The sequence below is a fragment of the Streptomyces sp. NBC_01381 genome, assembly GCF_026340305.1.
Classification (GTDB): domain Bacteria; phylum Actinomycetota; class Actinomycetes; order Streptomycetales; family Streptomycetaceae; genus Streptomyces.
Genome location: NZ_JAPEPI010000002.1, coordinates 677,590 through 735,260, shown reverse-complemented (window position 1 = coordinate 735,260; position 57,671 = coordinate 677,590). Strand labels below are relative to the sequence as shown.

Here is a 57,671-nt window from a genome sequence, read left to right as displayed (position 1 = left end):
GCGGCGCTGACGAACAAGCATTTCCCGCCCAGCCGCCCGGTTGCCCCGCGCAGCCCGCACGATTGACCCGCGTACCTATGGGTCGTCGTTACACAGCCGCCGAATTGCTGCAATAGCGGACATTTAACCTCGCAGGAGTCCCTCACGCACCGTAGGAGCCCGAAGTGAGCACCCCCACCGAAGAAGCCGCCGTCGAAGCCCCCGCCAAGCGCCGCCCCACCGCCCGCATCGTCGCCGCCGCCGCGCTGACCGGCGCGCTCGGCGTCGGCCTGATCGCCTGCGGGCAGGGATCCGGCTCCCCCGCGCCCGACGTGAAGGTGAACAACGCGGCGTCCGCTCCCGCCGCGCGGCCCCAGGCGCCGCTGGAGAAGTCGCGGCCCACGGGGCTGCGGATACCGGCCGCCGGCGTCGACGCGACGTCGATGCTCGACCTGGGTGTGGGTGCGGACGGGGCGCTCGGCGTGCCGCCCGTCGACAAGGCGGACGAGCCCGGCTGGTGGACCGGTGGCGTCACCCCCGGCGAGAAGGGGGTGGCCGTCCTTGTCGCGCACTACGACACGGCACGGGGCCCCGCGCTGATGAAGGATGTGGCGAAGGTCAGAATGGGGGACGAGATCGAGGTGCCGCGGGCCGACGGCAGCACCGCGACATTCAAGGTGCGGGAGATCCAGCAGGTGGACAAAGAGAACTTCCCCACCCATAAGGTGTACGGGGCGACCGACCGGCCCGAGCTGCGCCTGCTGACCTGCGGCGGACCGATCAAGAATGGTCACCGCACCGACAACATCATCCTCTACGCCGATCTCGCGCCGTAGCCCATCACGCAGCCAGGAGTGCATGGAACCCTCTCCCCCGCGAGCGGCGGAGATTTCTGACTCACGCTACTCTGCCGCTCGACGAGCGGCAGAGACTGACGCGATCAGCATCAGCCGGGACGGAACCTGCCCGGTGCCCTGAAAGACAAGGTGACGCACGATGCCCGACTTGGCTCTCGCCAGGCACACGCCGACTGTAGTTCCTTGTGACGCTCCGCGTCCGGGTTTTGGATGAACCGGAGCCGCCTCGCGCTCGTCGCCGCCCTCAGCCTGTCCGCAGTTCTGCTGGCCGGCGGCTGCGGCGACCCCGGCGACCTGCGCGGCGCGGGCCCGACGCCCACCGCCGACGGCCCCATCCATCTGTGGCCGAAGCTGCCGCCCCCGTCGGCGCCCGCCGAGGACTACGGCGTCATAGAGAGCCTGCCGGTCAAGGGCGTCGACGTACCGGGCGGAGATCTGCACAAGGTCGACCCGGTCACCGTCGCCCGGATCGACTTCGACAAGAACCCGGGTCTGTACAGCCGCTCCGACGGCACCTACAAGGAGACCCTCGCCAAGCTCCGGACCTGCGGCCACGGCACCGGCGACTGCCCCGTGCTCAAGGCGTACTACCGCGATCTCACCGGCGACGGGAAGGACGACCTGATCGTCGGCATCCGGCTGGTCGAGGGGCACGACGAGAATCTGAACATCCGTGCCTACGCCATGGAGAAGCGGCAGTTGACCCAGATCATGGAGACGGGCGACGCGGTGCTCGGCGTCGAGCTGGCCGGCCATGACGTGATCGTCCGCGCCGTCTCCAGCCAGCCGGGGTACGAGTACCGCACCGTCTGGTCCTGGGACTCCCACCAGAAGACGATGCTGCCGACGAGCGACGAGATCGTACGGTCCACGGACGCCCCGTCGCCGAAGCCCTCCAAGAAGCCGACACAGAAGCCGACGGAGAGTCCGACGGGGAGTCCGACCGAGAAGCCCGCCCCCACGCCCTCCCCGAGCGACTCCGCATGAGCCACGCGCAGCCGCGCGGGCCGCGGCTCCCCGCCTGGACGGCGACCCTCACCTGGAAGGCCGCACTCTTCATCGCGGTCATGTGCTGCGCGCTCGCCGCGCTGCTCGGCGCGCTGGTCCATGTCTCGGTGACCAACCAGACCGTGGGCCAGGCCCGCGAGCGCGCCCTCGACCGCCTCGAGGACGTCACCGAGGCGTACGAAGCCGGCGACCGGCTCGGGCCAGGGGCGGGCGTCGACCCGCCCGGTCTTCCCGCGCGGCTGCGGGAGCTCGCGGTCGGCGGCGAGCGGGCGACGATGGTCGGCCCGCACGGCGGCTCCCGGCCGACGATGTGGGCCGCGGGGCCCGCCGACGGCGGCCGTGCCATCGCCGTGGAGGTCGACTACGCCCAGGGCGCCCGCACCATCGACGGGCTCGACCGGGCGATCCTCGGCTCGTCGGTGCTCGCCATCGGGGCGACGCTCCTGGTCGGCGCGTTCGCCGTGACGCGGGTGACGCGGCGTCTGCACCAGACGGCGACGGTGGCGCGCCGGATCAGCGCGGGCGACCTGGACGCCCGGGTGGACGATGCTCGGACGCAGGAGCCGCAGCGGCACCAGGACGAGGTGGCGGCGGTCGCCGGCGCCCTCGACACGATGGCGGCGTCGCTGCAGGGCAAGCTGCAGAGCGAGCAGCGGTTCACCGCGGACGTCGCGCACGAGCTGCGCACCCCGCTGACCGGTCTGCACGCGGCGGCCGAGCTGCTGCCGCCGGGCCGGCCCACCGAGCTGGTGCGCGACCGGGTGGCCGCCCTGCGCACCCTCACCGAGGACCTCCTGGAGATCTCCCGGCTCGACGCGAAGAGCGAGCGGGTCGAGCTGGACGACCACCATCTCGCCCCACTGGCCGAGCGTGCCGTGCGGGGTTCGGGACTCGGCGCCGAGCTCGTCGTCGTACGCGATGTCTGTGTGCTGACCGACCGTCGGCGTCTGGAGCGGGTGCTCGGGAATCTGCTGGCCAACGCCGGCAAGTACGGGCGGCAGCCGGTCGTCGTGACCGTCGACGGGCCGGTCCTCTCGGTGCGCGATCACGGCGACGGTTACCCCGACTACCTGGTGGAACACGGGCCGCAGCGGTTCCGCACGGAGGGGACGAGCAAGGGTCACGGGCTCGGTCTGACGATCGCTCTGGGGCAGGCGGCGGTCCTCGGCGCGAGCCTCACCTTCGCCAACGCGGTGGACGGCGGCGCGGTGGCGACGCTGACGCTGCCGTACGAGGAGTCCGACGCGACCGGCGCCAAAGGTGCCGACGGGACGGCCTGACGGGCGGTTTGACGCCGCGTGGCCTTTTGCGCGCATACCGTGCCGCTTTTAGTGTGAATTGCGGCCTATGGCTATGGGTCGCCTTGGCCCTGTCCCATCGCTAGAGGAGGCCCCATGTCCCTTCGGCCCACCGCGACCCTCACCCGGATCGGCATAGCCGCCGCCAGCGGCGCACTCGCCGCGCTCACCGTCACCGGCCCCGCCATCGCGGCCGACGGCGCGAACAACGATCACCCGCGCCTCTACAAGGGTCGCGTCACGGCCAAGTCGGGGCTGCTGCTCCGCACCGCCCCCACCCGCGGCAGCCGGGTCATCCGCAGCGAGCCGTACGGCGCGATCGTGCACATCTTCTGCAAGACGACCGGCGACAAGGTGCACCACAACAACCGCTGGTATCTGCTCACCGACGGCACCTGGGCCTGGGGCTCCGCGCACTACATCAAGGACATCGGGCCATCCCCGCGCTGGTGCTGACGTATCGCAAGCGCACGGTGACATAAGCGGACATGGGGGCCTATCGCTTGCTACGTTCCGGGCATGACCGGAACAACAGTGGGCTCGGCACCACCTTCCGTACCCGCTGTTCGCGTCCCCCGTCGCCGTGGCACCGAACTCGCCCTGATCGTCGTGGCCGTGCTGCTTTCGGTCTACGGCTACTGCGACGTCGGGCTCGCCAAGAACGGCACCGTCCCGCCCGGCGCCGCCGGTTACGGCGCCGGGCTCGGGGTACTCGCGCTCCTCGCCCATCTCGCGGTCCGCTTCCGCGCGCCGTACGCCGATCCGCTGCTCCTGCCGATCGCCGTGCTGCTCAACGGCCTTGGTCTGGTGCTCATCTACCGGCTCGACCTGGAGACACCGGGCGACGAGGCGGCGACCGCCCAACTCGTCTGGTCCACGGTCGGCGTGGCGCTCTTCATCGGCGTCGTCGTCTTCCTGCGCGACCACCGTGTGCTCCAGCGGTACGCGTACATCTCCGTCGTCGCCGCGCTGATCCTGATGATCGTGCCGATCTTCTTCCCGGCCGTGAACGGCGCCCGGATCTGGATCAGGATCGGCGGATTCTCCATCCAGCCCGGCGAGTTCGCGAAGATCCTGCTCGCGATCTTCTTCGCCAGCTATCTGGCCGCCAACCGCAACGCCCTCGCCTACACCGGCCGCACCGTCTGGAAGCTGAAGCGGCTCCAGCTGCCGACCGGCCGGGTGCTCGGGCCGATCGTCGCGATCTGGCTGCTCAGCGTCGGCGTCTTGGTCCTCGAACGGGACCTCGGCACCTCGCTGCTCTTCTTCGGACTCTTCGTGATCCTGCTGTACGTGGCCACCGGGCGCACCGGCTGGATCGCGGTCGGCCTGCTGCTCGCGGGGTTCGGCGCGTTCGCGGTCGGCTCGCTCGAACCCCATGTGCACAGCCGGGTCGAGGACTGGCTGCACCCCTTCGCCTCCATCGACGCGGGCGAGGGGCCCAACCAACTCGCCCAGTCCCTCTTCGCGTTCGCGGCCGGCGGGATGCTCGGCACCGGGCTCGGGGACGGGCACTCCATCCTCATCGGCTTCGCCGCGAAGTCCGACTTCATCCTGGCGACGGCCGGTGAGGAGCTGGGTCTCGTGGGGCTCACCGCGATCTTCCTGCTCTACGCCCTTCTGGTGGAGCGCGGCTTCCGGGCCGGCCTTGCCCTGCGGGACGCCTTCGGGCGGCTGCTCGCGGTGGGGCTCGCCTCGATCGTCGCGCTCCAGGTGTTCGTGATCGCGGGCGGCGTGACCGGCCTGATCCCGCTGACCGGCATGGCGATGCCCTTCCTCGCGCAGGGCGGCTCGTCGGTCGTCACCAACTGGATCATCGTGGCGCTGCTCATCCGGGTCAGCGACTCGGCCCGCAGCCAGCCCCTCCCCCAGGAGCCGTCGTGACCCGGTACATCCGCCATGCCGCGGCGTTCTGCGCGCTGCTCCTGATCGCCCTGCTCGTGAACGCGACCCGGGTCCAGATCGTGCAGTCCGACTCCCTGGACGAGAACCCCGCCAACCGCCGCCAGGCCATCACCCGGTTCGGCCAGCCGCGCGGCGACATCATGGTCGACGGCCGCGCGGTCACCGGCTCCCAGGACACCGGTGAGCAGCTGCGCTATGAACGGACGTACAAGAACGGCCCGTTGTACGCGCCGGTGACCGGATTCGCCTCGCAGGTCTACGGCACGACCCTCCTGGAGAACGCCGAGGACGACATCCTCTCCGGCACCGACCCGATGCTCGCCCCGCTGCCCTTCTGGAACGACATCAGCCGCGACCAGAACCCCGGCGGCAAGGTGCAGACGACGATCAAGGCGGCCGCGCAGCAGGCCGCGTACGCCGGTCTCGGCGGGAAGAAGGGCGCGGTCGCCGCCATCGAGCCGTCCACCGGGAAGATCCTCGCCCTGGTGAGCACGCCCTCGTACGATCCCGAGCGGCTCTCCGGGACCAGCTCGTCGGTGGCGAGATCCTGGGCGGCGCTGAACAACAGCTCCGACAAACCGATGCTGAACCGCGCGATCCGCCAGACGTACCCGCCCGGTTCGACGTTCAAGGTGGTGACGGCCGCGGCGGCCCTGGACTCGGGCACGGTCACGGACCTCGACGCCGCCACCAAGTCCCCCAGCCCCTACACGCTGCCCGGCACCACCACCGAGCTGACGAACGAGGTCGAGGGCTGTAAGAACGCGACCCTCCGGTACGCCTTCGCATGGTCCTGCAACACGTTCTTCGCCAAGCTCGGCGCGGACACGGGCCTGGCCGACATGGCGGGCACGGCGCGGAACTTCGGCTTCAACGACACCGGCCTGAAGATCCCCTCCTCCGTCGCGGCCAGCAACTTCGACACGTCCATGGACAAGGCGCAGCTCGCGCTCTCCTCCATCGGCCAGTACGACACGCGGGCCACGCCGCTGCAGATGGCGATGGTCTCTGCGGCCGTGGCCAACGGCGGCTCGGTCGAGGCCCCTTACCTGGTGGACCGGACGACCACCGACGACGGCGACGTGGTCGGCACCCACGGCACCGAGACCCTCCAGCGGGCGATGAACCCCGCCACGGCGATGCAGCTGCGGGAGCTGATGACCGACGTCGTCGAGGAGGGCACCGGCACGAACGCGGCGATCCCCGACGTGACGGTCGGCGGCAAGACGGGCACGGCCCAGCACGGCATCGACAACTCCGGGACGCCGTACGCCTGGTTCATCTCCTGGGCGCAGAAGTCCGGCGACGCACAGCCGTCGGTGGCGGTGGCGGTGGTGGTGGAGGACGCGGCGGCGGACCGCGGGGACATCAGCGGGGGCGGCAGCGCGGCGCCGATCGCGAAGGCGGTGATGGAGGCGGTGCTCGGGGGCTAGCCCGCCTCACCGGACACGATCGCGTCCGCCACCTCCGCCACCCGCTCGCCCTCCTCGGCGGCGAACCGCTCCGCGTCCAGCTTCTCCGCGATCTCCTCGTCCTGCGCCATCAGCTGGTCGAGGTTGGCGTTGCCCATCTCGAAGACGCCCATGTCGACGTACGCCTCCTGCAGCCGCTTGCCCCACAGGCCGATGTCCTTGACGCACGGCACGATGCGGCTGAAGAGCAACTGCCGGAAGAGGGCGAGGAATTCGGAGTTCTCGCTGCACTCCTCGGCCTCCGCCTTGGGGATGCCGAAGTTCTCCAGGACCTCGACTCCGCGCAGCCGGTCCCGCATCAAGTAGCAGCCCTCGATGACGAAGTCCTCGCGCTCGCGGCGTTCGGCGTCGGTGAGCTGCTTGTAGTAGTCGCGCAGGGCCATCCGCCCGAAGGCGACGTGCCGGGCCTCGTCCTGCATCACGTACGCCAGGATCTGTTTCGGCAGGGGCTTGTCCGTGGTGTCGCGGATCATGCCGAACGCGGCGAGCGCGAGGCCCTCGATGAGGACCTGCATGCCCAGGTAGGGCATGTCCCAGCGGGAGTCGCGCAGGGTGTCGCCGAGCAGCGACTGCAGATTGTCGTTGATGGGATACAGCATCCCGATCTTCTCGTGCAGGAAGCGGCTGTAGATCTCCGCGTGCCGCGCCTCGTCCATGGTCTGGGTCGCGGAGTAGAACTTCGCGTCCAGGTCGGGGACGGACTCCACGATGCGGGCCGCGCACACCATCGCGCCCTGCTCGCCGTGCAGGAACTGGCTGAACTGCCAGGAGGCGTAGTGCTTGCGCAGCTCGCCCCGGTCGCGCTCGGTCATCTTGTCCCAGTGGCGGGTGCCGTACAGCGACGTCGACTCGTCGGGGGTGCCGAGCGGGTCGAGCGGGTCGACCTCCAGGTCCCAGGCGATGCGCTTGGCGCCGTCCCACTGCTTGTCCTTGCCCTTCTGGTAGAGGGCGAGGAGGCGCTCGCGGCCCTCGTCGTACTCCCAGCTGAAGCGGGCCGCGCCGTTCGCCGGTATCTGCCAGACGGTGTCGTCCGGGGCATGCGTGTACAGCTCGTACGTGGACACTGACGGCTCCTAGGGATGGCCTTGGAAAACCTCGTGGCGCCTTGCACTCGTCCCCGCTTTGCAGGCTCACACGGCCGCTGACGCCGGGTCAACAAGTCGTGCGCAAGGGATTGACGGCCTTGCTGACAGGCAGTCTCATAAGACGTGACCGCCGGTAACTGTGACGCGAGACGACGACGAGACAGGGACACAGGCATGACGACCACGACGGAGGACGCGGCACTCGAAGGACTGCGGGACGCGCTCGGCCTTCTCAAGGACCGCGAACAGGTGGCCGAGCGACTGCTCGACTCGTCCGCCAAGCACTCCTTCGACCCCGACAAGGAGCTCGACTGGGCGGCGCCCTTCGAGGAGGGCAAGTGGTTCTGGCCGCCGGAGCTGCTGTCCTTGTACGACACCCCGATATGGCGGCGGATGAGCGAGGAGCAGCGCTTCGCGCTCTCCCAGCACGAGGCGGCCGCCCTTGCCTCCCTGGGCATCTGGTTCGAACTGATCCTGATGCAGCTCCTCGTACGCCACATCTACGACAAGCCGGCGACGAGCGCGCACGTGCGTTACGCCCTCACGGAGATCGAGGACGAGTGCCGGCACTCGAAGATGTTCGCGCGCCTGATCACCCGCGGGGACACCCCGTACTACCCGGTCAGCACGGTCCACCGGAACCTCGGCCGCCTCTTCAAAACGATCTCCACGACGCCCGGATCCTTCACGGCGACGCTGCTCGGCGAGGAGATCCTCGACTGGATGCAGCGGCTCACGTTCCCCGACGAGCGCGTCCAGACCCTGGTCCGGGGCGTCACCCGGATCCACGTCGTGGAGGAGGCACGCCATGTGCGGTACGCCCGTGAGGAGCTGCGCCGCCAGATGGTGACCGCCCCGCGCTGGTCCCAGGAGTTCACCCGCCTGACGTCGGGCGAGTTCGCGCGGATCTTCTCCATCGCCTTCATCAACCCCGAGGTGTACACGAACGTCGGCCTGGACAAGCGCGAGGCCATGGCCCAGGTGAAGGCGAGCGGCCACCGCCGCGAGGTGATGCAGACGGGGGCGAAACGCCTCACGGACTTCCTGGACGACATCGGGGTGCTGCGGGGCGCGGGGCGCCGGCTGTGGAAGAGCTCGGGGCTGCTTGCCTGAGTCGGCGGGCTCTGCGCGGGAAACGCCTCACGGCCACGCGGCGGAGCCGCACATCGATACAGCCTGGACGACATCGGGGTGCTGCGGGGCGCGGGGCGCCGGCTGTGGAAGAGCTCGGGGCTGCTTGCCTGAGGCTGTTTCGGGGCGCTTGTTCGAAAGGGCGGATACGCTGCGGGGCATGACCTCGCCTGCTCCCACCCGCGCGTACCGGCGCCTCAGCGTCGAGGAGCGGCGGCGGCAACTGCTCGAAGCCGCCCTGTCCCTCTTCGCGGTGCGCGCGCCGGACGAGGTCTCCCTCGACGACGTGGCGGAGGCGGCCGGGGTGTCCCGGCCGCTGGTCTACCGCTACTTCCCGGGCGGCAAGCAGCAGCTGTACGAGGCGGCACTCCGCTCGGCGGCCGACGAGCTGGAGCAGTGCTTCGCCGAGCCGCCGGACGGCCCCCTCACCCGGCGCCTGGGCAACGCGCTCGACCGCTATCTCGCCTTCGTCGACCAGCACGACGCGGGGTTCAGCGCGCTGCTCCAGGGCGGCAGCGTCGTGGAGACCTCGCGTACGACGGCCATCGTGGACGGGGTGCGCAGGGCGGCCGCCGAGCACATACTCGCCCACCTGGAGGTCACGGGGGCCTCGGGCCCGCGCCTGCGGATGACCGTCCGGATGTGGATCACCTCCGTCGAAGCAGCCTCACTCATCTGGCTCGACGAGGAGAAGCAGCCGCCGCTGGACGAACTGCGGGACTGGCTCGTCGAACAATTCATGGCGGTGCTCGTGGCCGCGGCGGGCCGTGACCCGCAGACCGCGGAGGCGGTACGGGCCGCGCTGGCCCTGGAGACGGCGGAGGGCCCCGCCGGTTCGCTCGCGCGCCGGGTCCTGCCCGTGGTGAGCGACGCGGCGCACCTGCTGTGACACTTGCCGGGTGAAGAGCGAAGACACCACCTTCGTCGGTGGCCCCCTGGACGGCCGCGTCCTGCCCATCCTGCTCGGCCCCACCGGCCACCCGCCCAAGGTGTACCGCGTCCCGGTCCCAGATGAGGCGGGCGGCGAGCCGACGGTGCTCGTGTACCGCCGCGTGGCCAAGGCCGCGGGGAAGCGGCTCGGACTCCACCCGGGCTGGATGTACGAGTACGACCCGGAGGGCGACAAGCCCGGGTCAGGCCTGAAGTGGCCTTGGTCAAAGCCGGAGCGCAAGCCGGAGGAGTAGCCGAGGCATCGTTGATGTGGGGGCAAGAGCGCCGCGCCGCGACTCCCTGGACGAGTGACCCAATTCCACCAACCCGCCCACGGCCCGGAGGCGCCCCCCGCCGGGCCGGTCGATGCTCACGGTGCGGGGCGGAATGGCCGCCGCCGCGCCGGAGGTGATGGCATGTCAGGCAGGCTGCTGCGGTGGGTCGGTACGGGTGCTGCGGTCGGGGCCTTGCTGGCTGCGACACCCTCGGTGCAGGCCGCCCCGGGACCGGACGACACGGACCAGCGCCCCGTCTCCGAGCTCCTGACGGACCTTCAGGAGCTGTACCAGAAGGCGGAAGAGTCCACGGAGACATACAACGCGACCGAGGAGAAACTGAAGAAGCAGCGAGCCGAGGTCACCCGCCTCAACCGCGGCCTGACCAAGGCGCGGACTTCGGTGCGCGACAGCAGGGGCGACGCGGGACGTTTCGCCCGGCAGCAGTACCAGGACACAGGCACCACGGAGTTCTCCCCCTACGTACGCCTCCTCCTGGCCCGCAATCCGCAACAGGCGCTTGACCAGGGCCATGTGATCGGCCGGGTCGCGGCGGAACGGGCGGCGGCGGTGAAGCGGCTCGTCGGGGGCGAGAAGAAGGCGGCGGATCTGGCAGCAACGGCGAAGCGGGCCTACGAGACCCAAGTCGCCCTGGCCGCCCGCCAGAAGAAGGAACGGGACACCGTCCAGGACCAATTCAAAGAGGTCGAGAAACTGCTGGCCTCGCTCACTCCGGAGCAGCTGGCGGAGCTGGCGAAGGCGGAGGAGTCGGGAACGGCAGAGGCCCAGCGCAAATTCATGGCGTCCGGAGCCTTGAGCGGTCCTGCGTCGGCGACGGCGCCATCCCGACGCGGGAACTCGGCCCTCGACTACGCGGTCCGCCAGATCGGCAAACCGTACAAGTGGGGTGCGGAGGGCCCCAAGTCGTACGACTGCTCGGGACTGACATCAGAGGCGTGGGCGGCAGCAGGCAAGGAGATCCCACGCACCTCGCAGGAGCAGTGGGCGGAACTCCCCCACATCCCTCTCCGCAAGCTCCGCCCCGGCGACTTGATCGTCTACTTCCCCAAGGCGACGCACATCGCCTTGTACCTGGGCGACGGCATGATCATCCAGGCCCCCCGCCCGGGTTCAAAGGTCAAGGTCTCCCCCATCGCATCGAACCCCATCCTGGGCGCGATCCGCCCGGACCCGAACTCGAAGGCCATGCGGGACTACACCCCGCCGAAGCTGCCGCGCGGGGCGAGGGAGGGGAGCGATGCGGGGGTGGCTACTGGTCGGCCTTGATGACAGCGGGGGCGGGGGCTTTGCTGACCCGGCGATTCATTGGCGCCGGGGCCGCCCGGTTGTCCCGAGGTTGGCGGTTCCGGGCCGGGAGTCAAGGGCGCTCCTTCGTCGCGTCGGCTGCGCCGATTCCGCTTCGCTCCACCCTTGACACCCACCCCTCCACCGCGAGAAGCGAGATGACCGGGCGGCCCAGGAAGCGGGGCTCTCGGGGACTGCCGGTCGGGTCATCGGGCTTGTCTGCCGGGTGCGGACTGGTTCGTATCAGTGCAGCCGGGTGGGAGGGGTGCGCGGCCGGTCCGGGGATGGGTCCCGGTCTCGTCAAGCGTCTACCGACCGGATCTTCCGGGGTGACCGTCACGCTTCACCGATGCTGGGTGGGGGGTGGGGGACCTACTTTGGAAAAGTAGTGATCTGGCACAAGGGGGGCGCGCGCGTTAGGCAAACGCAACTTTCCCAAAGTAGGTCCCCCACTCCCCTGGCCGGGGCTGCCGGGGCCGGGTCCGGTCGGTAGACGCTTGACGAAACCCGCCACCCATCCCCGAACCGACCGCGCACCCCTCCACCCCTTCAACGGGCTGCGCTGCTACGAACCAGTCCGCACCCGGCAGACAAGCCGGATGGCCCGCCGGGTGGTCCCCGTGAGCCCCGCTTCGTGGCCGCCCGGTCATCTCGCTTCTCGCGGTGGAGGGTTGGGTGTCAAGGGTGGAGCGCAGCGGAATCGGCGCAGCCGACGCGACGAAGGAGCGCCCTTTACACCCGGCCCGGAACCGCCAACCTCAGGACAACCGGGCGGCCCCGGCGCCAATCAACCACCGGCCCACCAAAGCCCCCGCCAGGGGCTACTCACCAGCCAACGAGGCCAGGTACGCCCCCGTCTTCTCCGGCTCATAGAAGAAGTTCTCGAAGTCCGCCGGGTCGTTGAAGCCGTTCGCGAAACGATCCGCCGCCGGCTGCAACTGCCCCGCCGCACCGATCAGGTTCAGAACGTGCTCCGGCGGCGGCGCCAACATCGCGTTCGTCCACTTGGTGACATGCTGCGCCGTCTCCCAGTAGCGGTCGAACGTGGCCTGCATCCACGCCTCGTCGAACTCCTTCTCCCCGTTCTCGATGATCGAGGCAAGGTACGAAGCGGCGCACTTGGACGCCGAGTTGGAGCCCTGCCCCGTGATCGGGTCGTTGGCCACGACCACGTCGGCGACACCGAGGACCAGACCGCCACCCGGCAGCCGCCCGATCGGCTTGCGCACGGTCGGGGCGTACCGCCCGCTCAACGTGCCGCCCGCATCCGTCAGTTCGACCTTCGTCGCCCGCGCGTACTCCCACGGCGTGAACTTCTCAAGGAGCTCCAGCGTCAGCGCCAGGTGCTCGGAGGGGTCCTTCACACCCTGGAAGACGTCCAGGGGGCCGCCCGGAATACCCTCCCAGAAGAGGATGTCCGCACGGCCGGACGTCGTCAGCGTCGGCATGACGAAGAGCTCGCCGACCCCCGGCACCAGGTTGCACCGCACCGCGTCGAACTCGGGGTGCTCGGGGCGCGGTCCCATCCCGTGCACGTACGCGACAGCAAGGGCCCGCTGCGGGGTGTCGTACGGAGAGCGTGAGGCGTCGCGCTCGAACATCGAGACCAGTTCGCCCTTGCCCGCCGAGACGAGGACCAGGTCGTACGTACGCGAGAAGTAGTCGAGGTCCGAGACCGCCGCGCCGTGGATCACCAGCTGGCCGCCCCGCTGCGCGAACGTCTCCATCCAGCCCGCCATCTTCACGCGCTGGTCGACGGACTGGGCGTACCCGTCCAGCTTGCCGACCCAGTCGATGACGCGGGAGGAGTCGGGACCGGCGACCGAGACGCCGAGGCCCTCGATCTTCGGGGCCTGGGACTCCCAGAAGTTCGCCTGTACGTCGCGCTCGTGCTGCAGCGCGGTGTGGAACATGCACTGCGTGGACATGACCCGGCCGGACCGGACCTCGTCCGCCGTGCGGTTGGACATCAGGGTGACCTCGTACCCCTGCGACTGGAGTCCGAGGGCGATCTGGAGCCCGGCCTGACCGGCTCCGACGACGAGTATCTTCCGCATACGGCTGCGTCTCCTACGTACTGACTAAAAACAGGAAAAGAAGAGTTGAGGGGGGTTATTCGGGGCTTGCCTCAAGGGCGTGGCCCACCAGCGCGAGCAGTGACTCGATCACCGATATCCGCTGCCTCGCGTCCATGATCAGCACCGGTATCTGCGGCGAGATCGTCAGCGCCTCACGGACGTCCGCGGGCTCGAACTCCTCGGTGCCGTCGAAGTGGTTGACGGCCACTATGTACGGGAGCCCGCAGCTCTCGAAGTAGTCGAGCGCCGGGAAGCAGTCGGGCAGGCGGCGGGTGTCCGCGAGGACCACCGCGCCGATCGCGCCGCGCACCAGGTCGTCCCACATGAACCAGAAGCGCTGCTGCCCCGGTGTACCGAAGAGGTAGAGCACCAGGTCGTCGTCGAGCGTGATCCGGCCGAAGTCCATCGCGACCGTGGTCGTGGTCTTGTCCGGGGTCGACGTCAGATCGTCGGTGTCCTCGCTCGCCTGCGTCATCAGCGCCTCCGTCTGGAGGGGCGTGATCTCGGAGACCGCGGTGACCAGGGTCGTCTTGCCGACGCCGAAGCCTCCCGCCACCACGATCTTCGTCGCGATCGGGGCACGGGTGCGGTCCGTCTGCCAGGCCTGCAGGTTTTCGTCCGGGTCGGGGCCCGGGTGACGGAGGTCAGAGACGGCGGAGGCCACTGAGCACCCTTTCGAGCAGTGCGCGGTCCGGCTGTCCCGGGCCGTGGCCCGTTCCGTACACGCGGATCTTTCCCTGGTCTGCGAGGTCGCTGAGCAGTACGCGGACCACGCCGAGCGGCATCTTGAGGAGCGCGGCGATCTCCGCGACCGTACGCATCCGGCGGCAGATCTCGACGATGGCCCGCAGTTCCGGCATGACGCGGGCGGTGGCGTTGCCCTGCGGCAGTTCGCGACGCTCCTCAGGAGCTTCGAGCGCGGCCACGAACGTCTCGACGAGCAGGACGTGGCCGAAGCGGGTGCGGCCGCCGGTGAGCGAGTACGGGCGTACTCGGGAGGGTTTGCGTGCGCCGCCCCGTTGGGGCAGCTTGCCGGGCTTACTGCTCATCGGACGCTCTCCATCGACTGGCGCAGCTCACTGCGGAGTTCGGGGGTGAGGACATGCCCGGCACGGCCGACGAAGAGCGCCATGTGGTACGCGACGACGCTCATGTCGCAGTCCGGGGTCGCGTGCACGCCGAGCAGCGAGCCGTCGCTGATCGACATGACGAAGAGGCTGCCCTCTTCCATCGCGACGACGGTCTGTTTGACCGTTCCGGCGTCCATCAGCTTGGCGGCGCCGATGCAGAGCGAGCCGAGACCGGAGACGATGGTGGCGAGGTCGGCGCTCGACCCTTTGGGACCTGAACTGTTGTCCACCGCCTCCGCGTTGTTGCGCGCGGGGTCGGAGGAGAGGAGGAGCAGCCCGTCGGAGGAGACCACCGCGACCGACAGCAGCCCTTGCACCTCCTCGACGAGATTCGTCAGCAGCCAGTGCAGGTTGCGGGCTTCGCTGCTCAGGCCGAACCCGGTGGCGGTACCGCCGGCGGGCGAACTGGGCGAGCGCATGGGCGCAGTCAACTACTTGCCTCCTCGACTGAATCCCCCTTGTTTTCGGTCTCTTCGTTACGTTCGCTCAGCTCGGCCTCTACGTCGCGACGGCCACTGATGGCTCCCTGGTGGAAGCCCCCGAGACGCTTGCGCAGCGCTTCGGCGTCGACGGAGCCACTGCGCGCCTTGGGCACGGTGGACTCGGGCGCGGTGATCTTGGGCGTGCGCTTGGGCAGCCCCTTGTCGGTAACCCGCTCCCACTTGGGTCCGGCGGGGGCTTCCGGGGCGGGCGCGGCCTCCTGCTCGGCTTCAGCTTCGGGCTCCTCAGGCGCCTCCGGAGGGACAAGCTCCAGAGTCGTCTCAGCCGAAACCGCGGGTTCAGCCTCGGCCTCCTGTACAGCCACCTCCGCAGCCGCGATCAGCGGATCAGCCGCAGAGGAAGACCGCCCCGGCAGCACATTGGAGTTGGCCTCGGCCTCCGAGCCAGGGAGGTGCACAACAGGCGCCGCCCCGGCAACGGGAACCCCCGCCGGCGGCGCCGCGACAGCCGGCGCCGCGGCAAGAATCGACTTGGGCAGCACGACAACAGCGGCGACACCACCCTGCTTCTGCTCGCGCAAGCGAACCCGCGCCCCGTGCCGCGCGGCGAGCCGCGCCACGACATACAGACCGAGCCCGAGCCCGTCCCCGCTCTCCTGGTCGTACGCGTCGTCGGGACGGAACTCCGCGAGACGGGAGTTGAGCTCCGTCATCCGGTCGGGGGTGACCCCTATGCCCTCGTCCTGCACGGAGAGCATGACCTCGCCGCTCTCCAGGAGCCACCCGGAGACCTCGACGGAGGCGTCCGGCGGCGAGAACGACGTCGCGTTCTCAAGGAGCTCGGCGACCAGGTGACTGATGTCGTCCGCGGCGAAGCCCGCGACATGCGCGTGCGGCGGCAGCGTGGCGATGCGCACGCGTTCGTACCGCTCGATCTCGGAGACGGCGGCGCGTACGACGTCGACGAGCGGCACCGGACCGGGGTGCTGGTGGCCGTGCTCGGCACCGGCGAGGACCAGGAGGTTCTCGCTGTGGCGGCGCATGACCGTGGCGAAGTGGTCGAGCTTGAAGAGCGTGGCGAGGCGGTCGGGGTCCTGCTCGCGGTCTTCCAGGTTCTCGATGACGGCGAGCTGGCGCTCGACCAGGCCGAGCGTGCGCAGCGCGAGGTTCACGAACGTGCCGTGGATGGACTGCCGCACCCGCTCCAAGTGGGCGGCGGCCTCGGCCAGTTCGGCACGGAGCGTCGCGCGCTCGTCGGCCATGGACGTGCGCTGCCCGATGAGGTGCTTGCGGTCCGCTTCGAGGGTGGTCAGCCGCTCGGTGAGGGCCGCCGCGTGGCCGTGCAGCGCGTTGACGGACCGTACGACCTGGGCGAACTCGTCGTCGCGGCCGGTGAAGCGGATGGGTTCCTGCGGCGCGGGCTCGGTGGCGAGGCGGGCGGAGCCCAGGCGCAGGACGGCGAGCGGGCGGGTGAGCGTGCGGGCCATCGCCATGGTGACGCCGACCGCGACGAGCAGCGTGACGCCGATGAGCGCGACGCGGATCTCCAGGGCCGTGACGTCGTCGTCGCGCAGCTGGGCGAGGTCCTTGGTGCGCTTGACGGTGAGCGAGGACTCGGCGCCGCGCATCATCTCGATGCGGGCGGAGAGCGCGGCGTCGATCTTCTTGCTGTCGTAGCGGAGCTCGGCGGTGGAGAGCGTGGGCTGGTCGGTGAGCCGGGAGAGGTACTTCTCGGCGGTGGTGACCTCGGTGCCCGTGACCGTCGAGTCGTACGTCGCGCGGGCGCGTTCCGTGGCCGTGTCCCGGAAGTCCGCGACGGCGGCCTGCTCGCGGACGTCGGCGCGCTGGGCGGCGGCGCTCAGGGCGTTGCGGGTCTTGGCGCCGGCGGAGGACTCGTCGACGACCTTGGTGGGCAGGCCGGTGACCGGGTCGACGGTGGTGCTCGTCTCCGTGGTGCGGGGCACGGCGAGGGCGGCGAGGAGCAGGCCGCGGGTGGCGGCGGCCTGTTCGACGGCGTGGTCGAGGTCGGCGAGCGCATAGCCGCCGGAGCCCGCGCGGGGCGGTGTCTGCTCGGCGAGTTCGCGGGTCAGGGCGTGCAGTTCGGTGATGACGTCCGAGTACGCCGTGTGCGCTTCGAGAGCACTGCTCTTGCCGGTGAGCGCCGCTCTGCGTACGGCGGCGATGTCGGCGAGGTCGCGGCGCAGACCGGCCGGGGCGTCCGCCGAGCGCAACTCGTCGATCTGGCGGTCGACGCGGGCGCTGCGGCTCTCGGAGAGCCCCTTGCCCCCCTTCGGGCGGCCCGCGGCGATGTACGAGGTGACCTCGTCGCGCTCGTCGGCGAGGGAGTGGCTCAGCGAGACGGCCTGCTGAGTGCGCTCCGCGAGGGTCACCAGCTCCTGGGCGTCGCTCAGTTGCCCGGAAGCGGCCACGACGGCGGGCGCTCCGGCCCCGGCGATCGCGGCGGCCACGACGGCGACGGCGACGATGAGCCGGTTGCGTACGCGGGCGGTGGGCTTGGAGTTGACGGGTTTCGCGGGCTGCGCGGCGCTCCCGTCGGCGCTCTTCGCACCGTCAGGAACCGTCGCACCGGGGGTCTGCTCGCTCGCCGCGGGCTCTCCCGCCGTGGGCTCGGGCGAGCGCTCGCGCGCCTGCTCCGTAGGGGTGGTCGCGCCCGGCGTGGCCCCGTCAGAGGCCATCTGCTTGCCTTTGCGCCGAGGCCGCATCTTCTGCACCGGTGCTCGCATTCTTGTTTTTCGTCTGCCCATGGGCCCGGATGACGATCCGTCAATGAACGCGCCCCCGGTACGGCTCCTGACCCTTTCAGTGCCGATGAGTGGCGGACGCGCATCGCCTGCCTGGCCACCCGAAGGAGTGAACATCGGCGGGGAGTTGGCGAGCAAGTCCCGAGTTGAAGCAAATGCCCCGGCCACGGTGTGCCGGTTGGACGTCGCCCGCAGGCTTTGGCAGGATGCGCGGCCACACGCCGCCGGAAGCGATCATTCCGACTGAAATCCGGCGCCTGACCTGCTGGTCCGGGCCAATCCACGGCCAATTGCGACCCCTTGGTGACCTTGTGAAGGCCTCGTGCAGACTGGCTGAATGCGCATCGAACTCGCCACCGAGCCCGGCGACCCCACCCGCCCCAATGAGGACTATGCCGCGGTCATGCTTCCCGCATCGGGACAGGGCGGTTCACTCGTCCTCCTGGACGGGGTGACTCCGCCCACCGGAGACGACGGCTGTCTGCATTCCGTCCCCTGGTTCACGGCGCGACTCGGCGGCGCACTGGGAGAACTGTCCGTTTCACGGCGGGATATGACGCTCGTTGAGATCCTCGCGGCGGCAATCAAGCGCACCGCAGACACACACAACCAAACCTGTGACCTTTCTCACCCGCGCACGCCTCAGGCCACGGTGGTTCTGGTGCGTTGGGACGACGAGCGGGTCGAGCATCTGGTCCTCTCGGACTCCGCACTCCTGGTGGCGGCCCCCGGCGGCCGGGTCACGGCGGTCCTCGACGAGCGCCTGTCCCAGCTCCCGCCGGCGATCCGTGAACTGCGCGACACGGTCCGCGCCCTGCCGCGCGGCTCGGCGGAACGGGAGGCCGCGGGCCGCGAGTACGGCGCCGCGGTCGAGGCCCTGCGCAACGCGGAGGGCGGCTTCTTCACGGCAGCGGCCGACCCGTCGGCGGCGGCACGCGCGATCACCGGCTCCTCACCCCGGACAGCGGTGACGGCGGTGGCGGCCCTGACGGACGGCGTCGGCCGCTGGGTCGAGACGTTCCGGGAGGGCAGCTGGCAGGACTGCTTCGACCTCCTGCGCAAGGAGGGCCCGCAACACCTGGTGGACCGGGTGCGCGACCTGGAGCACGCGGACCCGGAGGGGACGGCGTTCCCGAGGGGCAAGCGGCATGACGATGCGGCGGCGGTGTACGCGGAGCTCTGAGAGAGGCGCGCGGGGTGCCTCGCCAGGCGTGCGGGGGTGCCCCGTCAGGCGCGCGGGGATGCCCCGTCAGGCGCGCGGGGGCGCCCCGTCAGGGGCGCGGGGAACTGCGCGACAAGCCACGACGCACCCGCAGGAGAAGTCGCACCCCACAGAGCCCAAAGCTCCCCCGCAGAATCCCGCTACCCCTCAGCGGAAGAATTCAACTGATGCAGCAGCCGAGCCAGCTCGGCAACCTCCGCCCGGTCCCAACCGGCAAGCTGCCGCACATACCGCTCCCGCCGCCCCGCACGCACCGTACGGAACCGGGCGCCGCCCTCCTCGGTGAGGTGGACCAGCCACGCCCGGCCGTCCGCGGGGTCCGGCTCCCGGGCCACCAGACCCAGTTCCTCAAGGGCCCGCAGCTGACGGCTCATCGTCGCCTTGCCCACGCCGATGTAAGCGGCGAGATCCGTGGCGCGCTGCGGACCGGAGTCGTCGAGGCAGACCAGAAGGCCGTACGCGGCAGGCTCCAGGTCCGGATGGACCTGGCGGGCCATCTCGCCGGACGAGGCGCGGGCCCGGCGCAGCAGGAGGGTCAACTCCCGCTCCAGGGAGAGGAACTCGCGGTCGACACCGCTCTCGTGCAATTCAGCACTCATGGCCCGCTTCTTTCCGGAAAGTGAAGGTTTCCGCCCCGCACGGCGGACGCCACGGCGGGACCGGCGAGCGCGCCCGCCCATTGCCGCAGCTCGGCCAGTATTTCGTACGGCCGCGCCGCGCCGTGCCGCGGACACCGCCGCAGGAGTAGACCAACGGCAGCGTCCGAGCCCTCTTCCCAGCTGCGGGTCTACGTGCGTAGCGTCATTGCTGACATGTTCACACCATGACATGTCGACAGGTCCCCCCACGAGCTCCATCGAGCTCAATCGAGGCCTTCGGAGGCACGCACATGCCCGTGCACAGACCCGGAACGCCCCGCCGCTCACGCTGGTCAGCGGCCGGAATCCTGCTATCGGTCCTCTCCGCCCTCTCCCTCCTCATCACCCTGCCCGGCGCCGCACAGGCCGCCGGCGGCGATGACGTACCGGCCCGCGGCTCCGCCCGCATGGGCCAGGGCGTCATCGAGCACGACGGGCAGGGGAGCCTGCCGCCCAGTGGCGACGCCGTCCAGACCGAGGGCGTCGACGTCAGCAGCCACCAGGGCAACGTCGCCTGGTCGACCCTCTGGAACAGCGGCGTGAAGTGGGCCTACGTCAAGGCCACGGAAGGCACGTACTACAAGAACCCCTACTTCGCCCAGCAGTACAACGGTTCGTACAACGTGGGCATGGTCCGGGGCGCCTACCACTTCGCGACGCCCGACACCTCCAGCGGCGCCGCCCAGGCCAACTACTTCGTGGACAACGGCGGCGGCTGGTCGCGCGACGGCAAGACGCTGCCGGGCGCGCTGGACATCGAGTGGAATCCGTACGGGGCGGCCTGCTTCGGCAAGTCGCAGTCCGCGATGGTCACCTGGATCCGGGACTTCCTGAACCAGTACAAGGCGCGCACCGGGCGGCACGCCGTCATCTACACGGCCACCAGCTGGTGGAAGCAGTGCACGGGCAACTACGGCGGCTTCGCCGTCAACAACCCGCTGTGGATCGCCCGTTACGCCAGCGCTCCGGGTGAACTCCCGGCCGGCTGGGGCTTCTACACGATGTGGCAGTACACCTCGTCGGGCCCGACGGTCGGGGACCACAACAAGTTCAACGGCGCCCTCGACAGGGTGGTGGCGCTCGCCAACGGCTGAGCCGGGTACGCATGAGCGGGCCCGGGACCCCTCGCGGGGCCCCGGGCCTTTCCTCATCCGGCCTCCTCCGTCACGCGGCGGCCGGAACCCTCACCTCGGCCTCCGTCAGGGCCAGTTCGAGCACCTGGCGGACATCCGTCACCGGGTGGACGTCCAGCTTGTCCAGGATCTCCGCCGGGACGTCGTCCAGGTCCGCCTCGTTCCGCTTCGGGATGATCACCGTGGTGATCCCGGCGCGGTGCGCGGCAAGCAGCTTCTGCTTGACGCCACCGATCGGAAGCACCCTGCCGGTCAGCGAGACCTCACCGGTCATGGCCACGTCCGTACGGACCAGGCGCCCGCTGAGCAGCGAGGCGAGGGCGGTCGTCAGCGTGACGCCCGCGCTCGGCCCGTCCTTGGGCACCGCGCCCGCCGGGAAGTGGACGTGCACGCCCCGCTCCTTCAAGTCGCCGACGGGCAGCTCCAGTTCGGCGCCGTGCGAGCGCAGGAAGGAGAGCGCGATCTGTGCCGACTCCTTCATCACGTCGCCGAGCTGACCGGTGAGCGTGAGCCCGGACGCCCCGGTCTCCGGGTCGGCGAGCGACGCCTCCACGAAGAGCACGTCACCGCCCGCTCCGGTGACCGCGAGCCCGGTCGCGACACCCGGCACGGCCGTGCGCCGCTCGGCCGGGTCCTGCGCGGACTCGGGCACGTGGTGCGGCCGCCCGATCAGGGACCGCAGGTCCTCGTCCGTGACGGTGAACGGCAGCTCCCTGTCGCCCAGTTCGTGCTGAGCGGCGACCTTACGGAGCAGCCGCGCGACGGACCGCTCCAGATTGCGTACGCCCGCTTCGCGCGTGTACTCACCGGCGAGCCTGCGCAACGCGCTCTCGTCCAGGACCACCTCGTCCTTGTCCAGGCCCGCCCGCTCCAACTGGCGCGGGAGCAGGTGGTCGCGGGCGATGACGACCTTCTCGTCCTCGGTGTAACCGTCGAGCCTGACCAGCTCCATACGGTCGAGCAGGGCCTCCGGGATGGCTTCCAGGACGTTGGCGGTGGCGAGGAAGACGACGTCGCTCAGGTCCAGTTCCACCTCCAGGTAGTGGTCCCGGAAGGTGTGGTTCTGCGCCGGGTCGAGGACTTCGAGGAGGGCGGCGGCCGGGTCGCCCCGGAAGTCGGAGCCCACCTTGTCGATCTCATCCAGGAGCACGACCGGGTTCATGGACCCGGCTTCCTTGATGGCCCGCACGATCCGTCCGGGCAGCGCCCCCACGTACGTACGACGATGTCCGCGGATCTCGGCCTCATCGCGTACGCCGCCGAGCGCGACCCGCACGAACTTGCGGCCCATGGCGTGCGCGACGGACTCGCCGAGCGAGGTCTTGCCGACGCCGGGCGGGCCGACGAGGGCGAGCACGGCGCCGCCGCGACGGCCGCCGACGACTCCGAGGCCGCGGTCGGCGCGTCGCTTGCGCACCGCCAGGTACTCGGTGATCCGCTCCTTCACGTCCTGCAGGCCCGCGTGCTCGGAGTCGAGGACGTTCTGGGCGCCCTTGATGTCGTACTCGTCCTCGGTCCGCTCGTTCCACGGCAGTTCGAGGACCGTGTCGAGCCAGGTCCTGATCCAGGAGCCCTCGGGCGACTGGTCGCTGGACCGCTCCAGCTTGTCGACTTCCTTGAGGGCGGCCTCGCGGACGTTCTCGGGGAGGTCGGCGGCCTCGACACGGGTGCGGTAGTCGTCGGACTCCTCGCCCTCCTGCTCGCCGTTGAGCTCGCGCAGCTCCTTGCGCACGGCGTCGAGCTGGCGGCGGAGCAGGAACTCGCGCTGCTGCTTGTCGACGCCTTCCTGTACGTCCTTGGCGATGGACTCGGCGACGTCCTGCTCGGCGAGGTGCTCGCGCAGCTGCTCGGTGGCGAGCTTCAGACGGGCCGTCGGGTCGTCGGTCTCCAGGAGCTGGACCTTCTGCTCGGTGGAGAGGAAGGGCGAGTATCCGGAGTTGTCGGCGAGCGCGGAGACGTCCTCGATCTGCTGGACGCGGTCCACGACCTGCCAGGCGCCGCGCTTCTTCAGCCAGCTGGTGGCGAGCGCCTTGTACTCCTTGACCAGCTCGGCGACGGCACCCGGCAGCGGCTCGGGCACGGTCTCGTCGACCTTGAGCCCCTCCACCCAGAGCGCCGCACCCGGCCCGGTCGTCCCGGCGCCGATCCGCACCCGGCCACGGCCGCGGATGAGCGCGCCGGGGTCGCCGTCGGAGAGCCGCCCGACCTGCTCGACCGTGCCGAGGACACCGGTCGCCGCGTACGTCCCGTCGATCCGCGGAACAAGAAGGACCTGCGGCTTGCTTCCACTGCCACTGGAGCGGGCCGCCGCCTGGGCGGCCTCCACCGCGGCTCGTACATCGGTGTCGGACAGGTCGAACGGAACCACCATGCCGGGCAGGACAACCTCGTCGTCGAGCGGCAGCACGGGCAGAGTGAGCGGTGTGGACGTCGAAGCCATGATCTCCCCTTCGGCATTCAAGTTGAGCTTTACCGACTCAATGCTCGTGAGTCCTTGATTGTTCCCCGGGGTCTGTTCGCTGTCAGCGATCGCTGGGACGGTAGGTACTTCGACTGTCAGACCGTCAGTTCGATCCTCTCGGAAGGGACCCACGTGGAGACACCGGAGAACGTCACGGGCGAGCACGAGACCGACATCGACAGCGATATCGACAGCAACAGCGACTTTGTGGGCCTGCTGACGGAGCACGCCCTGGGACACCTCTTTTCGGCGGCGCTGCGCACGGCGGCGAGCTGCCGGATAGCCGACCACCTGGCGTCCGCGCCACGCACCCCGCAGGACCTGGCACTCCTGACCGACACCGACGCGGGGCACTTACGCCGTGTCCTGCGCTTCCTCGCCACCCGCGGCATCTTCCGCGAGGACGAAGCGGGCGCGTTCCATCTGACGCCGGTCGCGAACGCGCTGCGCACGGACATCCCGTACTCCCAGCACGCGCTGGTGCTGATGCTGACCGACGAGACGTTCCAGCGGACGTCGGCGGGCCTGGAGGAGACGGTGCGCAAGGCGGGCCCGTCGTACGAGCGGATCTTCGGGAAGCCGTTCTTCGCGCACCTGGCGACCGATCCCGGCCTGCGGCAACTGTTCGACGACGGCATGAGCGCGCTCTCGGCGCCGGTCGACGAGGTGGTCGCCGCGACGTACCCGTTCCCGGAGCGGGGCACCGTGGTGGACGTGGGCGGCGGGCGCGGCGGTCTCCTGCGGAGCATCCTGCGCCGGCACCCCGCGCTGACGGGGGTCCTCCTCGACCAGGCGCCGGCCGTGAGCCGTCACGTCCTGGGCGACGACGACGAGCTGAAGGGCCGCTACAGGGCGGAGAGCGGCGACTTCTTCGCCGGAGTCCCGGAGGGCGGCGACATCTACGTACTCAAACACGTCCTGCACGACTGGCCGGACGACGCCTGCCTGCGCATCCTGCGCAACTGCCGCGCCGCGATGGCACCGGGCGCACGCGTCCTGATCGTCGACTCGGTACTGCCCGCGGGGAACGATCCGCACCTCGGCAAGGTGCTCGACGTGGCGATGGCGGCGATCGTGGACGGCCAGGAGCGGACGGAGGAGGAGTTCACGCGGCTCCTGAGCGAGGCGGGACTCAAGGTGACGCGAATCCTTCCCACCAGGGCGTTCCCCTCAGTGGTGGAGGCGGTGGCCGCTTAGCGGGGATGCGGAGGGCGCGGGGCATATCTGCGGGTACGTCGCGGTCGCTCGCGCAGTTCCCCGCGCCCCTATCGGGGCACCGCGGGGCTGATACAGCCCCGTAAGGGGCGCGGGGCTGTATTGATATGCGGCTCCGCCGCGTGGGCGCGACCAGCCACGACGCACCCGCAGACGCGTACCGCAACACGCTTCGGCAGGGATCCTCATCAAGCCGGGCGGCGGCGCCACCGCCGCACCAGCGGCCACGTCGCGACGCCGATCGACAGCGCGAGCAGGTGGCCCCAGTTCGTCATCGGGTCCGCGAACGCGATCAGGTCCTCGACCAGCATCCCGCCGAAGGCGACAAGCACCAGCCACCGCAGCCACGGCCGGAAGAGCCCGGCCAGTGCCCCGATGCTCGCCGCGACGCCGAAGCTGATGCCGTAGTCGAGGCGGTGCAGGGAGCTCTCCGGCAGATGCCCCGCGAGGACCGAGAAGCCGACCGGGACCTCGGTCGCCAGGGTGGCGACGACATGCCCGAGCAGGAAGACCCCCGCGGTGCGCAACGCGCCGATGCGGCGCTCCAGGCCCGTCAGGACGAGCAGGAATCCGATCGCGTACGGCGATGCGATGCCGCCCGCGATCCACAGCGCGCTCGCGAGGAGGACCAGCAGCGGCTGCTGCATGAGATGTGCGACGTCCGTGCTGGACCCCTGCTGCAGGGCCGAGACGAAGGCGGGGTCCGCGTACCGGGTGAGCAGCGAGGTGCCGGCGAGCACGACGGCGTACCCGAAGGTGAAGGGCGTTCCGGTGGGGGTCGGGAGCAGTCGCCAGGGGCGCAGCCTGCGCCACGCGGACGCCGGCTCGGCAGGGACCTCCGGCGCCGGACTGCCTGGAGCGGCCCGCGTCACGGGTCCCCTCTGTCCCGGGATGCCATCCAGCGCGGGGCGGACCGTCTCCTCGGGTGCCGCGGGGACAGCCATCGAACTCCGGTTCACTGTGCGGCGCTCCTTCCGTCACGCCCACCCAATGCTGATCTTTCGGGCGCTGTCTATGACCGGCGCCACGTGAGACGCGAATCACATCGCGAGGAACAACCTCACAGGGCCGAAACACGTCCGCCCCCATCCACCCCCGACGCCCGACCGCTCCCCCATACGCTGGCCGCCATGCACCACCACACCATCGCCCCCGTCGTCATCGACCGGCGTGAGGGCCCGTACGGCGAAGTCGTGCTGCGGCGCCACGGTGAACTGCTGCAGATCATCGCCAACGGGTGCTTCCTCATGGACACTTCGGACGGCCGCTCGGAGCGGCTCCTCATCGACGCCGCCCTCGATGCCCTCGACGACCGCCCCGAACCGAGCGTCCTCATCGGCGGGCTCGGCGTCGGCTTCTCGCTCGCCCACGCGGCCGCCGACCGGCGCTGGAGCCATATCGCCGTCGTGGAGCGCGAGCAGGCCATCATCGACTGGCACCGCGAGGGGCCACTGTCCGCCTTCTCCGGCGCCGCGCTCGCCGATCCGCGCACCAGGATCCTGCACACGGACCTCGTCGCGTACGTCTCCAACTCCCCGGACGGCGCGGACACATACGACGCGCTCTGCCTGGACATCGACAACGGCCCCGACTGGACGGTGACGGAGGACAACAACTCCCTCTACTCGCCCGCCGGCCTGGCGGCCTGTCAGGCCCGTCTCAAGCCCGGCGGAGTGCTCGCCGTGTGGTCCGCCAAGCCCTCGTCCGCTTTCGACTTCGCTCTACGGAATGCCGGGTTCCAGTCGGTACGGACGGAAGAGATCCCCGTTGCCCGAGGCGTACCCGACGTGGTTCATCTCGGCGTCAGGGCTGCGTAGCCGAGGTGCCTTCGCGACCCGTACCCTGCTGACCGAACACAAGCGATCAGTGTCAGGGGCGGGCGATGGAGCAGACACACACCTCCCACAACGGTGCGACGGCGGCAATGCCAGGCGCCCAGCGCCGGGTTCTGGTGGTCGAGGACGACCCGACGATCGTCGACGCCATCGCCGCCCGGCTACGTGCCGAGGGTTTCGTTGTGCAAACGGCGGGAGACGGTCCCGCGGCGGTGGACACCGCACAGGCCTGGCAGCCCGATCTCCTTATCCTGGACATCATGCTGCCGGGCTTCGACGGGCTTGAAGTGTGCCGTCGGGTGCAGGCCCAGCGGCCGGTCCCGGTGCTCATGCTGACGGCGCGCGACGACGAGACGGACATGCTGGTCGGGCTCGGCGTCGGCGCCGACGACTACATGACCAAGCCGTTCTCGATGCGGGAGCTCGCGGCCCGGGTGCACGTCCTGCTGCGCAGGGTCGAGCGGGCCGCGCTCGCCGCGACCACGCCGCGCAGCGGCATCCTGCGGCTCGGCGAGCTGGAGATCGACCATGCCCAGCGGCGTGTCAGAGTCCGCTCCGAGGACGTACACCTGACGCCGACGGAGTTCGACCTCCTTGTCTGCCTGGCCAACACCCCCCGCGCGGTCCTCTCCCGCGAGCAGCTGCTCGCCGAGGTGTGGGACTGGGCGGACGCGTCGGGCACCCGGACCGTCGACAGCCACATCAAGGCGCTGCGCCGGAAGATCGGCGCCGAGCGGATCCGCACGGTGCACGGCGTCGGGTACGCCCTGGAGACCCCGACCCCGTGAGGCCGGGCAGCTGATGACCAGGCCTTTCGGAGGGCTGCGGCCCTTCTCCATCAAGACCAAGCTCGGCACCCTGGTGGTGGTGTCGGTCTTCATCACCACCGGCCTGCTGATGGTGGCGATGGAGACGGAGACCGAGCTGCGCTTCATCACCGTCTTCTCGGTGATCGCCACGCTGCTCATCACGCAGTTCGTGGCCCACAGCCTCACCGCGCCGCTGGACGAGATGAACGCGGTGGCACGCGCCGTCTCGCACGGCGACTACACACGACGCGCACGCGGCGCCGACCGGCGCGACGAGCTGGGCGACGTGGCCACCACGATCAACCGCATGGCGGACGACCTGGAGGCCCAGGACCAGCAGCGCAAGGAGCTGGTCGCCAATGTCTCGCACGAGCTGCGCACGCCCATCGCGGCCCTGCGCGCCGTCCTGGAGAACGTCGTCGACGGGGTCTCCGCCGCCGACCCGGAGACCATGCGTACGGCGCTGAAGCAGACGGAGCGGCTCGGACGCCTCGTCGAGACGCTGCTCGACCTGTCACGCCTGGACAACGGCGTCGTCCCGCTGAAGGCCCGCCGCTTCGAGGTGTGGCCCTATCTGTCGGGCGTCCTGAAGGAGGCCAACATGGTGGCCTCCGCCCGCGCGGGCATCGCCTCGGGATCCGGCAGCCACACGCGTACGGACGTCCATCTGCACCTGGACGTGACACCGCCCGAGCTGACCGCGCACGCGGACGCCGAGCGCCTTCACCAGGTCGTGGCCAACCTCATCGACAACGCGGTCAAGCACAGCCCGCCGCACGGCCGCGTCACCGTGCGTGCCCGGCGCGGCCCCTACCCGGAGTCCCTGGACCTGGAGGTCCTCGACGAGGGGCCCGGCATCCCGGAGTCGGAGTGGCACCGGGTCTTCGAGCGCTTCAACCGGGGCAGCCACGCGGGCGCCCCCGCCCAGGGCGCCGGCAACGACGGCGGCACCGGCCTCGGCCTCGCCATCGCGCGCTGGGCGGTCGATCTGCACGGCGGGCACATCGGTGTGGCCGAATCCCCTCGGGGCTGCCGCATCCAGGTCACCCTTCCGGGCCTGCCCGAAGTGTGAAGTTGACGTAGGGTTCGAAGCGGAAGCGATTCGCGGGCGCATCTGAAGCGCGCCCGGGTGAAGCCGCCGCGCAGGGGAAGCCCCGCGCGGCCATCTGGCGTTGCGGAACCAGGCTTGTTTCCCGCCATTTACACCACCGAAACCCTCGATCCAGTGTGACTTACGCGACGGATGACGGGCCCGGTCTGCACCTGGCGGCCTTGGAGGCGTAGCCTTTATTTCCGCTGTCCATCACCTTGTGAAGCGGAAGAGGGCGGTTACCGCCGTGTCGCCACAGTCCCCCAGTAACTCGAGCATCTCGACCGACCAAGACGGGCAGGGCAAGGACCCTGCCGTCGCCTTCGGTCCCAATGAGTGGCTCGTCGACGAGATCTATCAGCAGTACCTCCAGGACCCGAATTCGGTTGACCGAGCCTGGTGGGACTTCTTCGCCGACTACAAGCCGGGAGTAGCGGCGGCCGCCGCCGCCACCCCGGTGAAGCCGGCGGGTGACGCGGCCGCGGGGGCCGCGTCCACCACCACTCCCGCCGCTCCGGCGGCCCCGGCACCCGTGGCTCCGGCCGCGCCCGCAGCGCCCGCGGCCCCGGCCGCGAAGCCCGCAGCCGCCGCGCCGGCAGCCGGGGGCGGCACCGCACAGGCCGCCCCCGCCGCAAAGCCCGCAGTCGCGAAGCCCGCAGCCGCCAAGGCCGCGCCCGCGACCGAGGCCCCGGCCGGTCCGGAGTACGTGACGCTGCGCGGCCCCTCGGCCGCCGTCGCGAAGAACATGAACGCCTCGATCGAGGTTCCGACGGCCACGTCGGTCCGCGCGGTCCCGGTGAAGCTGCTCTTCGACAACCGCATCGTCATCAACAACCACCTCAAGCGCGCCCGCGGCGGGAAGATCTCCTTCACGCACCTCATCGGGTACGCGATGGTGCAGGCCATCAAGGCCATGCCGTCGATGAACTACTCCTTCGTGGAGAAGGACGGCAAGCCGACCCTGGTCAAGCCGGAGCACATCAACTTCGGCCTCGCCATCGACCTGGTGAAGCCCAACGGCGACCGCCAGCTCGTGGTCGCGGGCATCAAGAAGGCCGAGACCCTGAACTTCTTCGAGTTCTGGCAGGCCTACGAGGACATCGTCCGCCGTGCTCGCGACGGCAAGCTCGGCATGGACGACTTCACCGGTGTCACGGTCTCCCTGACCAACCCCGGCGGCCTCGGCACCGTCCACTCGGTCCCGCGTCTGATGCCCGGCCAGTCGGTCATCATGGGCGTCGGCTCCATGGACTACCCGGCCGAATTCCAGGGCACCTCCCAGGACACCCTGAACAAGCTCGGCATCTCGAAGGTCATGACGCTCACGTCGACCTACGACCACCGGGTCATCCAGGGCGCCGCGTCCGGCGAGTTCCTGCGGATCGTCGCGAACCTGCTGCTCGGCGAGGGCGAGTTCTACGACGAGATCTTCAAGGCGCTGCGCATCCCCTACGAGCCGGTCCGCTGGCTCAAGGACATCGACGCCTCGCACGACGACGACGTCACGAAGGCCGCCCGCGTCTTCGAGCTGATCCACTCCTACCGCGTCCGCGGCCACGTCATGGCCGACACGGACCCGCTGGAGTACAAGCAGCGCAAGCACCCCGACCTGGACATCACCGAGCACGGCCTCACCCTGTGGGACCTGGAGCGTGAGTTCGCGGTCGGCGGCTTCGCCGGCAAGTCCATGATGAAGCTGCGCGACGTCCTCGGCGTGCTGCGCGACTCGTACTGCCGCACCACCGGCATCGAGTTCATGCACATCCAGGACCCGAAGCAGCGCAAGTGGCTGCAGGACCGCATCGAGCGCACGCACGCCACGAAGCCCGAGCGCGAGGAGCAGCTGCGCATCCTGCGCCGGCTGAACGCCGCCGAGGCCTTCGAGACGTTCCTGCAGACGAAGTACGTCGGCCAGAAGCGCTTCTCCCTGGAGGGCGGCGAGTCCGTCATCCCGCTGCTCGACGCCGTCATCGACAGCGCCGCCGAGTCGCGCCTGGACGAGGTCGTCATCGGCATGGCCCACCGCGGCCGCCTGAACGTCCTGGCGAACATCGTGGGCAAGTCGTACGCCCAGATCTTCCGCGAGTTCGAGGGCAACATGGACCCCAAGTCCATGCACGGCTCCGGCGACGTGAAGTACCACCTGGGCGCCGAGGGCACCTTCACCGGCCTGGACGGCGAGCAGATCAAGGTCTCGCTCGCGGCCAACCCCTCCCACCTGGAGACGGTCGACCCGATCATCGAGGGCATCACCCGCGCCAAGCAGGACGTCATCAACAAGGGCGGCACGGACTTCACGGTCCTGCCGGTCGCCCTGCACGGTGACGCGGCCTTCGCGGGCCAGGGTGTGGTCGCCGAGACGCTCAACATGTCGCAGCTGCGCGGCTACCGCACGGGCGGCACGGTCCACATCGTCATCAACAACCAGGTCGGCTTCACCGCCGCCCCGGAGTCGTCGCGTTCTTCCATGTACGCCACGGACGTGGCCCGCATGATCGAGGCGCCGATCTTCCACGTGAACGGCGACGACCCCGAGGCCGTCGTCCGCGTTGCCCGTCTGGCCTTCGAGTTCCGCCAGGCGTTCAACAAGGACGTCGTCATCGACCTCATCTGCTACCGCCGCCGCGGTCACAACGAGTCGGACAACCCGGCGTTCACGCAGCCGCTGATGTACGACCTGATCGACAAGAAGCGCTCGGTGCGCAAGCTCTACACCGAGTCCCTCATCGGTCGCGGCGACATCACCCTGGAAGAGGCCGAGCAGGCGCTGCAGGACTTCCAGGGCCAGCTGGAGAAGGTCTTCACGGAGGTCCGTGAGGCCATCTCGCAGCCGGCGCAGGCCGAAGTGCCCGCCGCGCAGCCCGAGTTCCCGGTCAACGTCGACACCGCGATCTCCCAGGAGGTCGTCAAGCGGATCGCCGAGTCGCAGGTCAACATCCCCGACCGGGTCACGGTCCACCCGCGTCTGCTGCCGCAGCTGCAGCGCCGCATGTCGATGGTCGAAGAGGGCACGATCGACTGGGGCATGGGCGAGACCCTCGCCATCGGCTCGCTGCTCCTCGAGGGCACCCCGGTCCGCCTGTCGGGCCAGGACTCGCGCCGAGGCACGTTCGGTCAGCGCCACGCGGTGCTCATCGACCGCGAGACGGGCGAGGACTTCACGCCGCTCCTGTACCTCTCGGACGACCAGGCGCGCTACAACGTCTACGACTCGCTGCTCTCCGAGTACGCGGTGATGGGCTTCGAGTACGGCTACTCGCTGGCCCGCCCCGAGTCCCTCGTCATGTGGGAAGCGCAGTTCGGCGACTTCGTCAACGGCGCGCAGACGGTGGTGGACGAGTACATCTCGGCCGCCGAGCAGAAGTGGAACCAGCACTCCGGCGTCACGCTGCTGCTTCCGCACGGCTATGAGGGCCAGGGCCCGGACCACTCGTCCGCCCGCATCGAGCGCTTCCTCCAGCTGTGCGCGCAGAACAACATGACGGTCGCGATGCCGACCCTCCCGTCGAACTACTTCCACCTCCTGCGGTGGCAGGTGCACAACCCGCACCACAAGCCGCTGGTGGTCTTCACCCCGAAGTCGATGCTGCGCCTCAAGGCGGCGGCCTCGAAGACGGAGGAGTTCACGACGGGCGGCTTCCGCCCGGTCATCGGCGACGCGTCGGTCGACCCGGCGGCGGTCCGCAAGGTCGTCTTCTGCGCGGGCAAGCTGTACTACGACCTCGAGTCGGAGCGCCAGAAGCGCGGCGTCACGGACACGGCCATCATCCGCATCGAGCGTCTGTACCCGCTGCCGGGTGCCGAGCTCCAGGCGGAGATCGCCAAGTACCCGAACGCCGAGAAGTACCTGTGGGCGCAGGAGGAGCCGGCGAACCAGGGCGCATGGCCCTTCATCGCCCTCAACCTCATCGACCACCTGGACCTGGCGGTCGGCGCGGACATCCCGCACGGCGAGCGCCTGCGCCGCATCTCGCGGCCGCACGGCTCGTCTCCGGCGGTCGGTTCGAAGAAGCGGCACGAGCAGGAGCAGGAGCAGCTTGTGAGCGAGGTCTTCGAGGCGTAAGCCAAACGGATCTCAAAGGGCCCGGCATCCCCCAGGGGTGCCGGGCCCTCCGTCGTCTCCGACTAGCCCAAGTACGCCTCGAAGTCCCAGTACGGGCGGTTGCGTTGGCGGGCCGAGAGGGTGTGCGGGTGCTGGGCGCCGAGCGTGCGGGTCAGTGCGAGGAGGCCGTCCTCCTCCAGTTTCTCAGCCTCCTCACGCTCCCGCAGCGCGCGCAGGTCGGCGGCGAGCGCCACCTGGCAGGACAGGGTCAGCGGGTGCTCGTCGCCGAGCGTGTGGCGGGCCCGCCGCAGGGTTTCCCGGCTCAGCTCGGAGGCTTCCACGATGCGTCCGTTGAAGTTGCGCGCACCGGTGGCGTTGAGCGCGCAGCCGAGCACCCAGGGGTGGTCGGCGCCGAGCGTGGCCGTCAGGCCGCCGAGCGCGGACTCGAACATCGAGAGGGCCTCGGCGCGTTCACCGGCCGCCTGCATGATCATTCCGGTGTTGGCGACCATGCCGGTGGCGACGGGGTGCGCGGGTCCGAGCAGGGCGCGGTAGCCGGCCTCCGCCTCGGCGATCAGGTCCCTGGCCTGGCTCAGATCCCCGTGCTCGCGCAGGTAGTTGCCGTAGTCCGTGATGAACGACAGCGTGCGGTAGTGGCCGCGGCCGTGCACCTGCACCAGCTGGTCGAGGAGGCCGGCCATCGTGGCCCCGACGTCCTGCTGGAAGCCGCCCTCGCGGCGTCGGCAGAGCGCCAGTTGGGCGTGCGCGGTCAGGGTCTGCGGGTGCTGCGGCCCGAGCACCTGCACGTGGAGGCGCAGCACGGACTCCTGGCGGGCGACCGCGTCGCGGTAGCGGCCGAGCAGCCGCAGGTCGTGGGCGCAGGCGTTGCCGGAGTTGAGGGTGTTGACGTGCCGGGCGCGCAGGACGCTCTCGCGCCGGGCGAGGGTCTCGACGTCTAGTTCGTACGCCTCCTGATAGCGGCCGAGGAGCCGCAGGCCGACGCCGAGGTTGTGCCGGGCGTTGAGGGAGACCAGCTCGTCCGGGCCGAGGAGCCGCCCGGCCTCCTCAAGGACCTTTGCCTGAAGCCCGATGGACTCCTCGTACTGCCCGAGGTGGCGCAGGCTGGCGGCCATGGCGCTGTTGGTGAGCAGTTCGCCAAGATCATTGCGCGGGGTCGCGCCGCGCAACCGTTCCAGCTGGCCCTTGTCGAGCTCGTACGCCTCACGGAAGCGGCCGCTGGCCCGCAGGATGTTGCCCTCCTGCGTGGTCAGGTCCAGCATCGGCTGGGCCAGCGGGTCCATGAACCCGGACCACCGGTGGCGGATCTGTTCGGCCAGTTCAAGACCGGCCTTGAACTCGCCGCTGCGCAGGCAGTAGCGCAGACAGTTCAGTACGGCGACCTGAACCCTTTCGCTGGTGCTTTCGAGGGTGCCCGAGGGTTCCAGGTGCGGCAGCAGCTCCGCGTACCGGGGCCATTGCCTGCTGTCCATGGGGTTGCCGGGGTCCGCTTCGGCGAGCAGCCTGCGGACGGCCCTGCGGTAGGTCTCGCGGCCCTCGTCGTCGGTGAGCCGGGTGACGATGTCGTGGACGAGCCGGTGCATGTGCACCGACTCCTGGTGCGGGCCCATGTCGGCGTTGGCGGGACCGCGGTTCTCACGGCTGAGGACCGAGTAGTTGACGAGGGTGTCCAGGGCCCTGGTCCAGGCGGGCAGATCGGTGGCCATCCAGCGCAGTTCCTCGGGCAGATCGGCCTGCGGGTAGGCGCGGATCAGGCCGAGCGGGATACGGCCGGGGGCGAAGGACGTACACAGGTTGAGGACTTCGATGGCCTGCGGCTGGGAGCGGCGGAGCCGGTTGATCAGTATCGACCAGGAGGTCAGCGACGAGTGGGGCAGGCCGTCACCGGTGGAGAGCTCGTCGGCGGTGGAAAGGCGCCGCTCCCGCACCATGCGCAGATACTCGGGCGCCTCCATGCCCGATTCGCCAAGCCAGGAGGCGGCCTGGACGAGCGGCAGAGGGACGTCGCCGAACTCGGCGGCCACCTCGTCGGCCTCTTCCGCGGTCACGTGCGGGGCGCGGCGCATCAGATAGCCGGTGGACTCGGACCGGTCGAAGCTCGGCACATCGAGCAGGTCGGTGTGCTCGCCCCAGCCACGGTTGCGCGAGGTGATCAGGACGTGGCCGGGGCCGTTCGGCAGCAGGACGTTCGCGCCGTCGATGTCGTCCCAGCCGTCGAAGATGACGAGCCAGCGGGAGTGCGGCTGGCCGCGCCGCAGCGCGTCGCGCACCGCGCGGATGCGTTCGCCGGGCTCGTTTCCGCTGTTCAGGCCGAGCGCGACGGCCAGTTCACCGAACCGGTCGCGCTGGATGTTGCGGTCGTCGGAGTTGACCCACCAGACCGCGTCGTAGTCGGGGCGGAAGCGGTTGGCGTACTCGGCGGCGATCTGGGTCTTGCCGATGCCGGACATGCCGACGAGGGTGCAGGCCGCGTTGCCCCGTTCGGCGTCGGTGAGCCGCTGGTGGAGTTCGAGGAGGAGGTCGTCGCGACCGGTGAACCGGGGGTTCCGGCGCGGCACTTCGCCCCAGATCTCGGGCTGGGCCTCGGGGAAGCGGACACCGCGGCCCGGGACGGCCCGGCGGGAGACGGGCCTGACCTCCAGGCCGAGCCGGCTGAGCAGACGCTGTTCGGCCTCCTCTTCACCGAGGCCCCACAGGGCGGCCGGTTCGAGGACGGCGGTGGCCGGCAGCAGGGGGCGGTTCGTCAGGTTGACGGCGGCGAACCGGTCGGCGTTGGCCGCCACGAAGCCGCGCAGTACGTCATTCCATTCGCTGGCCGGTCGCGGGCCCAGCTCGAAGAACCAGTCGTTGAGGACGAGGAGCACCCGTCCACGGGCGAGCAGCAGGTCTCCGAGCGCGTCCGCGAGGGGCGCCTCGCGCTGCGGGTCCCACCGCTGGAGGACGGCCTGGTGGCCGTGGCTCTCCAGCCGGTGGGCGATCCAAGCGGCCCACGGCCGGTGGTAGCCGGGGAAGACCACCAAGAAGCGCTCCGGCCCTTCCGCGCCGCCCCGGTCCGAGGTCCGTCGTCCGGACCCGCCCGACCGCCGTTCATCCGCCATCTGTACTCCCTCTGCACCTGCACGTACCCAATGTCACTAATCGTGGACACAGTGTCATCCGAGAAGCCGGGAGCACCGGCCAAGGCTCGCGTGGTGTCTGCCCATTTCTCTCGTGAACTCCCGCCCCTCAAAGGTCAGTTCATCGGATTCGAGCAGGATCGACAAGGCGCTTTCGACCTGATCGCGGTATGCGTCGAACTGCTCTGTGGACCGACGCCGCCACGACCGGGGCGTTTGCGTGCCGGCGCCCGCCCGTCGCCACAGGTCGGTGAGGGCCAGATGGGCATAGGCGCCCTGGAGGACGCCCGCTATGGGACGGGGGTCCGGACGCCAGCCCACGCGGTGCACGGCAGCCCCATCCCGCTCGCACAGCGGTACGAGCTCTTGCAGGGCGGCCAGTTTGGTGTGGTGCGCCTCATGGACGAGTACTTCCGCCATCTCCTCCGCACTGACGGGCAGTTCGGCAAGGACCGCCCCGGGCGCGGCCCGCAGGGTGGCGCTCATCGGTTGCCGCGCGCCGTGGCGGACACCGGGTCCGAGCGGGACCACGGCTCGCAGGACGACGCCGATCTCGGCGACCCGGCCGGGGTCGGTGGCCAGCAGGAGCCGCCGGGCGCCGCGCCAGCGCTCCGCCCAGGACCGGTGCGGCGCCTGGCGTCGCTCGGCGGCGGGCAGCGCGGCGGGACCGATGCCGGAGGCCGGTACGCGGTAGGGGTCCAGGTCGTCGAGGACGACGGCGTCGTCGGGCAGGTCACGCAGCCCGGACCAGCCGCGGCCACCACCGCGCGGCCGGCCCCCCGGTGGAACATGCAGAAGGGTGCCACCGGGGATTCCGCCGCCCTCCGCTCGCAGCAGCCCGGCCCGGATCCGCAGCCGGGCCCGGCCGGCCGGGCAGCGAAGGACACCGAGCCCCGGCAGCGCGAGCAGGCCCGATGGAACCTCGACGGCCATGGTGACCTGACAGCCCGCGCGCACGGCGGCGGTGGCGGCGACGGCGCCGAAGTGCGTGAGATGCCGTTCGAACGCGGGCCCGTCGGGCGCGGCGAGGTTCGCGGCGAGCCAGGCGCCGGTCATGGGGTAGTCCAGGACGTCCCGGACAACTGCGGGACGGGCCAGCTCGGCCTGCTCGAGGACCTGCCAGTCCCGGTCGAACCGTCGGCGCACGACGGGGTCCATCCGGTCGACCCGGGCGATGAGGGCCTTGAGGAGCACCATGCGGCGGGTGTGCAGCCCGGCACGCAGTGCCGTCGTACCCGTCGGGAGGGGTCTGGTCCTGGCCAGCTCTGCGAAGACCGCGGAGGATACCGGCGCCAGCGTCACCCCGCCCTTTCCTCACCGGGCGACAATCGACCGCTTCCGGCCGGAAACTGGTGGTCGACGGGCCTGCTCCGGACAAAGTCGGGGTCGGTGGGGCCGTACCAGGACTCGCCGAGATCCCGCGACTGACCGAGCACCCGCTCGACCGCTTCGGCGAGCCGTGGATCGTCCATGGCACGCAATGTCCGCAGGTCCACGTGGGCCAGGTCGAGCAGGAGCGGAGCTCGCCCGGGGCCCCCTTCGGGGCCGGTCACCCATTTCACCTGCTCCGACACCGTCGGCTCCTCTCTCACGACACCCGTCCCGTACGGCCGTCACGGCTGCACGGTTCTTCCCGAGGCCGGTGAAACAGAAACCTGTTCGACTTAACTCCGGCCACACGTCCGTTTGTTGCGCGGTGCGCACTGCTTGCTAGGCGGTGAGCACTGCCCGCACCCCTCCCCAGGTGCACCACGGCGGGGACGCCCGGTCCCAGTCCTCGTCGGACAGCCGGTCGGCACCGGGGAGTGCGAGCTCGTCGGCACCGACGGCCGCCGCTCTGGCGCGGGTCAACTCGACCTCCTGCCAGTCCACTTCACGCAGCACGCCGGTCAGCTGCCGCCACTCGTCGGCGGCCGACCGGTAGGCGGTGCGCGCCGCCGCCGAGCGGCCCATCAGTTCCAGTACGCCGCCCTGCCCGTGCAGCGCACGCGCCGCCGTCACCGACCCCGGCGCACGGCCGTAGGCGATGCGGGCCTCCTGTTCGGCGTGCTCGTACGCCTGCAACGCCTCGGCGAGCACGGGAGTTCCGGTGCGGCGGCGCAACTCGACGATGACCCGGCCCAGTTGGAGCCGCCCCTCGGCGCGGACCCGTGCGTCGCGCGCACCCCGGATCGCCTGGCCGAGGAGGTGGCGGCTCTCGAACAGGTCGGGCAGGAAGCCGAGATGACGGAAGCGCTGGGCGAGCGCGCTGCCCACCAGGCCGAGCAGCCTGCCGCGGTCGGGGGCGCGCGCGGGCAGCGCCGTGAGCGCCTCGCGCAGCACGTTCTCGGCGCGGTCGACGATCGCCGCGCCGGTCTCCGCGGCGGCGCGGCGCAGCAGCGACTCGCCCCAGACGGTGAGCAGTCCGCTGCGGCGCTCGCTGTCGGGCGGCGCGAGGTGGGCGGCTGCTTCGTAGGCGCGGTCGGCGTTCTGGTGGTCGCCGTTCGCCTCGTGGAAGGCCGCCCGTGCGGAGAGGCAGCGCAGGCGCAGCGCCGGGTCCGTACCGGCGGCCTCTTCCGCCCTGGCGAACACGGCTGCGGTCTCCTCGGGGGTGTCGACGACGCCCAGGGCTTCGGCCAGGTCGAGCAGGGCCGGGCAGCGTACGCCGTCAGGGGCGCCGTCGGCGTCCAGCATGTCGCAGGCGGCGCGGAGTTCGCGGGCCGCGGCGGCCGGATTCCCGTCGGCGAGCAGGAGGCGTCCGCGGCGCAGCAGCAGGGCGCGGCGGCGGTCGGCGGGCCACTGCGCGGGGTTGCCCGGCAGCGCGGCGAGCGCCCGCTGAAGGAAGTGCGCGTCCTGCGTGGTGCGCCACAACTCGTGCTGTACGGCGGCGAGTTCGAGGGCGACGTCGGCGTGGGCCGGGCTGGCATCGGCGGCCGCGCGGAGGGCTTCGTCGAGTACGGCCGCTGCCTCGTGCAGCAGGGTGAGGCGGCGCTCGGTCCCGCGTACACGCGCCGTCGTGGACTCGGCGCGCAGCACCCGGCCGAGGACGAGGCGGGCCCGTACGGAGCTTTCGGCGTCCTCGGCGGCCCCGTCTCCGCTGCCCCGCAGCGCCGCCTCGGCCTGTGCCCGCGCGCGGAGCAGCACGGAAGGGTCCGCCTGGTCGTGCCACCTGGCGAGGAGCCGCTCGGCCTCCAGGAGGGGCTCGGCGGCGACGAGGTCCGGTTGGTAGAAGCGCAGGACGCGGGCGGGGACCGTGGCGAACAACTCGGACTCGACTCCGGAAGCCGTCGTGTCCGTGGTGTCCTCGTCGGCGCCGGCCGCGGTGCCCGGGTCGCTCTCCTGCTCGTCGTGCCCGGCGATGCGGGCCGCCGCGAGGGCGGCGAAGTTACGGGTGCCACGGTCGAAGTGGCGTTCCACATAGGCCGAGCAGTGCTTGAGCACGAGGCCCGCGGCGGCCCGGTCGAGGGAGCTGAGGAGCAGCTCCTGGACGCGTGCGGGATAGACGAAGCAGGGCCGCGCCTCCGTTCCCGGCAGCTGCCTGAGCAGCCCGCCGAGCAGGACCTCGGCCAGCTCCATCGGCCCGGTGTCGGGCAGCATGGTGCGCTGCACGAGCTGCATGACGGGCAGCGAGAGCGGGGCCGCAGCGAGACAGACGGCGAGCCGCATGGCGCCGGGCGACGCGGTGGCCCGGAAGGCCCGCAGCAGGTCGTCGTCGCTGCGCCCCGCCGGCGGTACGGGGGCGAGCGGGGCTCCGGAGCCGTCGGACTCCGGGGTCACCCAGGCCGCCCAGCCGGGCACGGGTCCGCCCTGACCGGCAAGCAGCCGCGCCCAGGCCGCGAACGCCTCGGGGGTCGGCTGCAGCACGGGGATCGCCTTGGCTCCGCGGGGCAGCGGCTCCCACGGCTCGTCGGCGGGGTCGAAGACGGTGCGGCCGCCCGGTTCCGGCGTACGCGTGAGGAGTCCCGGCTCGGCGGGCAGTGCCGTACGCGCCCACAGCCGGGAGGGCAGCGGCTGGATCACGGCGATCGGCGAGCCGCCGGGCCAGGTGCGCAAAAGGCGCTGCGCCGCGCCGTTCTGCCACAGCGGGCCCACGCAGTCGCTGACGACCAGGGTGAGGCGGCGGCCCGCCGGATCGTGCAGCTGGTCGGCCGAGCGCAGGCGGGTGCGGCTGTGCGGTCCTGTGGTGGTGCCGACGAGCGGTACACCGTCGCCGTTGTCGTACAGCTGGTGGACCTGGACGTCGCGGAAGACCCCCGACTGCTCGCAGGCTTGCCGCAGTTCCTCGACCAGCTGTTCCCACACGGCCATCGCGGGCCCGGTGTCCATGAGCAGCTGGACGTCGACGCTCCGGTGGCGGGCCGCGCGCAGGACGGGGACGAGGAGGCCGGTCACGGCGAAGCGTTCGGCGGTGGCGTCCTCGTCGAGGCTGCCGTCGACGGGGCGGACGGGGTACGGGGCGTAGCGGCGCAGGGGGCGCAGGGCCTGCTGCAGGCCGAGCAGGCCGGGCAGGGCGGCCGCCGCGGGGGCGCGCACGGGAAGACCGGGTCCCGCGTCACGGGAGTCCGCCGTGCCGCCCGGCAGGTGCAGGGGCACGTCCGCGGATCCCGCCGCCCGGAGCGGCGGTTCGGGAGCTTCCGCGGCGGCTGCGTCGTCCCCCTCCCCCGCCGGTTCCCGGGTGCCGTCGGACCGCGGTGGGGCGGTGTCCTGCGGGGCGTCCGGTTCACCGGGCCGGGAGGCGTGCGGGAGCCACTGAGCGAGCCAGACGGCGTCGGCGACCTCCTCGGCGGTGGGGTCGAGGCCGCCGTCACGGAGCCTGCCGATGAGCTCTCCCAGATGCATCCGCTGCACCGGGCCATCACCTCGAACGGTCGAGTGGCCGCATGAGCAAGGTGGCGATCCGCTCCCGGGTGAGGCGCTCGGTGTGCGGGGCGTGCTGGGTGAGATAGAGGGCGTTGAGGAGCTGGTCGGCGGCGATGACCTCGCCGGGCTCGCGTTCCAGGAACCGGTCGATCAGATCCCGGCCCTCGGCCGCGCCCGCGCCGCCGAGATGGGCCTCGACCATCGACTTGAGCTGCTCCTCGCCCGGCGGCTCCAGTTCGAGCTGGACGCAGCGCCTGAGCAGCGGGGCCGGGAAGTCCCGCTCGCCGTTGGAGGTGAGCACGATGAACGGGAACGTGGTGCAGGCGATCCGGCCTCCGGTGACGGTCACCTTGCGGCCGTCGTCGGTGAGCACCTGGACGGCGGGTTCGCGGTCCGCGATGCGTTCGAGCTCCGGTATCGCGAACTCGCCCTCTTCCAGGGCGTTCAGGAGGTCGTTGGGGAGGTCGAGGTCGCTCTTGTCGAGCTCGTCGATGAGCAGCACGCGCGGCAGGTCGGAGGGGAGCAGCGCGGTGCCGAGTGGTCCGAGCCGGATGTACGAGCCGATGCCGGGCGCCGCCGCGTGGCCCCCCGGCTCGCCCTGGGCGCGCTCCAGCTGGACGTCCTGGAGGCGGCCGATGGCGTCGTAGCGGTAGAGCCCGTCCCGGAGGGTGGAGCGGCTCACGATGGGCCAGCGAAGGACCCGGCCGAGGCCCAGCTCGTGGGCGACGGCGTAGGCGAGGGTCGACTTTCCGGTGCCGGGGTTGCCGGTCGCCAGGAGCGGGCGGCGCAGATACAGCGCGGCGTTGACGGCGTCGGTCTCGGAGGGCCTGGGTGCGTAGTTCTCGACGAGGGTGCGCTGGAAGCCGAGCCTGCGGGCCGTGCTCGGGTCGGTGCCCGGTTCCGCGTCCCGTCCCGATGCGGCGAAGTCGCGCCAGGGGGGCGGGGCGGGTAACCGCTGCACACCGTCGTGCGGCTCACCGACACCGCGGTAGATCCGCCAGTCATTCACCTTGGGCTCCTCCCGGCTCTGGTGAGGCCGCGCAGCGGGTACAGGCGACGATGACACTACCGCCGACCTGCCCGGCGTTTCGACCCTGATTCCGGTCCCCTTCCGGCCTCCTTCCGGAATTTGACGGTCCATCAAGTCTCCATGGGTGGCGGCGAGATGGCTTCAGCACCATACGGCGGACGGTCCGGAGGGTCGAACAGAACGGCGATTCCGTCGGCCCATCCGGAGTCTGCGGCCAGTTCCGGGGTGCTGGCGTGGACGCGCAGTTCCTGGATGCGGTCGCGGAGTCCGGCGGCGCTGCCGGCCTTGGCCAGAAATCGGCCTGCCCGGTCGTGGAACTCCTGGCAGTCGTCGTGGTTCTGGCCGTTGCGCCGCCACAGGGCGAGCGGGTGTCCGGCGGCGAGGGCGGTGGACATGGCGGCGAAGCCGTCGCCGTGTTCGACGTGCCCGCAGTAGACCGGCACCGATCCGCGCTCGGCCCCCATCAGCCTGCCGAACGCCGCGGGCCTGCTCTCGCGGCGTACGGACGGGCCATGCCCCGACACGGCTGCCTCGTCGCGCAGCGGCACGGCGGCCAGCGGGCCGTCGGCGGCGTTCCACAGCCGCCGCCACTCGGGGATGGCGTCTCTCGCGTTGCGCCTGCGGTCGCGGATGACGACGACCCGGCGCCGGCCGAGCGGCATGTAGGGCGGGTCCCACTCGTCGTAATCGTCGTCGTCGGCGCCATCGGGTATCAGGCGCCAGGCGTCGATCGGTTCGTCGAACAACTGCCGTGGCAGCAGGGCCTCGACGGCGGCGAGGTTCTCCCCGCTGTCGCCCTGGCGCAGCGCGCTGGCGAGGGGCCCGCGCAGGGTCCTGCGCAGTTGGGAGCGCGGCACTCCACGGTCGTCGCCGTCGAACGGGCTCACGTCGCGGCCGTCGAACAGCAGCTTGACCCGCCACGGGTAGCGGCCGCCGTAGTCGGGTTCGCCGACCTCCACGAGGACGTCGGCACGGGCCCGGCTGCGGTTCTCCCGCACGGTCGCGGTCGGCGGGGGCGCGACGTCCGTGCCGTTCAGGACCGGGGCGAGGGCGTGGCCGATCTCCTCGGCGATCGGGCCGCGGGCCATCTCGGACCGGAAGGTCACCCAGTCGGCGAGGTCGCGCAGCGCTTGTGGCGCGGCCGTGTCGCGGCGGGTGAGCGCGGTGTGCCGGGCGACCTTCGCGGCGTACAACAGCACGGCGTCGAGGTCGAGTTCGTGCGGTTTCGCCTTTCCCCGGATGTCCGGCAGGTCGTGCAGGAGCCCGGCCCCCTCGCGCCAGCTGCGCGGGTCCTGCTCGATGGGCGAGCGGAAATCCTCCGCCAGCACACGAGCCTTGACCTCTTCTACGAGCTCCATGACCTCGCCGGGGCCGCTGGGCGGCGGGAGTTCGGCGAGCAGGCCGTACAGGTGCACCCGCAGGTCCGGGGTGAGTCCCGGTGCGCCACGGGTGCGCAGCTTGAGCTGGGTGCGCGTCCAGTCGTCGGAGCCGCCATCGCGGTAGCGCCGCAGGTGGTGGCGGTCGTGTTCGCGCAGCACCGTGTGCAGGACGTCGCCGCCCGGCAGGTCGTACAGCTCGTGCAGCGCGGTGACCGGGACCGCGAGGCCCTCGCTGCGGCCGACGGCCTTGACCACGGCGATCACGGCGCCGGACTCCCGGTCGACGACGGGCCCGCCGGAGACTCCCTCGACGGGCAGGACGCCGGTCAGCAGCAGCGTCCGGGTGTCGTGCGCCTGGGCCTGGCCGAGCCCGTCGCGCACTCCGAGGTCACCGGTCTCCCGCGACCAGCCGTGCAGGCTGATCTCGGCGGGGATGGACGGGGGCCGCTCGCTCAGCCAGACGCAGGGGGCGTCGCGCGCGTCCGGGACGTGGACCAGGGCGATGTCGGGGACTTCCCAGCGCGACCGGTTCTCTTCGGGGACCGAAGGGCGGGGCTTGGCAAGGACGACCCTGCCCGTGGCGGTGCCGCCCTGCCAGACAACGCCGACGGCCTGCTCGCTCCGCCACACTGCGGCTCCCCCCTTTCCCACGACGTGTGCGCAGGTCAGCAGCCACTGAGGGGCAATGAAAAAGCCCGAGCCCCAGTAGTGGTCACCGTGCTGCTCATACCCCTCGCCGGGCTCCACGATGCGCGCGAGTGAGGGGCGCACTGTCCCCTGGAAGGCGCTCATTGCACGCCAGTCGCCGTGGCCGCTGGTTCTGTCGCTGGTTCCGTCGTGGGTTCTGTCGCGGGTTCCGTCGCGGGTTCCGTCCAGGTCAGCGACACGGAAACGGACGCCTTGCCGCCGCCGTCGGCGAGGACACTGACGACCTTGCCGGACTGGGCGGAGAGCTCGATGCCGAAGTTCACGGCGACCTCGACGGGGGCGGTGGGTGCGAGCCCGGCGCGCAGGGAGCGCACCACCCCGCTGACGACGTCGCTCAGTCCGCTCGCCATGTCGATGACGCGACCGCCGACCCCGGTGTCCCGGAAGCCGCTGCCGCCGTCGATTTCCTGTGCCTCGGTGATGCGCGCCCAGACGGCGGTGCCGTCGTCGAGCCGAATCTGTGCGATCCCATCCGTCACAAAGACCCCCGTTCCCCCATGACAAGGAGGAGAAGGCTAACTCGATGCATGGGGCAAGGGCGAGGGAATGACGCCTATCCTGGCTGAGACAGAGCGTTTTCGAGTCCAGCGGAGCCCCCCTTGTACTTCACCGACCGTGGCATCGAGGAACTGGAGAAGCGGCGCGGCGAGGAGGAGGTCACCTTCGAGTGGCTCGCCGAGCAGCTCCGCACCTTCGTCGACCTCAACCCGGACTTCGAGGTGCCGGTGGAGCGCCTCGCGACGTGGCTGGCCCGCCTCGACGACGAGGACGAGGACGAGTAAGGGGTGCGCCCCTTCGGGGCGCCCCGAAGGGGCGCGGGGAACTGCGCGACCAGCCACGACGGAGCCGCAGACGAAGAACGGCACCTACCTGGCACTTCCCGCGGAGCGCCAAGTACGCGTCATCAAGTAAGCGCGGAGGCCAGCTCGCGCCACTGAGGCAACGGCAGCGCACCGGGCTCACTGGTGAGCACCTGCACGCAGACGTGATCCGCACCCGCCGCGAAATGTTGCTCCACGCGCGCGTGGAGAGCGTCGACATCTCCGTAGGCGACGATCGCATCGACCAGGCGGCGGCTCGGCCCGCCCACCGTGTCCTCGTCACCGAAGCCCATCCGCCGTACGTTCGCGGCCTGGTGAGGAGCGTTGGCGATGTAGCCCGCGACATGCTGGGCGGCCACCTCGCGGGCCCGCTCGATGTCCGTGTCCAGTACGACGGCCTGCTCGACGCCAAGGAACGCGTCCGGCCCCATGATCTTGCGCGCGAGCGCGGTGTGCTCGACGGTCACGAAGTAGGGGTGGGCGCCCCAGGTGCGTTCCGCCGCGAGCCCCAGCATCTTGGGTCCGAGGGCGGCGAGGACCCGGCGGGGAGCGGGGTCGGGGACAGGGCCGTTCACGGGGGCGGCGTCCATCGCATCCAGATAGCGGCGCATGGTCGTCAGCGCCTTGCCGCGCGTAGGAATGGGGAAACCGTCCACTTCGGAGACGGTGTCGTCGACCCGGTGCCCCCCAAGCCCCAGGAGATAGCGCCCCGGGAACGCCTCCCCCAGGGTGCGCTCCGCCGTCGCCATGGCGAGCGGCTCCCGGAAGGCGATGTTGGCGATGCCGGACGCGACGACGATGCGCCGCGTCGCCCCGAGCAGCAGCCATGCCTGCCCCACCGCGTCCCGCCCGAACGCCTCCCCGTACCAGAGCGCCCCGTACCCCAACTCCTCGATCTCCGCCGCCGCTTCACGCACCCGCCCGGCGGGGTGCCCTTCGAAGTCGAAGGTCCAGATGCCAACACGTCCCGGCGAACCGGTCATCCGCACTCCCCTGACCATCATCCACAATCCGGAGAACCTCTCCAGATCTGATCCGGCCGCTACGATACGGAGAAGTTCTCCGCATAGCTAGTCCGGGTCAGCCGGGAACGCTCCACGCGGGAGGAGAGGATGGGGCCATGGCTGACGACGACACCAAGGCACGCGGGGCCGCGAGGCAGCCCCGCGCGGACGCGCGCAGGAACCGCGAGCGGATCTTGGAGGCGGCGCGGGAGACGTACGCGGAGGCGGGCCCCGAGGCGTCGCTGAACGAGATCGCCCGCCGCGCGGGGGTGGGCCCCGGCACGCTCTACCGGCACTTCCCCAGCCGTGCCGCGCTCCTGACGGCGGTGCTCAAGGACCGCGTGGACGCACTGTGCGGCCGCACCCACGAACTCCTGGCCGCGGACTCCGCGGACGACGCCCTGGACGACTGGCTCCGCGCGTTCCTGGCGCACGCGCGCGTGAACCAGGGCCTGGGCGGCGCCTTGCTGATCGAGGAGCTGGAGACCCCGGACGCCCTGGGCTTCGACTGCCACCAGCGCATCCGCGACACGGCATCGAGCCTGCTGACCCGGGCCCAGACAGAGGGCACGGCCCGCAAGGACCTCCTCCCCGCCGACATGATCCAACTGGTGGTGGGCATCGCCGTTTCCACCCCCCACTCACCAACGGACCCGACCCAGCCGGACCGCCTCCTGACCCTGACCTTGTCGGCGATCCACACCTCCTGACGCCCAGCATCGACCCTGGAGCGATTCGCCGCGCGAGGCTGCCAACGCTGCAAGCGACCCGCGCCGCCCACCCAGGCCCCGGACGCGCTTCCACCTTCGGCCGCCCGACCGGGCAGGCTCCGCGCCCACAGCCAGCCCAGGAACAACTCCCGCCTCGCAGCCCCAAACCGGGGACACCAGCCCCGCCCTGAACCTCGCCCCTGAACACGGCCCAACCCCCCACCCAGGCCCCAGACGCGATTCCACCCCCCGACACCCGACCGGGACACAATCCACGCCCGCAGCCAACCCTTGAGCAACTCCCGCCCCGCGGCCCCAAACCGGGGACGCCAGCCCCGCCCCGGACCTTGCCCTTGAACGCGGCCCATCCCCCCACCCAGGCCCCGGACGAGATTCCACCTCCCGACGCCCGACCGGGACACAAACCGCGCCCGCAGCCAACCCTTGAGCAACTCCCGCCCCGCGGCCCCAAACCGGGGACGCCAGCCCCGTCCCGGACCTTGCCCTTGAACGCGGCTCATCCCCCACCCAAGCCCCGGACGCGATTCCGCCTCCCGACCCCGGCCACCCTGGAGCGACTCCTATCCCGACACCGCCCCGGCACGCGATCCGCGCCCCTCACTCAAAGGCCGGACGCGATTCCTGCCCCCGACCCGACCCCGCGCGCAATCCCGCCCACCACTCAGATTCCGCACGCGCCCCCCACCTCCCGGCCCAAATCCGGGACGCGATCCCCCCCTTCCGGCCCCACCCCTGGAGCGACCCCCCGCGTCCGGACACCGACCCCGGCACGCGATCCGCACCTCTCCCCCAAAGGCCGGACACGATTCCTGCCCCCCGACCCGACCCCGCGCGCAATCCCGCCTACCGCTCAGATTCCGCACGCGCCCCCACCTCCCGGCCCAAAACCGGGACGCGATCCCCGCCCCCGGACCTACCCCTCGACGCGAGCCACGCATGCCGCCGGATGCCCGGCAACCCCGGCAACCGGCCCCCTCACCCCCGCCAAGACGCGGCGTCAGCCGCCCGTACCCGGTCGTATGCGAAACCCAAGGCCCCGTGCACGACCAGCAGCACGCCGGCCGCGACCCATCCCCCGCTGCGCCGCCGCAGGCCCCACGCGGCGAGTGGCACTCCGGATGCCACCTGGACGGCGGCCAGGGCGCGAGCGCGGGGGCCCCGCAGCCATGGGCCGAAGCGGCCACGTTCGACGACATCCAGCTCCGCGCGTACCGCGTCCCGCCATCCCGACCACTCGACCTCGCGGACACCCGGGAGCACATGCGCCACCGACCGCAGCCGGTCGGCCGGCTCTCCAGGGCCCAGTCCGGCGGGCAGGGCCACGCCCGCCCGGGTCAGCACGGCGAGCAGGCCCAGGAGTCGCGCCCGGGCGTCCGCCTCCGAGTCCGGGCTGCCCAGAGCCTCCAGCGCCTGCACGTCCAGTACGGGGTCGAGCCCCAGGCGGGCGGCGAACGTCCGCATCGCCTCGCCCTCGCCGACGGGCGTGCCGTTCGCCAGCCATACGTATCCGACCGTGCGGCGGAAGCCCGCCGCGAGGATGTAGCCGGAACGGTCGGCGTCCCACCACAGCGCGACCACCGGCCAGGGCGCCCCGACGGCGAGCGCGGTCGCCCACCCGGTGAGCACCTGGTCCACCGGCTCACCGCCGTGCACCCAGGGCTTGCCCTCGGGCACGAGCACGCTCCAGTCGCGCCCCGCCGGGGCCAGCAGCATCCGCTCGCGCAACAGTCGGGCGGCGGGCTCGACGACGTCGGGTTCGGCCCGGCAGAGCAGCAGCGCACCGACGGCGGCGCGCTCGGAGTCATCGGACGACATGGCCCCACGCTAGGACACAACGGTGCATTCGGCGCAGAGGAGTCGGCCGCCGACCGAGCCCGCACAGCCGGTATCGCGACCAGTCTTGACTTTCCGTATCCGCGATATATCGTGTGTAGCAGAGACGCGATATGGCGCGTTCCGTCCGGAGCTCGTGGGCCGCCCGGCCTGCCCGCCCCCGGCCCGCCCGAGGAGGTCAGCCCGATGTCAGAGTGGTCCGTCGCCGAGCCCCAGAAGCTCACCTTCGACGCCCCCGTGACGACACTCCATGTCCGCGTCGTCAACGGAACGGTGAACGTCGTGGGCACCGACGAAGTTTCCGCGCGCCTGGAGGTCTCCGAGATCGAGGGGCCGCCGCTGACCGTCACACAGTCGGACGGCACCCTCTCCGTCGCGTACGACGACCTGCCCTGGAAGGGCTTCCTCAAGTGGCTCGACCGCAAGGGCTGGCGGCGCAGCGCGGTGGTCTCCCTGGCCGTCCCCGCGGGCACCCGCGTCGAGGTCGGCGTCATCGGGGCGGGCGCCGTCGTCTCAGGCATAGAGGGGCGCACGGAGGTCAGGGGCGTCACGGGCGACACGACCCTGGTCGGCCTCTCGGGCCCGGTCCGGGCCGACACGGTCTCCGGGAGCGTGGAGGCGCAGGGCATCACCGGCGACCTGCGGTTCAACTCGGTCTCCGGCGACCTGACCGTCTTCGAGGGAGCGGGCTCCTCCGTTCGGGCCGAATCGGTGAGCGGCTCCATGATCGTGGACATCGACCCGGCGGGCGCTCCGACCGACATCGGCCTGACGAACGTATCGGGGGAGATCGCAATCCGGCTGCCCCACCCGGCGGACGCGGAGGTGGAGGCGAACACCGCGAGCGGCGCCGTCTCCAACGCGTTCGAGGATCTGCGGGTCAGCGGACAGTGGGGGGCGAAGAGGATCACCGGCCGGCTCGGCTCGGGCAGCGGAAAGCTGAGGGCGACCACGCTCTCGGGATCCATCGCGCTGCTGCGCAGGCCGGCGTTGGAGGAGGGCCCGATGGAGGAGGGTCCGATGGGGCAAAGTCCGATGCGGGAAGATCCGTATGGCGAGGCCGCACCGGCCACGCCTCCGACGGACACCCCTCCGGCGGAGACTCCCCCGACCGACACACCCCGGGCCGACGACGCTGCCGCGAGCAACACCGCCCCGAGCGAGACCGCTCTGAACGGGACCGCTCCGAGCGACGCCGCCCCGAACGACAAGAAGGTGCTCTGAGATGGCCCCCGTGTTCGCCCACGGCCGACTGCGCCTGTATCTGCTGAAGCTCCTCGACGAGGCCCCGCGCCACGGCTACGAGGTGATCCGCCTCCTGGAGGAGCGCTTCCAGGGGCTCTACGCACCTTCGGCGGGCACGGTCTACCCGCGCTTGGCGAAGCTGGAGGCCGAGGGCCTGGTCACGCACACCACGGAGGGCGGCCGCAAGGTCTACTCCATCACGGACGCGGGCCGCGCCGAACTGGCCGACCGCAGCGGCGAGTTGGCCGATCTGGAGCTGGAGATCCGCGAGTCGGTCGCCGAGCTCGCGGCCGAGATCCGCGACGGCGTCCGCGGCGCGGCGGGCGAGCTCCGCCGCGAGATGCGCGCGGCAGCAGAGGAGGCCCGCACGTCGGACGGCAAGGGCGCCAAGAACGGGACCGGCGGCACCGGCGGCACTGACGGCACTGACGGCACCGGCGGCAAGGCCTTCCCCGACCCCTCCGACTTCTTCGACAGCTCCTGGGGCGACAGCAAGGAGAGCTGGCGCCAGGCGAAGGAAGAGTTCAAGCGCGCCAAGCAGGAGTGGAAGGAGCAGGCGCGCCGCGCGAAGGACGAGACCCGCAGGGCGCGCGAGGAGGCCCAGCGCGCCCGCCGCCAGGCCCAGGACGCACAGGACAAGGTCCGCGCCCAGGCCCAGGAGGAGATGCAGCGCATCGCGCGGCTCGTCCAGGACCAGGTGCAGGACCACTTCACGCGCGGCGACTGGCCGACAGGGGTCCGTGAGGGTTTGTCGGAACTGGCCAAGGAGTTCGGCGAGTTCGGAAAGGACTTCGGGAAGGACTTCGGCAAGGAGTTCGCGAAGGGCTCCGGGAAGAGCTCCGGCACGGCGAAGGCATCCGGCGAGGGCGCAAGGCCCACCGCCGAGGAGCCCAAGTTCACCGCGGAGCGCGAGGACGCGGTCCCCGCCGAGTACGTCCCCGACTGGTCCCAGGAGGACGGCACCGGCAACCCGGCCCGCGACCTGGACCGCCTCCTGGACCGCTTCCGCGACGACATCCGCGACGCGGCCCGGGACCACGGCGTGACAGAGGACCAACTCCGCGACGCCCGCCGCCACTTGTCCACGGCGGCCGCCCACATCGGCGCGGCGCTGCGCACACCGAAGGGCTGACGCCGACGCCAAGTCCGTACGGGCGGGGGGCGCCGAAGCCCTCCGCCCGCACAGACCCTGCCCTACTCGCCAGCGGCCCCGAACAGCACCCGCTGCACCGACTCATGAGTCACCCCATGGTCCGCGAGCACCTCGCCGACCACGCCGGGGCGGACGGTGAGGGCGAGCAGGATGTGCTCGTCGCCGATGGTCCGGTCGCGGCGGGCAGTGGCGATGCGCAGCGACTTCTCCAGGGTGTCCTTGGCCTCGCGGGTGAAGGACCGATGCCCGGCCCACGCCCGCAAACCCCTGCCACCCCTGCCACCCTTGCCGCCCCCGCCGCCGGCCAACGCACCGACGCCATGGGCCTCTTCGACCCGCGAGACGATCTCGGACACATCGACGCCGAGCCCCGCCAGCGCCTCCGTATCCGCCTGCGAGAGCCCGCCGCGGCGGCGCGACTCGCTCAACGCCCGCTCGATCGACTCCCGGCGGCGCGTGGCCCCGAGCGAGGACAGGGCGAAGGACGCCCGGCTCGCCTCGCGGTCGAGCAGCGCGAGCAGCATGTGCCCGTCGTCGATGGCATCGGCGTCCGCCCGCTCGGCGTACTCGACCGCACCCTCGACCACGCCGCGGGCATCCTTCGTGAACCGCTCGAACATCACTGCCTCCCGTACTTCTTGTGCACGGCCTGCCTGCTCACTCCGAGCTCCGCGGCGATCTCCTGCCACGACCAGCCCTGCTGACGCGCACTGCGCACCTGCACGGCCTCGAGCTGCTCCACCAGCTTCCGCAGCGCGGTGACGGCTCGCAGCCCGACTCGTGGATCACGATCACCCGCACGCTCGGCGAGATCCGTTGCTTCGGTCATGCATGTCAACGTACGTTGACATGACCCGCCTGTCAACCAGAGTTGACAGGCGGGGAGAGGTGAAGAGGCTCAGACCTCCAGCACGATCTTCCCGAACTGATCGCCGGACTCCATCCGCTCGAAGCCCTCACGCGCCCGGTCGAGCGGCAGCACCTCGTCGATGACGGGACGCACACCCGTGGCGGCACAGAAGGAGAGCAGGTCCTCCAGCTCCTCCTTGGACCCCATGGTCGAGCCGACGATCTTCAGTTCCAGGAAGAAGACCCGCGTCAGCTCGGCATGCGAGGGCCGGTCGCCGCTGGTGGCGCCGGAGATCACCACGGTGCCGCCCGGCTTCAGGGACTTGATCGAGTGCGACCACGTCGCCGCCCCCACCGTCTCGATGACGGCGTCCACCCGCTGCGGCAGCCGCGCACCGGACTCGACGGCCTCCACCGCACCCAGCTCCAGGGCCCGCTTCCGCTTGGCCTCGTCCCTGCTGGTCGCAAAGACCCGCAGCCCCGCGGCCTTGCCGAGCACGATCGCTGCGGTGGCGACACCTCCGCCGGCGCCCTGGACCAGGACCGAGTCACCGGGGCGCACCCCGGCGTTGGTGAAGAGCATGCGGTACGCGGTGAGCCAGGCGGTCGGCAGACAGGCCGCCTCGGCGAACGACAGTTCCTTGGGCTTCGGCAGCAGGTTCCACGTCGGAACGGAGACCTGCTCGGCGAAGGTCCCCTGATACTTCTCCGTCAGGATCGAGCGGCCCTCGCGGGGCCCGACTCCATACCCGGTCTGCCCGATGACGGAATGCAGGACGACCTCATTGCCGTCCTCGTCGATCCCGGCGGCGTCACAGCCGAGGATCATCGGCAGCTTGTCACTGGCGAGACCGACCCCGCGAAGGGACCACAGGTCGTGATGGTTGAGGGAGGCGGCTTTGACGTTCACGGTCGACCAGCCGGGGCGCGGATCGGGGGCGGGACGCTCCCCCAACTCAAGGCCACTGAGCGGCTGGTCACGGTCGATGCGGGCGGCGTAGGCGGCGAACATGAGCCGACGATAGGCCGGGGGCGTACCGGTGCGTAACCAGGTACGGCTGTGACACGCGCCGCGCCCCGTGCCGTACGCAAGGACGTACGGAACGGGGCGCGGTCAGACCTTCACTCGCACCGCTCAGCGGCGGGCGACACCCTCGGCACGAGCCGCAGCGGCAACCGCCGCGGTGACCGCCGGCGCGACCCGCTCATCGAACGGCGAGGGAATCACGTACGCGGCGGACAGCTCGTCGCCGACCACATCGGCCAGCGCGTTCGCCGCGGCGATCTTCATGCCCTCGGTGATCTGCGAGGCACGCACCTGCAGCGCACCGGCGAAGATGCCGGGGAACGCGAGCACGTTGTTGATCTGGTTCGGGTAGTCCGAACGCCCCGTCGCGACGACAGCCGCGTACTTGTGGGCGATGTCCGGGTGCACCTCGGGGTTCGGGTTGGCCATGGCGAACACGAACGCGTTCTCCGCCATGGAGGCCACCGCGGGCTCCGGAACGGTGCCGCCCGAGACGCCGATGAACACATCGGCACCCGCGAGCGCGCTCTCGAGCGAGCCGCTGAGCCCGGCCTTGTTGGTGATCTCCGCGAGCTCACGCTTGACCGGGGTGAGGTCCTCGCGGTCCTGGCTCACGACGCCCTTGCGGTCCGCGACCGCCACATCGCCGATGCCCGCCTCGAGCAGGAACTTGGCGATGGCGACACCGGCCGCACCGGCGCCGGAGATCACGGCACGCAGATCACCGAGCGTGCGCCCGGTCAGCTTCGCCGCGTTCCGCAGCGCCGCAAGGGTCACGACGGCCGTGCCGTGCTGGTCGTCGTGGAAGACGGGAATGTCGAGCCGCTCCTGGAGCTTGCGCTCGATCTCGAAGCAGCGCGGGGCCGAGATGTCCTCGAGGTTCACGCCGCCGAAGGACGGGGCGAGCCGCACGACGGTCTCGACGATCTCGTCCGCATCGGTCGTCGCGAGCGCGATCGGAACCGCGTCGACGCCACCGAACTGCTTGAAAAGAATGGCCTTGCCCTCCATCACGGGGAGGGAGGCCTCGGGACCGATGTCACCGAGCCCGAGCACGGCCGTACCGTCGGTCACGACGGCCACGACGTTCGACTTCCATGTGTAGTCGTTCACCAGCTCCGGCTGCTCGGCGATCGCGGTGCACACTTTCGCGACGCCGGGCGTGTACGCCAGGGACAGGTCGTCCTTGTCCCGCACCGGCACGGTGGCCTGCACGGCCATCTTGCCGCCGCGGTGCAGCGCAAACGCCGGATCGAAGGGCTCTTCAGCGCCTTCGTGACCCGTACTGCTGTCGCTGCGAGGATTGACGATCTCCGCTGCCACTTGTCTTACCCCTTAAGTCTTAAATCATCAGTTGAGGGTGTCCACTCCTGGTTGAGAAGTGGGCGGGCACCGCGTCTGTTCCCCGCCTGTCGGCGGAGGGAGGTACAGACACGCGGGCGCGCCGCACACGCGCCCTGGGCCCCGGATGAGGGGTGTAAAGAGCCTTTCTACCTGAAAGCGCCGGGCACGGGCGAGTGGGATTGGTTACCCACAAGGACCGCGGTCCTTGTACCGATCCAACAACTGAGCGCTGGAGAGCGGCACGATCCCCGGCAGGGAGAGTCGGCATGACCCGCGCACGACCCGCGCACTGGTCCAGATGGCGAGATTCACGGAAAATCTCAAATAGCGGCACTTCCTTCCCCAACCGGTACGGCCGTGATGTACGGGCCTGTCGGGGTTCGGGGCTCGCCCGTTATCCGATTTTGACATCTCGAGCACCCAGAATCGGACGGTCCGAATGGCAAGATGCCGTCATCACACGAGGTCGCGACACCCGAAGGGGTGTGTGCACGACCGCTCGGCAACTCCCTCATCCGCCGGAGGACCCTCATGACCGCACGCTCCATCTGTCGTACGACCGCACGGACGTCCGCGAAGACCCGGATGACCGCGGTCGGCGCGATCGCGGTCGCCGGCGCGCTGCTGCTGACCGGCTGCGGCGACCAGACCAAGGACAACGGCGGTGGGAAGGTCACCGACGCGCCGCTCGCCGACAAGCTGCCCGAGGACATCCGGGACGCGGGTGTCATCAAGGTCGGCTCGGACATCGCGTACCCGCCGGTCGAGTTCAAGGACAAGTCCGGCAAGACGGTCGGCATCGACCCCGACCTCGGTGACGCGCTCGGCAAGCAGCTCGGCGTGGAGTTCCAGTTCGAGAACGGCACCTTCGACACCCTGCTCGGCGGCCTGCGCTCCAAGCGCTACGACATCGCGATGTCGGCCATGACCGACACCAAGAACCGCCAGGAAGGCATCGACGAGGAGACCGGCAAGAAGATCGGCACCGGCGTCGACTTCGTCGACTACTTCACGGCGGGCGTCTCGATCTACACCAAGAAGGGCGACGACCAGGGCATCAAGACCTGGGCGGACCTCTGCGGCAAGAAGATCGTCGTCCAGCGCGGCACCGTCTCGCACGACCTGGCCAAGGCCGAGTCGAAGAAGTGCAAGGACGGCAAGAAGATCGCCATCGAGTCCTTCGACAACGACCAGCAGGCCCAGACCCGACTGCGCTCCGGCGGCGCGGACGCGGGCTCCTCGGACTTCCCGGTCGCCGCGTACGCGGTGAAGACCTCGGGCGGCGGCAAGGACTTCGAGCTGGTCGGCGAGCAGGTCGAGGCGGCCCCGTACGGCATCGCGGTCTCCAAGAAGAACGCCGAGCTGCGTGACGCGATCAAGGAAGCGCTCGACGCCATCATCAAGAACGGCGAGTACGACAAGATCATCTCCAAGTGGGGCGTCGAGGACGGCGCGGTCAAGGAAGCCAACGTCAACGGCGGCAAGTGACCGCGTAACCGTCTCGCCGCTGAAAGGCCACCCCCGTGACTACGGACATCTCCAAGAAGGGCCCCGAGGACACACCCCCGTCCTCCCCAGGGCCCGAGGCCATCAAGGCCATCCCGGTCCGCCACTTCGGCCGGTACGTCGCCGCGATCCTCGCGATCGGCGCTCTCGCCGCGATCGTCTACGCGTTCGCGCAGGGCGACATCAACTGGAACGCGATCCCCGACAACTTCTTCGACGAGCGCATCCTCAAGGGCGTCCGCGAGACCCTGCTCCTGACCTTCCTGTCGATGCTCATCGGCGTGGTCGGCGGCATCCTCCTCTCGGTCATGCGCCTGTCGAAGAACCCGGTGACCTCGTCGATCGCCTGGTTCTACATCTGGTTCTTCCGGGGCACCCCGGTCCTGGTCCAGCTGTTCATCTGGTTCAACCTCGGCTTCGTCTTCGACACCATCAACCTCGGTCCGGTCTACAAGGACGAGTGGTCGGACTTCATGACGCCGTTCCTGACGGCGCTGCTCGGCCTGGGTCTCAATGAGGCCGCGTACATGGCGGAGATCTGCCGCGCCGGCCTGCTCTCGGTCGACGAGGGCCAGACCGAGGCGTCGCACGCGCTGGGCATGAGCCACGGCAAGACGCTGCGCCGGGTCGTCCTGCCGCAGGCGATGCGCGTGATCGTGCCGCCGACGGGCAACGAAGTCATCAACATGCTGAAGACGACCTCGCTGGTCGCCGCGGTCCAGTACTTCGAGCTCCTCCGGTACGCCCAGGACATCGGCACCTCGTCCGGCGCGACCGTCGAGGCGCTGCTTCTGGCCGCCACCTGGTACCTGATCATGACGTCGGTCCTCAGCGTCGGACAGTTCTACCTGGAGCGCTACTACGCCCGCGGCTCATCGCGGGCGCTGCCGGCCACGCCGTTCCAGAAGATCAAGGCCAACATGTTGTCTCTGGGCAACCGTTCGGGAGCACGCCCATGACCGCCATGGTGAAGTCCGAAGCCGTCCACAAGTCCTTCGGCAATGTCGAGGTGCTCAAGGGCATCGACCTGGAGGTCAAGTCGGGTGAGGTGTTCTGCCTCATCGGCCCGTCCGGCTCCGGAAAGTCGACGTTCCTGCGCTGCATCAACCACCTGGAGAAGATCAACGCCGGCCGTCTTTACGTCGACGGGGAACTGGTCGGCTACCGGCAGAAGGGAGACAAGCTGTACGAGCTCAAGGACAGCGAAGTCGCCCTCAAGCGCCGGGACATCGGCATGGTCTTCCAGCGCTTCAATCTCTTCCCGCACATGACGGCCCTCGAGAACGTCATGGAGGCACCGGTCCAGGTCAAGGGCCAGTCCAAGGCGGCGGCACGAGAGCGCGCCGGGCAGCTCCTGGAGCGCGTGGGCCTCGCCGACAAGGCGAAGAACTACCCCTCGCAGCTCTCCGGCGGCCAGCAGCAGCGTGTGGCGATCGCCCGCGCGCTGGCCATGGACCCGAAGCTGATGCTCTTCGACGAGCCGACGTCGGCGCTCGACCCGGAGCTGGTCGGTGACGTCCTCGACGTCATGCGCGACCTCGCCGAGTCCGGCATGACGATGATCGTCGTGACGCACGAGATGGGCTTCGCCCGCGAGGTCGGCGACAGCCTCGTCTTCATGGACGAGGGCGTGGTGGTCGAGTCCGGCAACCCGCGTGACGTACTGACGAATCCGCAGCACGAGCGGACGCAGTCGTTCCTGTCGAAGGTGCTGTAACCCCCGCTGAAACGCGAAGGGGCGGTACGAATCCTTGATTCGTACCGCCCCTTCGCGTATCCGCTACTTCAGCCCAAGCACCATCGCGTCCGACGGCGAAGACCACACCGTCCGCGCCTCGCCGAAGCCCGCGTCGCGCAGGGTCCGTGCGTGCCACTCCGGCGGCGGGGTGTCGCCGTCCGCGTGCTCGCCGTAGATCTCGAAGCGCTTGGCGGTGGGCTCGGCGAGGACCGGGTCCTTGGCGGCGAGGTCCCACCAGTCCTTCCAGTCCAGGGCGCCTTCGGCCTTGGCGGCGTCCATGCGGGCGTGCCGCTGGGCCCGGTCGGCGGCGTTCAGGCGCGGCGTCGCGGGGTCGGGCATGTGGTCGGCGTTGAGGAAGACTCCGCCGTCCCTGACGACGCCCGCGATCTGGCCGTACAGAGCGGTGAGGGGTTCGCTGTGCAGCCAGTGCAGGGCGGTGGCGGTGAGGACGGCGTCGTACGCGTCGTACGGGAGCTGAGCCGTCCACTCCGGGTCCTTGAGGTCCGCGGTCACGAAGGTGACGCGGTCGTCCCCGGCGAAGGTGCCCTCGGCGATGGCGAGCAGCGCGGGGTCGAGGTCGACGCCCGTACTGACGGCCTTCGGGAACCTCTTGAGCAGCCGGTCCGTAATACTCCCCGTACCGCACGCGAGGTCGAGCACGCGCGGTTCGGGGCCGACGGTGGCCTCGACCATGTCGAGCATGACCCGGAACCGCTCCTCGCGGTCGGGCAGATACCACTCCTGCTGCCGGTCCCAGCTGTCCTGCCAGGCACGCCAGTCGGTCGCGGGCGCGGTTTCCGTCATCAGAACCCCTCCAGTACGTAATACGCTCTCGTAATACCCTCGAAGCACGCGCAGCCGTTACTCACGCACTCACGAAGATAGCCCGCCCCGGTAAGGACTACAAGTGGAACTGGCCTATTACTCGGACTACGCCGTACGTCTGGTCAACAGCGAGGAGCCGGGTCGCAACAAGGACGCGCTGACGTCGGTCGAGGCGGTCCGCGAGCTCTTCGGCGCCAACCAGCAGGCGGCACGGCGCGCCACGGACTCCGACGTCACCCGCTTCCGCTCGGTCCGTGCCAGGCTCCGCGCGGTCTTCGAAGCGGCCGACGGCGGCGACGAGACGCTCGCCGTCGACCTGCTGAACTCGCTGCTCCTGGAGTTCCCGGTCAGCCCGCAGATCTCCGGCCACGACCACCGGGACGACGACGGCCGTCCGCTGTGGCA

At 70.6% G+C, this 57,671-nt stretch carries 48 protein-coding genes (1 of these 48 running past the window's edge); 25 read left to right on the top strand and 23 right to left on the bottom strand.

Annotated features, from left to right (window positions below):
- Positions 1-164 precede the first annotated feature (164 nt).
- From OG453_RS25120 to OG453_RS25095, 6 genes are all read left to right on the top strand, one after another.
- Positions 165-815, top strand: a complete 651-nt coding sequence (locus OG453_RS25120) for a class F sortase (RefSeq protein ID WP_266870730.1) — start codon at positions 165-167, stop codon at positions 813-815.
- Between the two features lie 231 nt (positions 816-1,046).
- Entirely contained in the window at positions 1,047-1,823 is a 777-nt protein-coding gene (locus OG453_RS25115; protein WP_266870729.1) for a hypothetical protein, read from the top strand.
- Complete coding sequence (locus OG453_RS25110; RefSeq protein ID WP_266870728.1) at positions 1,820-3,124, top strand: HAMP domain-containing sensor histidine kinase; 1,305 nt, start codon at positions 1,820-1,822, stop codon at positions 3,122-3,124. The genes OG453_RS25115 and OG453_RS25110 overlap by 4 nt, the downstream gene beginning before the upstream one ends.
- A gap of 114 nt (positions 3,125-3,238) precedes the next feature.
- Positions 3,239-3,598 (top strand): SH3 domain-containing protein, encoded by a 360-nt coding sequence (locus OG453_RS25105; protein WP_266870727.1) that lies wholly within the window; start codon positions 3,239-3,241, stop codon positions 3,596-3,598.
- Positions 3,599-3,661: 63 nt separating this feature from the next.
- Entirely contained in the window at positions 3,662-5,026 is a 1,365-nt protein-coding gene (locus OG453_RS25100; RefSeq protein WP_266870726.1) for an FtsW/RodA/SpoVE family cell cycle protein, read from the top strand.
- On the top strand, positions 5,023-6,480 hold the full coding sequence (locus OG453_RS25095) for a penicillin-binding transpeptidase domain-containing protein (protein WP_266870725.1): 1,458 nt from the start codon (positions 5,023-5,025) through the stop codon (positions 6,478-6,480). The genes OG453_RS25100 and OG453_RS25095 overlap by 4 nt, the downstream gene beginning before the upstream one ends.
- On the opposite strand, the gene OG453_RS25090 is transcribed toward OG453_RS25095, so the two are convergent.
- Complete coding sequence (locus OG453_RS25090) at positions 6,477-7,583, bottom strand: ferritin-like domain-containing protein (protein ID WP_266870724.1); 1,107 nt, start codon at positions 7,581-7,583, stop codon at positions 6,477-6,479. The genes OG453_RS25095 and OG453_RS25090 overlap by 4 nt on opposite strands.
- Before the next feature lie 195 nt (positions 7,584-7,778).
- Between OG453_RS25090 and OG453_RS25085 the strand changes: the two genes are divergently transcribed.
- The 4 genes from OG453_RS25085 to OG453_RS25070 all read left to right on the top strand — a co-directional run bounded on the left by OG453_RS25085 (position 7,779) and on the right by OG453_RS25070 (position 11,227).
- On the top strand, positions 7,779-8,717 hold the full coding sequence (locus OG453_RS25085) for a diiron oxygenase (RefSeq protein WP_266870723.1): 939 nt from the start codon (positions 7,779-7,781) through the stop codon (positions 8,715-8,717).
- Between the two features lie 178 nt (positions 8,718-8,895).
- Entirely contained in the window at positions 8,896-9,624 is a 729-nt protein-coding gene (locus OG453_RS25080) for a TetR/AcrR family transcriptional regulator (protein WP_266870722.1), read from the top strand.
- Between the two features lie 10 nt (positions 9,625-9,634).
- Positions 9,635-9,919: a hypothetical protein gene (locus OG453_RS25075; protein WP_266870721.1), complete on the top strand. Its 285-nt coding sequence runs from the start codon at positions 9,635-9,637 to the stop codon at positions 9,917-9,919.
- A 162-nt stretch (positions 9,920-10,081) separates the two neighbouring features.
- Positions 10,082-11,227: an NlpC/P60 family protein gene (locus OG453_RS25070; protein WP_266870720.1), complete on the top strand. Its 1,146-nt coding sequence runs from the start codon at positions 10,082-10,084 to the stop codon at positions 11,225-11,227.
- A gap of 839 nt (positions 11,228-12,066) precedes the next feature.
- Here OG453_RS25070 and OG453_RS25065 read toward each other — a convergent pair.
- The 5 genes from OG453_RS25065 to OG453_RS25045 are packed head-to-tail and all read right to left on the bottom strand — an operon-like array spanning position 12,067 to position 17,589.
- On the bottom strand, positions 12,067-13,302 hold the full coding sequence (locus OG453_RS25065) for a styrene monooxygenase/indole monooxygenase family protein (RefSeq protein ID WP_266870718.1): 1,236 nt from the start codon (positions 13,300-13,302) through the stop codon (positions 12,067-12,069).
- A gap of 55 nt (positions 13,303-13,357) precedes the next feature.
- A complete protein-coding gene (locus tag OG453_RS25060; protein WP_266870717.1) occupies positions 13,358-13,987 on the bottom strand; it encodes an ATP/GTP-binding protein in 630 nt (209 codons plus the stop codon).
- Positions 13,968-14,372, bottom strand: coding sequence for a DUF742 domain-containing protein (locus tag OG453_RS25055; protein ID WP_266870716.1), 405 nt, complete (start codon positions 14,370-14,372; stop codon positions 13,968-13,970). Before OG453_RS25055 ends, OG453_RS25060 begins: the two co-directional genes overlap by 20 nt.
- The gene (locus OG453_RS25050; RefSeq protein ID WP_266870715.1) at positions 14,369-14,872 is read right to left on the bottom strand and encodes a roadblock/LC7 domain-containing protein; all 504 of its coding nucleotides are present in this window, start codon (positions 14,870-14,872) and stop codon (positions 14,369-14,371) included. The genes OG453_RS25055 and OG453_RS25050 overlap by 4 nt, the downstream gene beginning before the upstream one ends.
- 8 nt (positions 14,873-14,880) lie before the next feature.
- Positions 14,881-17,589: a nitrate- and nitrite sensing domain-containing protein gene (locus OG453_RS25045; RefSeq protein ID WP_266870714.1), complete on the bottom strand. Its 2,709-nt coding sequence runs from the start codon at positions 17,587-17,589 to the stop codon at positions 14,881-14,883.
- A gap of 403 nt (positions 17,590-17,992) precedes the next feature.
- Between OG453_RS25045 and OG453_RS25040 the strand changes: the two genes are divergently transcribed.
- On the top strand, positions 17,993-18,838 hold the full coding sequence (locus OG453_RS25040) for a protein phosphatase 2C domain-containing protein (RefSeq protein WP_266870713.1): 846 nt from the start codon (positions 17,993-17,995) through the stop codon (positions 18,836-18,838).
- A gap of 179 nt (positions 18,839-19,017) precedes the next feature.
- On the opposite strand, the gene OG453_RS25035 is transcribed toward OG453_RS25040, so the two are convergent.
- Entirely contained in the window at positions 19,018-19,476 is a 459-nt protein-coding gene (locus OG453_RS25035) for a MarR family winged helix-turn-helix transcriptional regulator (protein ID WP_266870712.1), read from the bottom strand.
- A gap of 290 nt (positions 19,477-19,766) precedes the next feature.
- Between OG453_RS25035 and OG453_RS25030 the strand changes: the two genes are divergently transcribed.
- Positions 19,767-20,609, top strand: a complete 843-nt coding sequence (locus tag OG453_RS25030) for a lysozyme (protein WP_266870711.1) — start codon at positions 19,767-19,769, stop codon at positions 20,607-20,609.
- Between the two features lie 70 nt (positions 20,610-20,679).
- Here the strand turns inward: OG453_RS25030 and lon are convergent, their stop codons facing one another.
- Complete coding sequence (lon, locus tag OG453_RS25025; RefSeq protein ID WP_266870709.1) at positions 20,680-23,088, bottom strand: endopeptidase La; 2,409 nt, start codon at positions 23,086-23,088, stop codon at positions 20,680-20,682.
- Between the two features lie 153 nt (positions 23,089-23,241).
- Here lon and OG453_RS25020 point away from each other — a divergent pair, with 153 nt between their 5' ends.
- Positions 23,242-24,306, top strand: a complete 1,065-nt coding sequence (locus OG453_RS25020; RefSeq protein WP_266870708.1) for a methyltransferase — start codon at positions 23,242-23,244, stop codon at positions 24,304-24,306.
- A 206-nt stretch (positions 24,307-24,512) separates the two neighbouring features.
- Here OG453_RS25020 and OG453_RS25015 read toward each other — a convergent pair whose 3' ends face one another.
- Positions 24,513-25,268, bottom strand: coding sequence for a rhomboid-like protein (locus OG453_RS25015; protein ID WP_266873123.1), 756 nt, complete (start codon positions 25,266-25,268; stop codon positions 24,513-24,515).
- 186 nt (positions 25,269-25,454) lie between these two features.
- Here OG453_RS25015 and OG453_RS25010 point away from each other — a divergent pair, with 186 nt between their 5' ends.
- From OG453_RS25010 to OG453_RS24995, 4 genes are all read left to right on the top strand, one after another.
- Complete coding sequence (locus tag OG453_RS25010; RefSeq protein ID WP_266870707.1) at positions 25,455-26,141, top strand: spermidine synthase; 687 nt, start codon at positions 25,455-25,457, stop codon at positions 26,139-26,141.
- Positions 26,142-26,206: 65 nt separating this feature from the next.
- Positions 26,207-26,947 (top strand): response regulator transcription factor, encoded by a 741-nt coding sequence (locus OG453_RS25005; RefSeq protein ID WP_135330435.1) that lies wholly within the window; start codon positions 26,207-26,209, stop codon positions 26,945-26,947.
- A 13-nt stretch (positions 26,948-26,960) separates the two neighbouring features.
- On the top strand, positions 26,961-28,040 hold the full coding sequence (locus tag OG453_RS25000) for a HAMP domain-containing sensor histidine kinase (protein ID WP_266870706.1): 1,080 nt from the start codon (positions 26,961-26,963) through the stop codon (positions 28,038-28,040).
- Between the two features lie 265 nt (positions 28,041-28,305).
- Positions 28,306-32,121 (top strand): multifunctional oxoglutarate decarboxylase/oxoglutarate dehydrogenase thiamine pyrophosphate-binding subunit/dihydrolipoyllysine-residue succinyltransferase subunit, encoded by a 3,816-nt coding sequence (locus tag OG453_RS24995; protein WP_266870705.1) that lies wholly within the window; start codon positions 28,306-28,308, stop codon positions 32,119-32,121.
- Between the two features lie 62 nt (positions 32,122-32,183).
- Here OG453_RS24995 and fxsT read toward each other — a convergent pair whose 3' ends face one another.
- From fxsT to OG453_RS24960, 7 genes are all read right to left on the bottom strand, one after another.
- Positions 32,184-35,216, bottom strand: coding sequence for an FxSxx-COOH system tetratricopeptide repeat protein (fxsT, locus tag OG453_RS24990; protein WP_266870704.1), 3,033 nt, complete (start codon positions 35,214-35,216; stop codon positions 32,184-32,186).
- A gap of 54 nt (positions 35,217-35,270) precedes the next feature.
- Positions 35,271-36,536 carry an HEXXH motif-containing putative peptide modification protein gene (locus OG453_RS24985; RefSeq protein WP_266870703.1) on the bottom strand — a complete coding sequence of 422 codons (1,266 nt, stop codon included), beginning with the start codon at positions 36,534-36,536 and terminating at the stop codon, positions 35,271-35,273.
- Positions 36,533-36,808 carry a hypothetical protein gene (locus tag OG453_RS24980; protein WP_266870702.1) on the bottom strand — a complete coding sequence of 92 codons (276 nt, stop codon included), beginning with the start codon at positions 36,806-36,808 and terminating at the stop codon, positions 36,533-36,535. The genes OG453_RS24985 and OG453_RS24980 overlap by 4 nt, the downstream gene beginning before the upstream one ends.
- A 136-nt stretch (positions 36,809-36,944) precedes the next feature.
- Entirely contained in the window at positions 36,945-40,052 is a 3,108-nt protein-coding gene (locus OG453_RS24975; RefSeq protein WP_266873122.1) for an SAV_2336 N-terminal domain-related protein, read from the bottom strand.
- Positions 40,053-40,068: 16 nt separating this feature from the next.
- Complete coding sequence (locus OG453_RS24970; RefSeq protein ID WP_266870701.1) at positions 40,069-41,082, bottom strand: MoxR family ATPase; 1,014 nt, start codon at positions 41,080-41,082, stop codon at positions 40,069-40,071.
- A gap of 131 nt (positions 41,083-41,213) precedes the next feature.
- Positions 41,214-43,274 (bottom strand): trypsin-like peptidase domain-containing protein, encoded by a 2,061-nt coding sequence (locus tag OG453_RS24965; protein WP_266870700.1) that lies wholly within the window; start codon positions 43,272-43,274, stop codon positions 41,214-41,216.
- Positions 43,271-43,669 (bottom strand): CU044_2847 family protein, encoded by a 399-nt coding sequence (locus OG453_RS24960; protein WP_266870699.1) that lies wholly within the window; start codon positions 43,667-43,669, stop codon positions 43,271-43,273. The genes OG453_RS24965 and OG453_RS24960 overlap by 4 nt, the downstream gene beginning before the upstream one ends.
- A gap of 120 nt (positions 43,670-43,789) precedes the next feature.
- Here OG453_RS24960 and OG453_RS24955 point away from each other — a divergent pair, with 120 nt between their 5' ends.
- Positions 43,790-43,972 (top strand): DUF6104 family protein, encoded by a 183-nt coding sequence (locus OG453_RS24955; RefSeq protein WP_003961784.1) that lies wholly within the window; start codon positions 43,790-43,792, stop codon positions 43,970-43,972.
- Between the two features lie 122 nt (positions 43,973-44,094).
- On the opposite strand, the gene OG453_RS24950 is transcribed toward OG453_RS24955, so the two are convergent.
- On the bottom strand, positions 44,095-44,994 hold the full coding sequence (locus OG453_RS24950; RefSeq protein ID WP_266870698.1) for a TIGR03620 family F420-dependent LLM class oxidoreductase: 900 nt from the start codon (positions 44,992-44,994) through the stop codon (positions 44,095-44,097).
- A gap of 137 nt (positions 44,995-45,131) precedes the next feature.
- Here OG453_RS24950 and OG453_RS24945 point away from each other — a divergent pair, with 137 nt between their 5' ends.
- Positions 45,132-45,725, top strand: coding sequence for a TetR/AcrR family transcriptional regulator (locus tag OG453_RS24945; protein WP_266870696.1), 594 nt, complete (start codon positions 45,132-45,134; stop codon positions 45,723-45,725).
- Positions 45,726-46,721: 996 nt separating this feature from the next.
- Here OG453_RS24945 and OG453_RS24940 read toward each other — a convergent pair.
- A complete protein-coding gene (locus tag OG453_RS24940; protein WP_266870695.1) occupies positions 46,722-47,561 on the bottom strand; it encodes a hypothetical protein in 840 nt (279 codons plus the stop codon).
- A 204-nt stretch (positions 47,562-47,765) separates the two neighbouring features.
- Between OG453_RS24940 and OG453_RS24935 the strand changes: the two genes are divergently transcribed.
- Together OG453_RS24935 and OG453_RS24930 are read left to right on the top strand one after the other, a co-directional pair.
- Positions 47,766-48,803 (top strand): DUF4097 family beta strand repeat-containing protein, encoded by a 1,038-nt coding sequence (locus tag OG453_RS24935; RefSeq protein WP_266870694.1) that lies wholly within the window; start codon positions 47,766-47,768, stop codon positions 48,801-48,803.
- 1 nt (position 48,804) lies between these two features.
- Complete coding sequence (locus OG453_RS24930) at positions 48,805-49,956, top strand: helix-turn-helix transcriptional regulator (RefSeq protein WP_266870693.1); 1,152 nt, start codon at positions 48,805-48,807, stop codon at positions 49,954-49,956.
- 62 nt (positions 49,957-50,018) lie between these two features.
- On the opposite strand, the gene OG453_RS24925 is transcribed toward OG453_RS24930, so the two are convergent.
- From OG453_RS24925 to OG453_RS24910, 4 genes are all read right to left on the bottom strand, one after another.
- Positions 50,019-50,597 (bottom strand): Clp protease N-terminal domain-containing protein, encoded by a 579-nt coding sequence (locus OG453_RS24925; RefSeq protein ID WP_266870692.1) that lies wholly within the window; start codon positions 50,595-50,597, stop codon positions 50,019-50,021.
- The gene (locus OG453_RS24920; protein WP_266870691.1) at positions 50,597-50,806 is read right to left on the bottom strand and encodes a helix-turn-helix domain-containing protein; all 210 of its coding nucleotides are present in this window, start codon (positions 50,804-50,806) and stop codon (positions 50,597-50,599) included. The genes OG453_RS24925 and OG453_RS24920 overlap by 1 nt, the downstream gene beginning before the upstream one ends.
- Before the next feature lie 69 nt (positions 50,807-50,875).
- Positions 50,876-51,838, bottom strand: a complete 963-nt coding sequence (locus OG453_RS24915) for a zinc-binding dehydrogenase (protein WP_266870689.1) — start codon at positions 51,836-51,838, stop codon at positions 50,876-50,878.
- A 123-nt stretch (positions 51,839-51,961) separates the two neighbouring features.
- Entirely contained in the window at positions 51,962-53,176 is a 1,215-nt protein-coding gene (locus tag OG453_RS24910) for an NADP-dependent malic enzyme (RefSeq protein WP_266870688.1), read from the bottom strand.
- A 552-nt stretch (positions 53,177-53,728) separates the two neighbouring features.
- Between OG453_RS24910 and OG453_RS24905 the strand changes: the two genes are divergently transcribed.
- The 3 genes from OG453_RS24905 to OG453_RS24895 are packed head-to-tail and all read left to right on the top strand — an operon-like array spanning position 53,729 to position 56,420.
- Positions 53,729-54,685: an ABC transporter substrate-binding protein gene (locus OG453_RS24905; protein WP_266870687.1), complete on the top strand. Its 957-nt coding sequence runs from the start codon at positions 53,729-53,731 to the stop codon at positions 54,683-54,685.
- 35 nt (positions 54,686-54,720) lie between these two features.
- Positions 54,721-55,662 (top strand): amino acid ABC transporter permease, encoded by a 942-nt coding sequence (locus OG453_RS24900; protein ID WP_266870686.1) that lies wholly within the window; start codon positions 54,721-54,723, stop codon positions 55,660-55,662.
- Positions 55,659-56,420 (top strand): amino acid ABC transporter ATP-binding protein, encoded by a 762-nt coding sequence (locus OG453_RS24895; RefSeq protein ID WP_323178667.1) that lies wholly within the window; start codon positions 55,659-55,661, stop codon positions 56,418-56,420. Before OG453_RS24900 ends, OG453_RS24895 begins: the two co-directional genes overlap by 4 nt.
- A 63-nt stretch (positions 56,421-56,483) precedes the next feature.
- Here the strand turns inward: OG453_RS24895 and OG453_RS24890 are convergent, their stop codons facing one another.
- A complete protein-coding gene (locus OG453_RS24890) occupies positions 56,484-57,245 on the bottom strand; it encodes a trans-aconitate 2-methyltransferase (protein ID WP_266870685.1) in 762 nt (253 codons plus the stop codon).
- A gap of 103 nt (positions 57,246-57,348) precedes the next feature.
- On the opposite strand from OG453_RS24890, the gene OG453_RS24885 reads away from it, so the two are divergent.
- Positions 57,349-57,671: the 5' portion of a CGNR zinc finger domain-containing protein gene (locus OG453_RS24885; RefSeq protein ID WP_266870684.1), read on the top strand. It continues 307 nt past the right edge of the window; the window shows 323 of its 630 coding nt (coding positions 1-323); it begins with the start codon at positions 57,349-57,351; its stop codon lies off the right edge, out of view.

What these genes read in the sequence shown, in the direction of transcription:
- OG453_RS24975 (WP_266873122.1), bottom strand. Translation starts at nt 40,052, where the DNA reads ATGCATCTGGGAGAGCTCATCGGCAGGCTCCGTGACGGCGGCCTCGAC.
- OG453_RS24915 (WP_266870689.1), bottom strand. Translation starts at nt 51,838, where the DNA reads ATGTTCGCCGCCTACGCCGCCCGCATCGACCGTGACCAGCCGCTCAGT.
- OG453_RS25105 (WP_266870727.1), top strand. Translation starts at nt 3,239, where the DNA reads ATGTCCCTTCGGCCCACCGCGACCCTCACCCGGATCGGCATAGCCGCC.
- OG453_RS25050 (WP_266870715.1), bottom strand. Translation starts at nt 14,872, where the DNA reads ATGCGCTCGCCCAGTTCGCCCGCCGGCGGTACCGCCACCGGGTTCGGC.
- OG453_RS25055 (WP_266870716.1), bottom strand. Translation starts at nt 14,372, where the DNA reads ATGAGCAGTAAGCCCGGCAAGCTGCCCCAACGGGGCGGCGCACGCAAA.
- OG453_RS25035 (WP_266870712.1), bottom strand. Translation starts at nt 19,476, where the DNA reads ATGAGTGCTGAATTGCACGAGAGCGGTGTCGACCGCGAGTTCCTCTCC.
- OG453_RS24950 (WP_266870698.1), bottom strand. Translation starts at nt 44,994, where the DNA reads ATGACCGGTTCGCCGGGACGTGTTGGCATCTGGACCTTCGACTTCGAA.
- OG453_RS24940 (WP_266870695.1), bottom strand. Translation starts at nt 47,561, where the DNA reads ATGTCGTCCGATGACTCCGAGCGCGCCGCCGTCGGTGCGCTGCTGCTC.
- fxsT (WP_266870704.1), bottom strand. Translation starts at nt 35,216, where the DNA reads ATGGCGGATGAACGGCGGTCGGGCGGGTCCGGACGACGGACCTCGGAC.
- OG453_RS25110 (WP_266870728.1), top strand. Translation starts at nt 1,820, where the DNA reads ATGAGCCACGCGCAGCCGCGCGGGCCGCGGCTCCCCGCCTGGACGGCG.
- OG453_RS25065 (WP_266870718.1), bottom strand. Translation starts at nt 13,302, where the DNA reads ATGCGGAAGATACTCGTCGTCGGAGCCGGTCAGGCCGGGCTCCAGATC.
- OG453_RS25085 (WP_266870723.1), top strand. Translation starts at nt 7,779, where the DNA reads ATGACGACCACGACGGAGGACGCGGCACTCGAAGGACTGCGGGACGCG.
- OG453_RS25115 (WP_266870729.1), top strand. Translation starts at nt 1,047, where the DNA reads ATGAACCGGAGCCGCCTCGCGCTCGTCGCCGCCCTCAGCCTGTCCGCA.
- OG453_RS24890 (WP_266870685.1), bottom strand. Translation starts at nt 57,245, where the DNA reads ATGACGGAAACCGCGCCCGCGACCGACTGGCGTGCCTGGCAGGACAGC.
- OG453_RS25000 (WP_266870706.1), top strand. Translation starts at nt 26,961, where the DNA reads ATGACCAGGCCTTTCGGAGGGCTGCGGCCCTTCTCCATCAAGACCAAG.
- OG453_RS25010 (WP_266870707.1), top strand. Translation starts at nt 25,455, where the DNA reads ATGCACCACCACACCATCGCCCCCGTCGTCATCGACCGGCGTGAGGGC.
- OG453_RS24895 (WP_323178667.1), top strand. Translation starts at nt 55,659, where the DNA reads ATGACCGCCATGGTGAAGTCCGAAGCCGTCCACAAGTCCTTCGGCAAT.
- OG453_RS25040 (WP_266870713.1), top strand. Translation starts at nt 17,993, where the DNA reads ATGCGCATCGAACTCGCCACCGAGCCCGGCGACCCCACCCGCCCCAAT.
- OG453_RS25080 (WP_266870722.1), top strand. Translation starts at nt 8,896, where the DNA reads ATGACCTCGCCTGCTCCCACCCGCGCGTACCGGCGCCTCAGCGTCGAG.
- OG453_RS25005 (WP_135330435.1), top strand. Translation starts at nt 26,207, where the DNA reads ATGGAGCAGACACACACCTCCCACAACGGTGCGACGGCGGCAATGCCA.
- OG453_RS24935 (WP_266870694.1), top strand. Translation starts at nt 47,766, where the DNA reads ATGTCAGAGTGGTCCGTCGCCGAGCCCCAGAAGCTCACCTTCGACGCC.
- OG453_RS24925 (WP_266870692.1), bottom strand. Translation starts at nt 50,597, where the DNA reads ATGTTCGAGCGGTTCACGAAGGATGCCCGCGGCGTGGTCGAGGGTGCG.
- lon (WP_266870709.1), bottom strand. Translation starts at nt 23,088, where the DNA reads ATGGCTTCGACGTCCACACCGCTCACTCTGCCCGTGCTGCCGCTCGAC.
- OG453_RS24965 (WP_266870700.1), bottom strand. Translation starts at nt 43,274, where the DNA reads ATGAGCGCCTTCCAGGGGACAGTGCGCCCCTCACTCGCGCGCATCGTG.
- OG453_RS24920 (WP_266870691.1), bottom strand. Translation starts at nt 50,806, where the DNA reads ATGACCGAAGCAACGGATCTCGCCGAGCGTGCGGGTGATCGTGATCCA.
- OG453_RS24930 (WP_266870693.1), top strand. Translation starts at nt 48,805, where the DNA reads ATGGCCCCCGTGTTCGCCCACGGCCGACTGCGCCTGTATCTGCTGAAG.
- OG453_RS25100 (WP_266870726.1), top strand. Translation starts at nt 3,662, where the DNA reads ATGACCGGAACAACAGTGGGCTCGGCACCACCTTCCGTACCCGCTGTT.
- OG453_RS25045 (WP_266870714.1), bottom strand. Translation starts at nt 17,589, where the DNA reads ATGGCCTCTGACGGGGCCACGCCGGGCGCGACCACCCCTACGGAGCAG.
- OG453_RS25015 (WP_266873123.1), bottom strand. Translation starts at nt 25,268, where the DNA reads ATGGCTGTCCCCGCGGCACCCGAGGAGACGGTCCGCCCCGCGCTGGAT.
- OG453_RS24905 (WP_266870687.1), top strand. Translation starts at nt 53,729, where the DNA reads ATGACCGCACGCTCCATCTGTCGTACGACCGCACGGACGTCCGCGAAG.
- OG453_RS24945 (WP_266870696.1), top strand. Translation starts at nt 45,132, where the DNA reads ATGGCTGACGACGACACCAAGGCACGCGGGGCCGCGAGGCAGCCCCGC.
- OG453_RS25030 (WP_266870711.1), top strand. Translation starts at nt 19,767, where the DNA reads ATGCCCGTGCACAGACCCGGAACGCCCCGCCGCTCACGCTGGTCAGCG.
- OG453_RS25070 (WP_266870720.1), top strand. Translation starts at nt 10,082, where the DNA reads ATGTCAGGCAGGCTGCTGCGGTGGGTCGGTACGGGTGCTGCGGTCGGG.